The following is a 55,219-nucleotide window of genomic DNA, read 5'->3' on the forward strand; positions in this document are numbered from 1 at the left end:
ATGCCGCGGTAGACGGCCGGGGTGTGCCGCGCGGCCCAGGTCGCCGGCGCGGTCGGCTCCCACGGGGCCAGCCACGCCTCGTTCTCCAGCCGCAGCCGCGACCACTCCGCGGCGTCGGAGCGGCGCAGCGGGTGCAGCGACACCTCGCCGTGCGCCAGCTGCGCCGGCCAGCCCGGGTGCAGTGCCGGGTCGGTCCAGAAGGAGGTCAGCTCAGCCGCCGAGCAGCATGGGCATCACGGTGACCAGCCCGCCGGGGGCGACCTCCGTGACGTCCTCGTCCACCACGACCAGGCAGTTGGAGCGCGCGGTGCGGGCCAGGGCCGCGTCGTGCCCGCTCTCCCCGCCGCCGACCGGCTCGACGACGTAGCCGCCGTCGGGGTGCCGCATGACCTGGCCGTGCAGGTACTGCCGGTAGCCCAGCGGGGACAGCAGCTGCTGGGCCGAGACCGCCTGCACGGTGCGGCGGAACAGCTGCCGCTTGCCCAGCATCAGCCGGATCGCCGGCCGGACGAACACCTCGAAGGCCACCAGCGCCGCCGCGGGCTCGCCGGGGATGCAGATGACGGGGACGCCGTCGCGGCCCAGGCGGCCGAAGGCCTGCACCGGGCCGGGGTGCATGGCGACCTGGGCGAAGGTGACCTCGCCGAGCTGGGCCAGCGCCTCCTGCACCAGGTCGAAGCCGCCGCCGGCGAAGGTGCCCGAGATGAGCACGACGTCGCTGCGCAGCAGCTGGCTCTCCAGCAGCTCGACCAGCTTGCGCCGGTCGCGGGGCAGGATGCCGCCGCGGTAGGCCTCGGCACCCGCGTCGCGGGCCGCGGCGGCCAGCGCGTAGCTGTTGACGTCGACGACCTGGCCCGGGCCGGGCTGGGTGCCCACGTCGACCAGCTCGTTGCCGGCGCACAGGACGGTCACCCGCGGGCGGGGGTGCACCAGCACGCGGTCGCGGCCGACGGCGGCCAGCAGGCTGATCTGGGCCGGGCCGATCGGGGTGTTCGGGGAGACCGCGGTGTCGCCGACGGCGACGTCCTCGCCGGTGCGCCGGACGTAGGTGCCCGGGGCGAGCTCGGCGTGCACGCCGACGTGCGCGGCCCCGCCGTCGGTCCAGACGGTGGGGACGACGACGTCGGCGCCGGTGGGCAGCATCGCGCCCGCGGCGACCTTGTGCGCCAGGCCGGGGCCGATGGCCGACGGCTCGGCGGGGCCGGCCAGGCTCTCCCCCACCACGGCCAGGCCGACGGGCTCCTCGGGGGTCGCGCCGACGGTGTCCACCGAGCGGGCGGCGTACCCGTCGAGGGCGGCCTGCTCGAAGGCGGGCAGGTCGCGGCTGCTCACCACGTGCTCGGCGCAGAGCAGGCCCTGGGCGTCGAGGACGGCGAGCTCGATGGGGTCGGGGGTGGGCGCGGCGGCCAGGATGAGGTCGAGGTGCTGCTCGACGGTGCGCACCACGGGCTCGGCGGGCTCGGCGGCGGCCCAGCTGTCGGTGCGGGGCTCGGCGGCGTCCAGGCCAGGGAGCTGGTCGCGGTCGACCTGCACGGTGGCGTGCGTGCCGGCGATGGCCTGGGTCGGCTGCGGTCCGGCGGCGGCCTTCGCGCCGGTCGGCTTCCCGGCCTTCGTGCCGGTCGCGAGGTCGAGCTGGGTGGTCTCCCGGGCACCCCGGAACCAGCCCCGCGTCCTGTCCTCGGTCAGCCCCGCCACCGTCACCACCGCCGTCCCGGTCCTCGGGTGCCCTGGATCGGGCACCCGACCCGGAATGGTGCCCGCTCGGGGACGCAGGTCAGGCCTGCGACGCGCCCTCGGGGGGAAGGTCACCGACGAAACTGCGCAACCAGGGCCGCAGGGCGGGGCCCAGGTCGTCGCGCTCGACGGCCAGCCGGACGACGGCCTTGAGGTAGTCGAGCTTGTCGCCGGTGTCGTAGCGGCGGCCGGAGAAGACCACGCCGTGCACCGGGACGCCCTGCTCGAGCAGCGCCAGGATGGCGTCGGTCAGCTGGATCTCCCCACCGCGGCCGGGCGGGGTGCTGCGGATCGCGTCGAAGATCTCGGGGGCGAGCACGTAGCGGCCGATGATGGCCAGGCTGGACGGCGCCTCCTCCTTCTTCGGCTTCTCGACCATGCCGGTGATCGCCACGACCTGGTCGGCGTCGCCGGCCCCGGTCTGCGGGGCGTCGTCGACGGCCACGCAGCCGTACTTGTCGATGTTGTCCGCGCCCACGTCGAGCAGCGCGACCACGCAGCCGCCGTGCTCGGCCTGCACGGCCAGCATCTGCTCGAGCAGCAGGTCGCGGGCGTCGATGAGGTCGTCGCCCAGGAGCACGGCGAAGGGCTCGTCGCCGACGAAGGAGGCGGCCTGCAGCACCGCGTGGCCCAGGCCCTTGGCCTCGCCCTGCCGCACGAAGTGCACCTGGGCGACGTCGGTGGACTCCGCGACGGCGTCGATGCGGGCCTGGTCGCCCTTCTTCTCCAGCGCCGCCTCGAGCTCGGGCGTGCGGTCGAAGAAGTCCTCGATGGCGGCCTTGCCGCGGCCGGTGACCATGAGCACCTCGGCGAGCCCCGCGCGGGCGGACTCCTCGACGATGTACTGCAGCGCCGGCCGGTCGACCACCGGCAGCAGCTCCTTGGGCACCGCCTTGGTGGCGGGCAGGAACCGGGTGCCCATCCCGGCCACGGGGATGACGGCCTTGCGGGCGGGACGACGGTTCGTCGGGCTCGACATGGCACGGACCCTAGCTAGCCTCCCCCCGTGGCCGACTCCCCCCTGGTGGTGAGCGCCAAGGTGACCCTGCGCACCTCTCTGCAGGCCGCCCGCGCCGCGCGCTCCCCCGCCGACCGCGCGACGGCCGCCCGGGCGGTGGCCGCGCACCTGCGGCCGCACCTGCGCGGCGTGGTCGCCGGGTACGTGCCGACCGCGGAGGAACCCGGGCACGGCGCGCTGGTCGACGCCCTCGGCCCGGGCGCCCTGCTGCCGGTGGTGCCGCCGACGGGCCGGGTGCTGGCCTGGGCCCGGGCCGCCGAGCTCGCCGAGGGCCGGTTCGGGCTGCTGGAGCCGACCGGGCCGCGCCTGCCCCCGGAGGCACTCGCCGACGCCGGCACCGTGGTGGTCCCGGCGCTGGCGGTGGGGCTGGACGGCGCGCGGCTGGGCCGGGGCGCCGGCTTCTACGACCGGGCTCTCCGGTTCGCCGCACCCGACGCCGTCCTGGTGGGCGTGGTGTTCGACGAGGAGCTGCTGCCCGCGGTGCCCGTGGACGACCACGACGTGCGCCTGCACGCGGTGGTCACGCCGTCGGGCGGCTGGCGCGACCTGGCCTGACTCAGCCGCCGCCGAGGAGGGGGACGTCGGAGACCAGGTGGATGTGCGCGGCCATGGCGGCGGCCGCGGCGTCGGGGTCGCCGGCGCGGATGGCGTCGGCGATGGCCCGGTGCCCCTCCAGCGAGCGGTGCGGCCGGCCCTCCTGGGACAGCGACTCGATGCGGGAGTCGCGGATCCGGTCGGCGATCTCGGCCATGAACCGGGCCAGCAGCGGCGAGTGCCCGGCGGCGGTCACCGCGGCGTGGAACTGCTCGTCACCGGCCACCCCCCGCCCGCCGGCGCCCACGTCGGCGGCCATGCCCGCGAGCGCGGCGTCGATGGCGGCCAGGTCCCCGTCGGTGCGCCGGCGGGCGGCCAGCCCGGCCAGCCGGACCTCCAGCGCCTCCCGCGCCTCGATGACCGCGCCGAGGTCCTCGCGGCGGGCGTCGAGGGCGGCCAGCACGGAGTCCGGCCGGGGCGCGGTGAGCAGCACGGTCCCGTCCCCGTGCCGGACGGCGACCACCCCGGTCACCTCCAGCGCCACGAGCGCCTGCGCGAGGGTGGCCCGGCTGACCCCGAGGGAGGCGGCCAGCTCGCGCTCGGCGGGCAGCCGGTCACCGGGGCCGAGCCCGGAGGACGCCGCCCAGGTGAGCACCTGGTGCACCACCTGCTCGTAGAGCCGGTTGCGGCGCAGCGGACCCGGACCCACCGGCACCTCCTTGACAGGTACGTCGTGACGGGTGCCACACTAGCGCCGGCTCAGTGGCCAGTCCACTGAGCCACCGGTACCGAGGTGCCGCCGCAGGACGGTGCGCGCACGATCCGAGCACAGCCGGTGCACAGCCGGCCCCCGACGACGTGGGAGAGACCGTGTCACCCGAGATCATCTCGATCCTGGCGCTGGTGGCGATCTTCGCGATCGCCACCTTCCTGCCCATCAACATGGGCGCGCTGGCCTTCGTGGCCGCCTTCCTCGTCGGCACCCTCGCCGTCGGGATGACCACCGACGACATCCTCGCCGGCTTCCCGGGCGAGCTGGTGCTGACCCTGATCGGGGTCACCTACCTGTTCGCCATCGCGCAGAACAACGGCACCGTCGACCTGCTGGTGCGCGGCGCGGTCAAGCTCGTCGCCGGCCGGGTGGCCCTGATCCCCTGGATCATGTTCGCCGTCACCGGTGTGCTCACCGCCATCGGCGCGCTGGGCCCGGCGGCGGTCGCGATCATCGCGCCGATCGCCCTGGGCTTCGCCGCGCGGTACCGGATCAGCCCGCTGCTGATGGGCATGATGGTCATCCACGGCGCGCAGGCCGGCGGCTTCTCCCCCATCAGCGTCTACGGCGTCACGGTCAACAGCATCGTGGCCGCCAACGACCTGCCCGGCAGCCCGCTCGCGGTCTTCCTGGGCAGCCTGTTCTTCAACCTGGCCATCGGCGTCGTGCTGTTCCTGGTCCTCGGCGGGCGGCGGCTGGCCGGCCGCCGGGTCGGCGACGAGCCCGAGGTCGACCCGGCCGGCGGCGACACCGACGCCGAGGTCAGCGGCCACGGCACCGGCGCCGGCGCCGCCGTGGACGTCAAGGAGCGGACCCGGGGGGTCACCGCCGAGCAGGTGCTGACGCTGGTCGGGCTCGCCGTCCTCGTCGTCCTGGCCCTGGTCTTCGACCTGGACATCGGCTTCGTCTCGATCACCATCGCCACCGTGCTGGCGCTGTTCTCCGCCGCCCGGCACAAGGGCGCGGTCATGCAGATCAGCTGGTCCACCGTGCTGCTCATCGCCGGCGTGCTCAGCTACGTCTTCGTGCTGCAGGAGGCCGGCACCATCGACTACGTCGGCGAGGGCGTGACCGCGATCGGCATCCCGCTGGTGGTCGCGCTGCTGCTGGCCTACATCGGCGGCGTCGTCTCGGCCTTCGCCAGCTCCACCGCGATCATCGGCGTCGCCATCTCCCTGGCCGTGCCGTTCCTGCTCGCCGGCGAGATCGGGGCGGTGGGCGTCGTCGTCGCCCTGTCGGTCGCCTCGACCATCGTCGACGTCAGCCCGTTCTCCACCAACGGCGCCCTGGTGCTCGCCAACGCCCAGGACGTCGACCGCGACCGCTTCTACAAGCAGATCCTCGCCTACTCGGGCATCGTCGTCGCCGTCGGTCCGCTCCTGGCCTGGCTGGTCTTCGTCGTCCCCGGGTGGCTCTGATGACCGGAGGAACCGTGACCGCAGGACCCCTCGACGGCGTGCTCGTCGTCGACCTCACCCGGGCGCTGGCCGGCCCGCACGCCGGGATGATGCTCGGCGACCTCGGCGCCCGGGTGATCAAGGTGGAGAACCCCGGCGGCGGGGACGACACCCGCGGCTGGGGCCCGCCGTTCGTGCAGCCCGAGGAGGGCGACCGGGAGTCCACGTACTTCCTGTCGACGAACAAGAACAAGGAGTCGATCACCCTCGACCTGAAGGACGCCGGGGACAAGGCGACGCTGACCGAGCTGCTGCGCCGGGCCGACGTCCTGCTGGAGAACTTCCGCCCCGGCACCCTGGCCCGCCTCGGCTTCGGCACCGACGTGCTCGCCGAGCTCAACCCGCGGCTGGTCACCCTGGCCATCAGCGGGTTCGGCCACGACGGGCCCGAGGGCGGGCGCGCCGGCTACGACCAGATCGCGCAGGGCGAGGCCGGGCTGATGTCGCTCACCGGTTCCGGGCCCGACGACCCGCAGCGGGTCGGCGTCCCCATCGGCGACCTGCTGGCCGGCATGTACGGCGCCTACGGGGTGCTCGCCGCGCTGCTGGAGCGCGAGCGGACCGGCCGCGGGCAGGTCGTGCGGACGTCGCTGCTGGCCGCCGTGGTCGGCGTGCACGCCTTCCAGGGCACGGCGTGGACCGTCGGCGGGAAGGTGGGCCACGCGCAGGGCAACCACCACCCCTCGATCGCCCCCTACGGCCTGTTCCGCTGCGCCGACGGCGGCTCGGTGCAGCTGTCCTGCGGGTCGGAGTCGCTGTGGCGGCGGCTGTGCGCGGAGTTCGGCCTGGACCCCGAGGCCGACGGCCTGGCCACCAACGGCGAGCGGGTCGGCAACCGGGAGCGGGTCATCGGGCTCCTGGAGACCGCGTTCGCCCGGATCGACGCCGAGACCCTGCTGGCCCGGCTGTCGGCCGCCGGCGTGCCCGCGGGGAAGGTGCGCACCATCGACGAGGTCTACGCCTGGGACCAGACGCTGTCCCAGGGCCTGCTGGTCGACGTCGAGCACCGGACGCTCGGCACGGTGCAGCTGCCCGGCCCGCCGCTGCGGTTCTTCGCGCCGTCCGCCGACGGCGAGACCGAGACGACCCGCCGCGAGCACACCGCTCCCCCGGTGCTGGGCGCCGACGGCGACGCGATCCGCGCGTGGCTGCGCTCGTGACCACCCGGATGGACGCCCGCACCCTGCGGGACCTGGTCCTCGACGCCGACTCGTGGGTCTCCTGGGACACCCCGGTCGGCACGCGGGACGTCTCGGCCGAGTACGCCGCGGAGCTGGTCGCCGCGCAGGAGAGGTCGCGGCAGGACGAGGCCATCGTCACCGGCGAGGGCCGGCTGCGCGGGCGCCGGGTGGCCGTCGTCGCGGGCGAGTTCGGGTTCCTGGCCGGCTCGATCGGCGTCGCCACCGCCGAGCGGCTGGTCCGGGCCATCGAGCGGGCCACCGACGAGGGCCTGCCGCTGCTGGCCGCGCCCGTCTCCGGCGGCACCCGGATGCAGGAGGGCACGGTCGCCTTCCTGCAGATGGTCGGCATCACCCAGGCCATCGCCCGGCACAAGGACGCCGGCCTGGCCTACCTGGTCTACCTGCGGCACCCCACCTTCGGCGGGGTGCTGGCCTCGTGGGGGTCGCTGGGCCACGTCACCATCGCCGAGCCCGGCGCCTCGATCGGCTTCCTGGGCCCGCGGGTCTACGAGGCCCTGTACGGGGAGAAGTTCCCCGAGGGCGTGCAGACGGCCGAGCACCTGCACGAGCGCGGTGTCATCGACGCCGTCGTGCCGCACGAGCAGGTCGCCGACGTCGCCGACCGGGCGCTGCGGGTGCTCGCGGCCCGGTCCACCTGGCACCGCGACGCCCAGGTCGCCGGGCCGGTCGAGGGCGACGGCACCGACGCCGACGACCCCGAGGACGGCCGGACGGCGTGGGACGTGGTCACCGCGTCCCGGCGCACCGACCGGCCCGGCGTGCGGCGGCTGCTGCGGGCCGCGGCCACCGACGTCGTCGCGCTGAACGGCACCGGCGCCGGTGAGGCCGACCCGGGTCTGCTGCTCGCGCTGGCCCGCTTCGGCGGCGCGCCCTGCGTGGTGCTCGGCCAGGACCGGCGCGGTCAGTCCCTCACCGCCCCGCTCGGCCCGGCCGCGCTGCGGGAAGCCCGGCGCGGCATGCGGCTGGCCGCGGAGCTGCGGCTGCCGCTGGTCACCCTCATCGACACCCCGGGGGCGGCGCTGTCCAAGGAGGCCGAGGAGGGCGGGCTGGCCGGGGAGATCGCCCGCTGCCTGGCCGACCTGGTCACGCTCAGGGCGCCGACCATCGCGGTGCTGCTGGGCCAGGGCACCGGCGGCGGCGCGCTCGCGCTGGTGCCGGCCGACCGGGTGCTGGCCGCGGCCAACGGCTGGCTGGGCCCGCTGCCCCCGGAGGGCGCGTCGGCGATCGTGCACCGCGACGTCGACCACGCCGACGTGATGGCCGCCCAGCAGGGCGTGCGGGCCACCGACCTGTGGCGCGCGGGCATCGTCGACCGCGTCGTGCCCGAGCGCCCGGACGCCGCCGACGAGCCGCAGGAGTTCTGCCAGCGCCTGGGCCGGGTGCTGGCCGAGGAACTGGCCGGGCTGCTCGGGCGGGACGACGTGGAGCGGATGCGCAGCCGGGCCGCCCGCTGGCGCCACCTGGGCCGCCGCGCCCGCTGACCCCCCGCCCGGCGGGGATCAGCCTGGCTGGTCCACGTCCGTCCTGGCTCGCCGGTGCCGGCGAGCCAGGACGGACACCGGTGAGCCAGGATGCGGGCCATGGGCGAGCGACCGGGGGTGCGGCGCATCCGCGCGGACCCCGGCGCCGACCCGCCCCCGGCCGACGTCTGGCCGATGACCGTGCCCGCGGTGGCGCAGCTGTGGGCCGAGGGCCTGCAGCTGGCGCCGGGGGCGACCGTGCTGGTGGGCGAGAACGCCTCGGGCAAGTCGACCGTGGTGGAGGTGCTGGCCGCCGCCCTGGGCCTCAACCCGCAGGGCGGGTCGAGCGGGTCGCGGATGGAGGTCCGCCGCACCGAGCCGGAGGCGCTCCCGCTGGTGGTCGAGCGCTCCCCGGGTGCGCCCCGCTGGTCCTACCTGCTGCGGGACGAGACCCTGCACGGCCTCTACTCCTACCTGGAGGACAACCGGGACCCCTTCGCGCCGCCGCGTGAGCCGTCGTTCCACGCCTTCAGCCACGGCGAGGCGTTCCTGTCGATCTTCGAGGACCGGTTGCGCGGGCCGGGGGTCTACCTGCTCGACGAGCCGGACGCCGCGCTCTCCTTCGGCGGCCAGCTGCGGCTGCTGGCCGGGCTGCTGCACCTGGCCGAGCAGGGCGCGCAGCTCGTCGTCGCCACGCACTCACCGCTGGTCGCCGCCCTCCCCGGGGCCCGCATCCTCGAGGTCGGCCCGTGGGGCCTGCGCCCGGCGACCTGGGAGGAGCTGGAGCTGACCGCGAACTGGCGGCAGTTCCTCGACCGGCCCGAGGGCTTCCTCCGGCACCTGCGCTGACCCGGTCAGCGCCCGAGGCGCTCGACCCGCTCAGGGTCCAGGCCCTCCAGGACGGCGGCCAGCGCGTCGTGCAGCGCGGCCGCCTGCTCGTCGGTGAGGACGTCGAACAACGCGCCCCGGACGGCGCCCACGTGCCCCGGCGCGACCGTGCGGACGACGTCCCACCCGTCCTCGAGCAGCACGCAGACGTTGCCGCGGCCGTCCTCGGCGGCCCGTTCCCGCCGCACCCAGCCGCGCTCCTCGAGCCGGGCGACGGTGTGCGAGAGCCGGCTCTGCGACTGGTTGGCCATCCGGGCCAGCTCGCTCATCCGCAGCCGCCGCTCGGGGGCCTCGGACAGCATGGCGAGGACGACGTAGGCGGCGTGGGTGAGGCCTGCGTCGCGCTGCAGCTGGGCGTCCAGGGTGCGCGGCAGCAACTCGGCGACCGACAGCCACAGCCGCCAGGTCCGCTGCTGCTGGTCGGTGAGCCACGGCGATGCCACGACCGGACGGTAAGGGGTGTCTCGTGGACGGCGCACCGGAGGTGGCGCATGATTGGCAGTCGCCGGGTCCGAGTGCCAGCCCGGTTCGCACCGACGGAGGAGTCCAGCACCGTGCCCACGTACCAGTACGCCTGCACCAACCCCGAGACCAAGCACCAGTTCGAGGTGGTCCAGTCGTTCACCGACCCGGCGGTGGAGACCTGCCCGGAGTGCGGGGCGCCGGTGCGCAAGGTCTACGGCTCGGTCGGCGTGGTCTTCAAGGGCTCGGGCTTCTACCGCACCGACAGCCGTGACTCGGGGAAGAAGTCCTCCACGAGCTCGTCCCCGGCCAAGGAGTCCTCGAGCAGCAGCGGGTCCTCCGGCGGCGACAGCTCGTCGTCCTCCTCGTCCAGCAGCACCTCCGCCACCTCGAGCACCTCGTCCAGCTCGTCGAGCAGCGCGCCGTCCAGCTGACCTAGCAGACGGCGGCCGGGTCCGCCGGCCGCCGTCCCCATCCGGGGTCCCCGTCCACAGCCGGTCGCCGGTCGGCCCCGCACGCCGCGGGCGGGGCGACGATCGGGCCGTGCACCTGCCCCCGCTGCGTCGCCCCCGCCACCCGGCGCACACCCTGCGCCGGGTCGCCGCCGGCCTGCTGGCCCTGCTCGCGCTGGCCCTCGCCCTCCGCCCGGCACCCGCAGCGCCCGGCGCCCCGGCCGTGGCGGGCGTCGTGGTGGCGGGGGCGGACCTGCCCGCCGGCCGGCCGTTGGGCGCCGACGACCTGGTGACCGCCGAGTGGCCGACCGGCCTGGTGCCCGACGGCGCCGCCCGCGACCCGGCCGAGCTCACCGGCGCCGTGCTCGCCGCCCCGGTCCGGCGGGGCGAACCGGTGACCGACGCCCGGGTGGTGGGGCCCGGCCTCTGGGCCCGGGTACCGCAGGGGCAGGTCGCCGCGCCGGTGCGGCTGGCCGACCTCGCCGTCGCCGCGCTGCTGCGCGCCGGCGACCGGGTCGACGTGCTGGCCACGACCTCGGACGGCGACACGCGGGTCGTCGCCGCCGGTGCCCTCGTGCTGGCCGCACCACCCGAGGGGCCCGACCCCGGGCTGCTCGTCCTGGCCGTGGCGGAGACCACGGCGGCCGAGTTGGCGACGGCAACCACCCAGGCGACGCTCAGCGCTACCCTCGGCCCGCCCTGACCCTGGGTGACCGTCGAGCAACCGGAGGACAGACATGATCAAGGGCTTCAAGGATTTCCTGTTCCGCGGCAACATCGTCGACCTGGCCGTCGCGGTGGTCATCGGCACCGCGTTCACCGCCCTGGTCACGCAGTTCACCGCGTCGTTCCTGACCCCGCTGATCGGCCTGGTGACCGGCGGCGGCACCACGGGCGGCACCTTCACGGTGAACGGCCAGACCTTCACCTACGGCGAGTTCATCGGCGCCGTGATCACCTTCGTGCTGACCGCGGCGGTCGTCTACTTCGCCGTCGTGCTCCCGATGAAGACGATCCTGGAGCGGCGCAAGCGCGGGGAGGAGGCCGGCCCGGTCGCCCCGACGCAGGTCGAGCTGCTGGTCGAGATCCGCGACCTGCTGCGAGCGCAGGGGGGCAAGGCCCCGGCCGAGAACCCGATCGGTCCCGGCACCACCAGCCTGCCCGGGCAGCTCTAGTCGCTGCCCCAGTGCGGCGGCCGGTCGGCGAGGTAGCGGGCGTCCTCGTCGGCCGGCTGCCGGTCACCCCACCCGGCGTCGGCGTCGGGTGACGGCTCGACCGTCGGCTCCGCACCGGCCGCCGCCCCCGTGCCCGGTGACGTCGCCCGACGCCGCGGCCGCATCGACGGCGGCGCGGTCGGTTTCCGGTAGGACGTCGGGCCGGACGGGCCGGGCGCCGGGTCGGGGTCCCTGCTCATCCTCCCGACGGTAGCCCCGGCGCTCACCCGACCGGCAAGCCCAGGCCCTCCAGCACCTCCGCGCCCGGCAGCGCGGCCAGCACCGCGCCGGGCACCGCGAGCTTGCTGCCGCGGGTGCCGGAGCCGACCACGAGCAGCTCCCCCGCGGCCACGGCCGCGTCCACCAGCACCGGCCAGGACGCCGGCAGCCCGACCGGCGTGATCCCGCCGTAGGCCATGCCGCTCTCGGCAACCGCGACGTCCTGCGGGGCGAAGGACGCCTTGCGGGCGCCCAGGTGCCGGCGCACCAGGCCGTTGACGTCGGCGCGGGTGGTGGCCAGCACCAGGCAGGCGGCCAGCGTCGTCTCCCCGCCGCGGCGGGCGGCGACCACCACGCAGTTGGCCGAGGCGGATGCCGGGACCTGGTAGGCCTCGCCGAACGCGGCGGTGTCGGCCAGGTCGTCGTCGATCCCGGCCACCCACGCCGGTCCGGACAGGCCCGGCAGCGCGGCGGCCACCGGGGCGGCGAGCAGGTCGGGGCGGTCGGCGGCGGGGACCCAGGCGAGCGTGCCCAGCTGCGGTGCGGTCATCCCCCGATCGTGCCCCAGCCGAACCGGCGCGACCCGGGCAGGATGACGGCGTGATCGGTCAGCTGCACTCCTACGTCATCGACGCCCCGGACGCCCACGCCCTGGCCTGCTTCTACGGCGAGCTGCTCGGGATGCAGGTGCAGGGCTCCCCCGGCGACGACTGGGTCGTCGTCACCGGCCAGGGCTATCGGCTGGCCTTCCAGCAGGCACCGGACCTCCAGCCGCCGGACTGGCCCGACCCGGCGCGGCCGCAGCAGACCCACCTCGACGTCCGGGTCGCCGACATCGACACCGCCGAGCCCGCCGCGCTCGCCCTGGGCGCCCGCCGGCTGCCCGGCGGCGGCGGGGACTTCCGGGTCTACGCCGACCCGGTCGGCCACCCGTTCTGCCTCGTCTGGGACGCGCCGCTGTGAGCGCCCCCGACCTCGGCGCCCCCGCGAGCGCCTTCCTCGCCGCCAGCGGGTTCACCCCGGAGGAGATGACCGGCACCCGGGTCACCGGCACCCTGGAGCTGGGCCCCGACCAGCACACGCCCTGGGGCGTGGTGCACGGCGGCGTCTACTGCACCGCCATCGAGTCCGCGGCCAGCATCGGCGGCAGCGTCGCGGTCGCCGACCGCGGCCAGTTCGCCGTCGGGGTGAACAACTCCACCGACTTCCTGCGCCCCGTGACGTCGGGCCGGCTGCAGGTGCTGGCCGAGCCGGTGCAGCAGGGCCGCACCCTGCAGCTGTGGCTGGTCACGCTCACCCGGGCCGAGGACGGCAAGGTGGTCGCCCGCGGCCAGGTCCGGCTGCAGAACGTGCCCCTGCCCGGTTGACCTGCGAAGTGTCGGACCCCGGTGCCACCATCGCCGCACCCGACACCCACCGGAGGCAGCCGTGACCCTCGACCGTGAACGCGACGACCTGCTCGGCACCCTCGCCGAGCACCGGTTCTTCCTGCGCCGCACCGCCGACGGGCTGACCGACGAGCAGGCCCGGCTGCGCACCGGCGCCAGCGAGCTGACCGTCGGCGGCACCATCAAGCACTGCGTCGCCCAGGAGCGCATCTGGACCGACTTCCTGGTGCGCGGGGCCGCCGCGCACGACCTGCCGGACGGGGCGTTCGAGGCCCAGTTCATGCTCGGGCCCGACGAGACGCTGGCCGGTGTGCTCGCCGAGCTCGACGAGGTCGCCGCGGCCACCGAGCAGCTGGTGCGTTCCCTCGACGACCTCGACACCGACATCGCGCTGCCCACCGCGCCCTGGTTCCCTCCCGGCGCCCGCTGGTCGCGGCGCAAGGTGCTGGTGCACCTCATCGCCGAGATCGCCCAGCACTCCGGGCACGCCGACGTGGTGCGGGAGGGCATCGACGGGGCCAAGACGATGGGGTGACTCAGGCGGCGGGGTCCAGCACCACCCGGAACAGCGCGCGCGGGTCCTGCATCGTGGCCGGCGGGCGCACGGCCGAGCGCGGCACGACCCGCTCGAACCGGACCGGGCGGCGGTGCGGCAGCAGCTCCCGGCCGGCGTAGGCGTACTCGCCGGTGACCTCGCCCAGCAGCAGCCCGGAGCCCCCGCCGACCGGTACGGCCACCGGGTCGCCCGGGCGCACCTCGTCCAGGAAGGTGGCCAGCTGGCGCAGGTCCTTGGCCGGCCGCTTGCCGGTCAGCTCGTGCGCCAGCGCCCGAAGCGCCGGCAGCTCGAGCCCGGTGGCGTCGACGTCCACCCCGGACTGCGTGCCCAGCCCGACCACTCCGGTGGCCAGCGCGGCACCCAGCTCGGGGTGCGCGCGCGGCCGGACCACCCAGACCGGCACGCCCTCCGGCGCCGGGGTGGGCGGCACGTCGTCGGCGGGGGGCCACACGTAGTCCAGGTCGTCGGGGTCACCGGCGAACAGGGTGCGGTAGGTGGCCGGCTCCTTGGCCAGCAGCTTGGAGCGGTGCGACAGGTGCACCGCCTCGTCGCCCAGCCAGCTCGGCAGCTGCCCGGCGGCGCCCAGCTCGGCCTGGCTGCCCACCCCCGGCGCGAACTCCTCGATCTGCGCCGCGGTGGAGTCGGCGAACCCGCGGGCCACCCACTCCGCGGCCATGTCCAGGCCGTACCGCACCAGCGCCGGGGTGCGGCCACGCCACATCACCACCGCCGGGTGCGTCGTCCAGCCGTAGTCGGGCAGCTCGAGCGCGCGCAGGATCTGCAGCGTCTCGACCCGCTGCTTGCCCAGGCGCGGGGCGTCCAGCAGGCGGGCGCTGCCGGCGAAGTCGGCGACGGGGAGGAAGGTCTGCACCGGGTCCAGTCTGGGTCAGGCGAGGTCGTCCAGCGCGGTGAGCGCGGACTCCCAGCGGTCCCGGCGCTCGTCGGCGGACTGCTCCCACCACGCCGTGCCGCGCTCGCCCAGGCCGGTCTTGGCCAGCTGCACCCGGGCGCGGGCCGCCGCCACGGCGTCGTCGTCGCCCTTCGCCGCGCGGACCCCGCTGCGGCCGACGCCGAGGTGGTGCAGCAGCCGCGCCCGCACGTCGTCGGGCAGCTGCGGGTCCTGCGCCCGCCAGCGGCGGCCGTCGACCACGATCCACCGCCCGTCGTCGGTGCGCTCCACCTCCCGGCGGGTCACCGCACCAGCCGGTCGACCAGCGGCGGCAGCACGGCACCGAGCGGGGCGTCCACCCGGACGTCGGCCTTCTCGTCGCCGCGGGTCGGCCCGCAGTTGACGATGGCCACCGGGATGCCCTCCTTCTCCGCGCGCAGCACGAACCGGTAGCCGCTCATCACGGTCAACGAGGACCCGAGCACGACCAGCGAGCGGGCCGAGCAGACGGTGGCGTAGGCCGCCGCGACCCGCTCCGGCGGCACGGTCTCCCCGAAGAAGACGACGTCGGGCTTGAGCGGGCCGCCGCCGCAGGCCAGGCAGTCGACCATCACGAAGCCGTCCAGCGCCTCCTCGGGCAGCTCGACGTCGCCGTCGGGGTTGACCTCGTCGTCCACCGGCTCGGGCCGGAAGCCGGGGTTCACCTCGCGCAGCCGCAGGTCCAGCTCCGACCGCGGCGCGACGTCCCCGCACTGCAGGCACACGGTGCGGTCCAGCCCGCCGTGCAGCTCCAGCACGTCGGTGGCCCCGCCGGCCTGGTGCAGCCCGTCGACGTTCTGGGTGATGATCCCGCCGACCAGCCCGGCGTCCTGCAGGGCGGCGACGGCGCGGTGCCCGGCGTTGGGCCGGGCGCCGGCGATCTGCCGCCAGCCGACGAAGCTGCGTGCCCAGTACCGGTGCCGCCCGCGGGGGTCGCGGGTGAAGGTCTGCCAGGTCATCGGGGTGTGCCGGCGCAGCGACCCGGTCGCCCCGCGGTAGTCGGGGATGCCGGAGTCGGTGGACAGCCCGGCGCCGGACAGGACGACGGCGTTGCCGTTGCCGACCAGCCGGGCGAGGTCCTCCAGCTCGGGGACGACGGTGAGCGGTGCGGTCACCCCACCCATGGTCCCCGTTTCAGCGCAGCTCTGCGTCCAGCCGCTCGAGCATGCCCGTGTAGGTGCGCGCCAGGCCCTTCGGGGCGAAGGTGCGCTCGAAGAACCCGCCGATGCCCGAGGCGCCGTCCCAGGTGGTCCGCACCCGCACGGTGGAGGCGCCGGCGTCGGCCGGGTGCACCGTCCAGGTGGTCACCATCGAGGAGTTCTGGTCGCGCTCGACCAGGCCGTCGGGCCCGTCGGCGACCGCGACCAGCTGGTCGCGGACCCGCTTCTGGGTGGCGGCGAACCGCCAGTGCACCCGGGTGCCCCCGCCCTGGCCGCCGGCCTCGACGCGGTAGTCGCTGAACTGCGGGCCGGCGATCCGCTGCCGGGTGCCGGCGTAGTCGGCGAGGGCTGCCCGCACCCGGTCGGCGGGGGCTGCGACGACGTGCTCTGCGGTGGCGACGACCTGGCTCATGGCCCCAGTCTGCCTCCTCCGGGACAACCGGTCGCACACCCGTCCGACGACGGATTCCCCGCGGTCGAACCGGCCGCACGACGGAAACCGGCCCGTTGCCAGGTCCTTGACAGGTCGGCGTGACCGGCGCGAAACCTCGCCGCACCACGCTGCTCGGCGAACGCACCCCGGGCCCCGGGGGCCGAGCGAGCCGAGGCAGCCATGGCCATCAGCGACGCGCCACCGACCACCGCCGGCCGCGACGCCGCGGTCGAGAAGTCCAAGCTGCAGCAGCACTTCGGCCGGGCCGACGTCTTCTTCTTCCTGGTCTGCACCCTCGTCGGGATCGACGGGCTGGGCACGCTGGCCACCGAGGGCGGGCAGGGGTTCACCTGGCTGGTGGTGTGCACGCTGCTGTTCGCGGTGCCCTCGGCGATGCTGCTGGCCGAGCTCGGCGCGGCCCACACCGACGAGGGCGGGCCCTACGTCTGGGTGCGGATGGCCTTCGGCCACCTCGCGGGGGCGGTGAACAACTTCTTCTACTGGGTGACCAACCCGGTGTGGATGGGCGGGACGCTGGTCGGGACCGCGCTGGGCGGGCTGATCGTCTTCCTGCACGGCGGGGAGGAGTACTCGCGCCCGGTCACCTACGCCTTCGCCCTGGTGTTCATCTGGGCCGGCGTGCTGTTCGCCGTCCTGTCGTTCCGGGTGGGCAAGTGGGTGGCCACGGTCGGCGCGGTCGCCCGGTTCCTGCTGCTGGGGCTGTTCAGCGTGCTGGTGCTGCTCTACGGCGTGGAGAACGGCTTCCACGGGCCCAGCGTCGGCGACTACGCGCCGACCTTCGCCGGGTTCGTGGCGCTGGTGCCGCTGGTGCTGTTCAGCCTGGTCGGGTTCGAGCTGCCCAGCTCGGCCGGCGAGGAGATGACCGACGCCGCCCGCGACGTCCCGGCCGGGATCGCCAAGTCGGTGGTCGCCACCGGGCTGCTCTACGCCGTCCCGGTGCTCGGGATCCTGCTCGTGCTGCCGAGCGACCAGGCCAGCGGCCTGGCCGGCTTCCCCGAGGCGGTGCGCCAGTCCCTCACCGTGCTGGGCGGTGAGGTGACGACGGCGGCCGACGGCACCGTGACGGCGACCCTCACCCCGTTCTCCACCGCGGTGGGCTGGGTGCTGGGCGCCCTGGTCGCGCTGGTCGCCTTCACCAGCGGCCTCACCTGGATCATGGGGTCGGACCGCACGCTGGCGGTGTCCTGCTACGACGGCGCCGGGCCGCGCTGGCTGGGCCGGTTCTCCGCCCGGTTCGGGACCCCGACCAGGGTCAACCTGCTGTCGGGCGTCATCAGCACCGCGGTGTTCGTGGCGGTCACCGAGATCACCGACGGCGACATCGCCAAGTTCTTCGGCGTCGCCCTGTCGCTGGCCATCTCGACGACGCTCATCTCCTACCTGGGCATCTTCCCGGCCGCCTGGCGGCTGCGCCGGAAGCTCCCCGACCACCCGCTCCCCTACCGCGCCCCGGCGCTGGGCCTGCTGACCGTGGTGTCGACCGCGTGGATCGCGTTCTGCACCGTGCAGCTGCTGTTCCCGGGCCTGGGCATCGACTGGTTCGGCGACGACTACCGGGCCGACGGGTGGGCCGCGTCGGAGCGGTGGGTCTACCTGCTCACCGAGCTGGTGCCGCTGGCCCTCTTCGTCGCGGTCGCCGTCGGGTTCTGGGCCGCGGGCCGCCGCCAGGTCGACCGGGCCGACCGACCTGGCGGCCGCTGACCTACTGCAGGTCCTGCACCGTCATCGCCGCCGGGTCGAAGTCGCGGTGCTCGACCAGCACCATCCAGTTGCCGGAGTTGTCCCGCATCAGCGCCTCGACGCCGTAGGGCCGCTCGGCGGGGGGCTGGATGAACGTGACGCCCTTGGCGGTCAGCTCCTCGTAGGTGGCCCGGCAGTCGTCGACGGCCAGCCCGATGCCCGGCAGCCCGCCCTCGGCCTGGGCGCGCTGCATCGCCGCGACCAGGTCGTCGGACAGCGGCTTGCCCGGCGTGGTCAGGTGCACCGACAGCTCGGGCTGGCGCGGGTGCCGCACGGTGCACCAGCGGAAGTCCTCGGCCAGCTGGATGTCCTCCTGCTCCTCGAAGCCCAGGACGTCGGTGTAGAACGCCTTGGCCTCGGAGATGTCGGTCACCCACACGCTGACCAGCGAGATGTTCGAGATCGTCATGCCGACGACGCTAGGGCCCGGTGTCCCCCGCCTGCTTCTCCCCGCTTGCGGTCATCCCGCGCATGAACACCCAGCAGCCGGGGATCCGCGGCGCGCCGTTCGCCGCCCACCGCCGCTGGTAGGCACTCGGGGTCTCCCCCACCAGCTCCCGGAACCGGCTGGAGAACGACCCGAGGGAGGAGAAGCCGACCAGGTGGCAGACCTCGGTGACCGTCAGGTTCGTCGTCCGCAGCAGGTCCTGGGCGCGTTCGACCCGGCGCCGGGACAGGTGGGCGGCCGGCGAGACGCCGTAGGTGGCGGTGAACAGCCGCTGGAAGTGCCACGGGCTCAGCGCCGCGACCGCCGCGAGCTGGGCCAGGGTGAGCGGTTGGTCGTAGTGCCGGTCGGCGTGGTCACGCGCCCGGCGCAGGTGGGCCAGCACGTCGTCGTGCGCCCGGGTCATCCCGCGGTGACGGCCCGGGCGTGCCGGGCGATCTGCAGCTCCTCGTCGGTGGGGACGACGAGCACCGGCACGGCTGCGTCGTCGGGGCTGACCAGCCGTGCGCCGCGCCCGCGCGCCTCGTTGCGGGCGGGGGCGAGGACGAGGCCGAGGTGGCCCAGGCCCTCGACCACCCGGGCCCGCACCTCGGGGCTGTTCTCGCCCACGCCGGCGGTGAACACCAGCGCGTCCAGCCCACCCAGGTGCGCCAGGTAGGCGCCGACGTAGCCGCGGATGCGGTGGGCGTACACGTCGAGGGCGAGCGCGGCCTGCGCGTCCCCGCGCGCGGCGGCGGCCAGCACGTCGCGCAGGTCGCCGGTGCCGGTGAGCCCGGCCAGGCCGCTGCGCCGGTTGAGCAGGGTGTCGACCTCGTCGACGGTCATCCCGGTGCGCAGCAGGTGCAGCAGCGCGCCGGGGTCCAGGTCGCCGCCGCGGGTGCCCATGACCAGGCCCTCCAGCGGCGTGAGGCCCATCGAGGTGGCCACCGACCGGCCGCCGGACACCGCGCAGGCCGAGGCGCCGTTGCCCAGGTGCAGCACCACGAAGCGGCCGGCGTGGCCGAGGAACCGGGCGGTCTCCTGCGAGACGTACTCGTGCGAGGTGCCGTGGAAGCCGTAGCGCCGGATGCCCCGCCGCGCGGCCAGGTCGGCGTCGACGGCGTACGTGCGGGCCTCGGGCGGCATGGTCGCGTGGAAGGCGGTGTCGAAGACCGCGACCTGCGGCACCCCGGGGAAGGTGGCCCGGGCGGCGCGGATGCCCTGCAGGCCCGGCGGGTTGTGCAGCGGGGCCAGCGCGGCGAGCTCCTCGACCGCGGCCTCGACCTCGTCGTCGACCACCACCGGCGCACTGAACCGGGCGCCGCCGTGCACCACCCGGTGGCCCACGACGTCGGGCGCCAGCTGCGGGCCGTGCTCGGTGCAGGTGGCCATCATCAGGGCCAGCGCCGCCCGGTGGTTGGGCACGTCGGCGGCCACGGTGACCTCGCCGCCGGGGCCGCGGTGCGTGATCGAGCCCGCCCCGCCGATCCGCTCGACCAAGCCCGACGCCAGCACCTGCTCCGCGCCGTCCAGCAGCTGGTACTTCAGCGAGGAGGACCCGCTGTTGACCACCAGGACCGTGGTCACCGGCCGGCCGCCTGCACCGCGGTGATGGCGATGGTGTTGACGATGTCGCGCACGGTGGCTCCCCGGGACAGGTCGTTGACCGGCTTGTTCAGCCCCTGCAGCACCGGGCCGATGGCCACCGCGCCGGCCGAGCGCTGCACCGCCTTGTAGGTGTTGTTGCCGGTGTTCAGGTCGGGGAAGACGAACACCGTGGCCCGCCCGGCCACCGCCGACCCGGGCATCTTCGCCGCGCCCACCTCGGGGTCGGCGGCGGCGTCGTACTGCATCGGGCCGTCGACGACGAGCTCCGGCGCGCGCTCGCGCACCAGCCGGGTCGCCTCGCGCACCTTGTCCACGTCGGCGCCCGAGCCCGACGTCCCGGTGGAGTAGGACAGCATGGCCACCCGCGGCTCGATGCCGAACTCCGCGGCGGTGGCCGCCGAGGAGATCGCGATGTCGGCCAGCTGCGCCGCGTCGGGCAGCGGGTTGACCGCGCAGTCGCCGTAGACCAGCACCCGGTCGGCCAGCGCCATGAGGAACACGCTGGAGACCACCGAGACCCCCGGCCGGGTGCGGATGACCTCGAAGGCCGGCCGGATGGTGTGCGCGGTGGTGTGCGCGGCGCCGGAGACCATGCCGCCGACCAGACCCAGGTGGACCATCAGCGTGCCGAAGTAGGACACGTCGGGGACCACGTCGTAGGCCGCCTCCGCGGTCATCCCGCGGTGGGCCCGCAGGGCGGCGTACTCCTGCGCGAAACGGGTGCGCAGCTGCTCGTCGAAGGGGTCCACGACCTCGGCCGCGGCGATGTCCAGGCCCAGCTCGGAGGCCCGGCCCCGGACCTTGGCCTCGTCGCCGAGGATGGTCAGCCGGGCGATCCGCCGGGCGAGCACGGTCGACGCCGCGCGCAGCACCCGGTCGTCGTCCCCCTCGGGCAGCACGACGTGCTGGTCGGCCGCCCGCGCCCGCTCGGTGAGCAGGTGCTCGAACATCAGCGGGGTGACCACGGTCGAGGGGCCGACGTCCAGCCCGTCGAGCAGCTGGCGGGTGTCGACCGCCTCGTCGAACAGCGCGATCGACCGCTCGGCCTTGCGCGGTGAGTCCGAGGCGATGAGGCCGCGGGTGTGGATCACCCGGGCGGTGGTGTCGAAGGTGCCCAGCGGCGTGCGCACGATCGGCAGCGAGCTGCCCAGGCCCGCGATGAGCTGCAGCACGGGGTCGGGCAGGTCGATGCCGCCGTTGAGCAGGATGCCCGTCGGCGAGGGGTAGGTGCCGGCCGCGTGCGCGGTCATCACCGCCAGGACGACGTCCGGCCGGTCACCGGGGACGACGACCACCGAGCCCTCCAGCAGCCGGGGCAGCACGTTGACCATCGACATCGCCGCCACGACGACACCCATCGCCTCGCGGTCCATCAGCGACGGGTCGCCGGCCACCAGCTCGCCCTCGACGGCCGCGGCGACCGTCGCGAAGGTGGGCGCGATGAGCACCGGCTCCTCCGGGATGGCCCACACCGGCCGGTCGGTGACCGCCTGCACGGCGGCGACGCCCTCGGTCAGCCGGTCGGGGTCGGCGCGGTTGAGCACCACGGCGACGACGGCGGCGTGCTCGGCGGCCAGCTCCCGCAGGGCGGGCTCGGCGACCGCGGCCAGCGTCCCCGGGCTGCGCGCCGGGGCCTGGCCCAGCTGCTCGGCGCCGGCCGGGTCACGCCCGCCCAGCACCAGGACGACAGGGGTGCCCAGGTTGGCCGCGATGCGGGCGTTGAAGGACAGCTCGGTGGGCGAGGAGACGTCGGTGAAGTCCGAGCCGACGACGACCACGGCGTCGCAGCGGGCCTCGACGGCCTTGTAGCGCTCGACGATGCGGGCCAGCGCGGCGTCGCCGTCGGCGTGCACGTCGTCGTAGGTGACGCCGACGGCCTCGGCGAACCCGACCTCGGCGGTGGCGCGGGCGAGCAGGGTGTCCAGCACCGGGTCGGTGGCGCCGCGGGCGATCGGGCGGAAGACGCCCACCCGGCCGACCTCGCGGGTCAGCGTGTGCAGCAGGCCCAGGGCGACGATCGACTTGCCGGAGTGGCCCTCGACGGAGGCGACGTACACGCTGCGGGCCACGGGGATCCTGTTTGGCTGGGCTCGTGGCAGGCGGCGCCGTCGAGCTGCGGGTCGCTGTCGTCGGCGAACGTAACCGGTGCACCGGCCTCCGGCAGCGCGACGTCCGCCGCCGGGTGGTCACGCTCGGTGAGGGCGCACCAGGACGGCCGTCCCGCCGTGCGCCGGGACGGCCCGCACCGGCGCCCGGCGGGCCACGGTGGCGCGGGCTCCGCTCCGGGTCGCCCGACGAACGGGGGTCCGACGGTGGTGGACGACGCACGGCGCCCTGCCGTGGTGGGCTTCGAGCAGCTGGTCGGGGAGTTCCCCGTCCTCGCACCGCCACCGGTGCCCGACCCGCGACCGCCCCGCCCGCCGGTGCGCCGCAAGCGCGCTCGGGGCTCCCGTGCCGCGGGGGCGGCAGGCATCGCCGGCGCCGTCCTGCTGCTCGCGGGCGCGACCGGCGCGGGCCCGGCCGCGACGCCGGGCTCCGCCGCCGAGGCGGTGGTCCCGGCCCCTGCACCGGACGCCGGCGAGGTGGGCACCGCGCAGCCCGCGCCCGCCGCCGCGCCGCCGCTGTCCCCGGCCGCGGACGTCGTGGCCACGGGGGTCCTCGCCCCGGAGGCCGCCACCGGGGAGGTCCGCGCCACCCGGGCCGCCGCGGTGGCTCCGTCCGGTGCACCGCGCACCGTCGTCCCCGGGGTCGTGACCGCCCTGGCTGACCCCGTGGTCGGGGTGGGCGCGGCCGGCCCGTCCTCGAGCGGCACCGGCACGGTCGGGTCCGGCACGGTCGGGTCCGGCCCGGTCGGCTCCGGCGGCGGGGCGCAGGCCCCTGGCGGCCCGGGCGCCGGCAGCGGCGCCGGGCAGGGCACCCCGGGCAGGCCTGGTGGCGGTCCCGCTGCCGGGCCAGCGGAGCCCGGGCCGGGGAACGGCGGCCCGTCCACCGGCGGCGCGTCGACCGGCGGCCCGTCCACCGGTCGCCCGGCGGGCGGTGGACCGGCGAACGGCGGCCCGGCCGGCGGCGGACCGGCGAACGGCGGCCCGGGCGAGCGGGCGGACGGCGGTGGCCCGGCAGGCGGCGGCCCGGCCACCGGCGGACCGGCGAACGGCGGGAACGGCGGGCCGGGCGGCCGGGCACCCGGCGGGCCAGGGTCCGACGGGGCCGGCCACGGCGGCCCGGGCGGACCCGGTCCCGGTGCTGGCGCCGGCCCGGGCGGCAACGGCCACGGTCCGGGCGGGCCGCACCGCTGACCGGGGCCGGTCAGCCGCCCTCGGGGCGCACGAGACCGGTCTCGTAGGCCAGCACCGCGGCCTGGGTGCGGTCGCGCAGGCCCGTCTTGCCCAGGATCCGGCCGACGTGGGTCTTCACGGTGAGCTCCGAGAGCACCAGCTCGGCGGCCACCTCCGCGTTGGACCAGCCGCGGGCCACCAGGGCCAGCACCTCGCGCTCCCGGTCGGTGAGCGGGTCCAGCCGGGCGTCCCGCGCGGTCGGGTCGGGCAGCCGGCCGGCGAAGGTCTCCAGCAGCCGGCGGGTGACCCGCGGGGAGACCACGGCGTCGCCGGCCGCGACCGTGCGGATGGCGGCGAGCAGGTCGGCCGGCTGCGTGTTCTTCAGCAGGAAGCCGCTGGCCCCGGCGCGCAGCGCGGCGAAGGCGTGCTCGTCGAGGTCGAACGTGGTCAGCACCAGCACCCGGCTGGGCAGACCCGCGGCGACGATCTGCGCGGTGGCCGCGACGCCGTCCAGCACGGGCATCCGCACATCCATCACCACCACGTCGGGCCGCAGCTCCCGCGCCAGCGCGACCGCCGCGGCGCCGTCCCCGGCCTGGCCGACCACCTCCAGGTCGGGCTGGCTGTCCAGCACCATGCCGAAGCCGACCCGCACCAGCGGCTCGTCGTCCACCAGCAGCACCGTGGTCATGCGGGCACCTTGCTCGTGCCGGGCACCGGGGCCAGCGGCAGCACCCCGCGCACGCGCCAGCCGCCGTCCGCCGGACCGGTCTCCACCGTGCCGCCCCACGCGCCGAACCGCTCCCGCATGCCGACCAGGCCGTGCCCGGGCGGGCGGTCGGGGTCGCGCGGGCGGGTGCCGCGGCCGTCGTCGGTGACCTCCACCTGCAGCCGGTCGGCGGTCCACTCCAGCGCGACCCGGGCGCCGCGGGCGCCGTCGGCGTGGGTGAGCGTGTTGGTCAGCGCCTCCTGCACCAGGCGGTGCACGGCCAGCTGCGCGGTGGCCGGCAGCGGGGACGGCGTGCCCCCGACGGTGAGCACCACGGGCAGGCCCGCCGCGCGGACCTGCTCCACCAGGGCGTCGAGCTGGGCCAGCCCCGGCGCGGGCGCCGGCGCGCCGTCCTCGTCGTCGCCGCGCAGCACCCCGAGCAGCCGGTGCATCTCGGTGATCGCCTCCCGGCCGGTGGCCGCGACCTGGGCCACCGCGGCGCGGGCCCGCTCCGGCGCGGTGTCGATGGCGTAGCCGGCACCGTCGGCCAGCGCGGTCATCACCGAGATGTTGTGCGCCACGACGTCGTGCACCTCGCGGGCGATCCGGGTGCGCTCCTCGGCGATGGCGGCGCGGGCCCCGGCGTCCCGCTCCCGCTCGGCGCGCAGCGCGCGGTCCTCCAACGCCTGCACCAGCGAGCGGCGGGTGCGCCGGTTGCGGCCGACGACCACCGCCACCACGGTCGCCGCGCTGAGCGGGACGACGGCCTCCCCGCCGGGCCGGCCGAGCAGGCCCAGCACCGCCAGGGTCAGCGGCACCAGGGCGACCACGGCGGTCGCGACGACCACCTCGCGCACCGGCCGGCGGTCGGCGACCCAGGCGAGCAGCCAGAACGCGACCGCCCCGGCGGGCAGCAACCGCTGGGGCTCCAGGTCGTGCCCGGCCCACCACGCCCCCAGCAGGGCGACGGCGACGACGAGGGCCGGGAACGGGGCGCGGTGGCGGGCCAGCGCGGTGCTCCAGAGCAGGGCCGAGACCACGACCGCGCCGGCGGTGAGCCCGCCGAGCCGCACGACCGGCCCCAGCGAGAGCACCGCCAGCACGGCCACCGGCGCGACCAGGCGCACCCGGGCCGACGTCGTCATGCCGGTCATCGTCCCCGCTCAGGCGTCGCGGGTGCGCAGCCGCCACACCGCGGCGGCCAGCCCGACCGCGACGTAGGCCAGCAGGACGGCGAACCCGGTCCAGGGCGCGAACTGGTCGGCGGTGGTGGTCAGCCGCAGCAGGCTGCCGCCCGCCGAGCTGGGCAGCCAGCGCACCACGTCCGGGCCCCAGTCGCCGGGCAGCAGCCCGCCGAGGACGGGCAGCAGGAAGACCAGCCCGAACAGCGTGGCGACCGCGCCGGCCGTGGAGCGCAGCAGCCAGCCCAGCGCGGAGCCGAGCAGGGTGATCGCGGTGAGGTAGAGCGCCGTCCCGAGCACCACCCGCAGCACACCGTCCTCGCCGAGGCCGGGCATGCCGTCGACGACCGCCGAGCCGACGGCGTAGGCGGCCAGCGAGCCGACGGCGGCGACCACCAGCACCAGGGCGCCGAGGACGGCGGCCTTGGCCGCGACCACGGGCCACCGCCGCGGGGTGGCGGCGAACGTGCTGCGGATCGTCCCGGAGGTGTACTCGCCGGTGACCAGGAGCACCCCGAGCACGCCCATCGCCAGCTGCGCGAGGTTGTAGCCGGCCAGCGCCAGGGTCAGCGGCTGGGCGAAGTCGACGCCGGGCGGCCCGCCGCCGGTCCCGCTGGGGCCGCCGGTGTCGGCGGTGCTGGTGAACAGCAGGCCGAGCAGCACCATGCCGGCCAGCGACCCACCCAGGACGTACCAGGTGGAGCGCAGCGAGCGGGCTTTCACCCACTCCCCGCGCAGGAGTCCGGTCGTCGTGGCGGTGTGCTCCAGGGTGGTGGTCATGCCGGCTGCTCCTCGGTGCGGTACTCGCGCTCGTCGGCGGTGAGCGCCATGAACGCCTCCTCGAGGGAGGCCTGGACGGGGGTGAGCTCGTGCAGCGCGATGCCGGCCTCCGCGGCCCGGTCGCCGACGACCTCCGGCGGCACGCCGCGGACCAGCAGCACGCCGCGCTCGGCGGACTCGACGACGACGTCGGGCCCGGCGAGCAGCCCGGCGAGCTCGGTGGCCCGCGGGCTGCGCACCCGGACGCCGTCGCCGCCGGCCCGGTGCAGGAACTCGGCGGTGGGCACGTCGGCGACCAGCCGGCCGCGGCCCATGACCACGAGGTGGTCGGCGGTCACCGCCATCTCGGCCATGAGGTGGGAGGAGAAGAAGACGGTGCGGCCCTCGGCGGCCAGCCGGCGGGCGAGGGTGCGGATCCACAGCACGCCGTCGGGGTCCAGGCCGTTGACCGGCTCGTCGAGCACGACGGTGGCCGGGTCCCCGAGCAGCGCGGTGGCCACGCCGAGGCGCTGGCCCATGCCGAGGGAGAACCCGCCGACCCGCTTCCCGGCGACCGCGGTGAGCCCGGCGAGCTCCAGGACGGTGTCGACCCTCCGCCGCGGGAGGCCTGCGGTGGCGGCGAGGGCCTGCAGGTGCGCGCGGGCGGTGCGGCCGGGGTGCAGCGCCCGGGCCTCCAGGAGCGCACCCACCTGCCGGAGCGGGTCCCGGTGCTCGGCGTAGGGCTTGCCGTTCACCAGCGCGGTGCCGGCGGTGGGCCGGTCCAGGCCCAGCACCATCCGCATGGTCGTGGACTTCCCGGCGCCGTTGGGGCCCAGGAACCCGGTGACGATGCCCGGCCGGACGGTCACCGTGACGTCGTCGACGGCGAGGCGCTCGCCGTAGCGCTTGGTCAACCCGTGCAGCTCGATCATGGCGTCCAGCCTGCTGGGCGCCGGGCCCGCCGTCGTCGCCCCCGCGGCGTCACCTCGGCCCGGTCCGCGTACTCCTGCAGGCGTAGCTCCTCCCCCGGGTGGAGGCCCGGGTGGGACCCCGGACCGATGTGCGGGGACGCCGCCGTCGCCAGGATCGACGGCATGGACAACGGGACGGACGGGGCGGAGATCGCCCGGGTGCTGCGGCAGCTGCGGCTGGCGGTGTTCCGCGGCGACGTCGTGGTCGACGCCGCCCGGCTGGACGCCTGGCCGCCGGGGGCACGGCTGGCGCTGGACCAGTGCGCCCGCCGGGCGGCGGCGCGCGGGCACCGGTTCGTGGTGCAGCGGGCCGCCTGAGGTGCCCCCGGCAGGATTCGAACCTGCGGCCTGCGGTTTAGGAAACCGTCGCTCTATCCCCTGAGCTACGGGGGCCCGGGTGCGGGTCGAGGTTAGCGGGCGCGTCGCTGCCGTCCGGGAACCCCCGGAGGAGCAGGATCGTGGTGCAGGACGGAAGCGGAAACGAGACGAAGCGGTTACCTTGTCTGTCCGGAGTCGAGCGCTGGCTCCACGTCCCGGCAGCGGAGCCGGGCAGGAGGTGGGACGAGCACGATGAGCAGCACGCAGCAGGTGCACGTGGAGGACGCCCCGTCCCGCGGGCGTTTCGAGATCAGCGTCGACGGCCAGGTCGTCGGCATGGCCAGCTACCACGTCGACGACGGCGTGATGACGCTCCCGCACACCGAGGTGTCCCCCGCCGTCGCCGGCCGGGGCCTGGGCACGGTCCTGGTGGCCGCGGTCCTGGCCAGCGCCCGCGAGCGCGGCCTGTCGGTGCTGCCCTACTGCTCCTTCGTCCGGCACTACCTGCAGCAGCACCCGGCCGACCAGGACCTGGTGCGCCCCGACGACCGCCCGCACTTCGGCCTGCCGCTCACCGCGCGCTGACCTCGCACAATCCGTAGGTTCGGGCGGTGCCGACCGCCATCCACTGGTTCCGCCGTGACCTGCGCCTGGGCGACAACCCCGCGCTGCTCGCCGCCCGCGAGGCCGGTGACGTGCTCCCGCTGTTCGTGCTCGACCCGGCGATCTGGGAGAAGTCCGGCGACCCGCGCAAGCACTTCCTGGCCGGCTGCCTGGCGGAGCTGCACGAGGCCACCGACGGCCGCCTCGTCGTCCGGCACGGCAAGCCGCAGGACGTCGTCCCCGCGCTGGCCCGCGAGGTCGGCGCGGAGACGGTGCACGTCGCCGGGGACACCGGGCCCTACGGCCGGCAGCGCGACGCCGCGGTGGAGAAGGCCCTCGGCGACGACGCCGAGCTGGTCCGCACCGGCTCCCCGTACGCCGTCGCGCCGGGCACCATCACCAAGGACGACGGCACCCCCTTCAAGGTGTTCACCCCCTTCTCCCGCCGGTGGCGGGACCACGGCTGGCACGACCCGGCGGCCCGCCCCCGGAAGGTGAGCTGGGCCCGCGCGGACGGCGAGGACCTGCCGGAGGCGCCCGACCTCGGCGACACCGAGGTGCTCGAGCCCGGTGAGGCCGCGGCGCACCGGCGCTGGAAGGCGTTCCTGGACGACCGGATCGAGGGCTACGACGACGAGCGCAACCGGCCCGACCTGGACACCACGAGCCGGATGTCGGCGCACCTGCACTTCGGCACCGTGCACCCGCGGACCCTGCTCAAGGACATCGCCGACTCGGGGAAGAGCGGCACGGGCGTGGAGACCTACACGACCGAGCTGTGCTGGCGGGACTTCTACGCCGACGTGCTCTGGCACCGGCCCGAGACCGCCCGCGAGTACTACAACCCCGAGCTGCAGGGGATGACCTACTGCACGGGGAAGCAGGCCGACGAGGACTTCGACGCCTGGGCGGCCGGTCGCACCGGCTTCCCGGTCGTGGACGCCGCGATGCGCCAGCTGCTCGCCGAGGGCTGGATGCACAACCGGATGCGGATGATCACCGCCAGCTTCCTGGTCAAGGACCTGCACCAGGAGTGGACCCGGGGCGCCCGCTACTTCATGCAGCACCTGGTCGACGGCGACCTGGCCAGCAACAACCACGGCTGGCAGTGGGTCGCCGGCACCGGCACCGACGCCGCGCCCTACTTCCGGGTGTTCAACCCGGTCAGCCAGGGCCAGAAGTTCGACCCGGACGGCGACTACGTGCGCCGCTACGTCCCGGAGCTGCGCGGCATCGAGGGCAAGAAGGTGCACGAGCCGTGGGAGGTCGCCGACGACCTGCCCGAGGGCTACCCCGAGCGCATCGTCGACCACAAGCACGAGCGGGAGGTCGCCCTCGACCGCTACGCCAAGGCACGCGGGCGCTGACCTGCGGTCAGGCCGGCAGCAGGTCCCGCTCGGCCGCGCGGGCGGCGATGTCGGCGTCGGTGCAGAACCCGCGGCCGCTGCGCTTGAAGCACAGCAGACCCAGCAGCCGGCCCTCGTCGTCGACGACCGCGGTGCGCCGCCGGCCCTCGGCCCGCAGCCGCGCGGCCACGGCCTGCACCGGCTCGGACGGCGGCACCGTGCGGCCCTCGAGCCGGCCCAGCCCGCCCACCGGTGCCCGGTCGGGCCCGCCGAGGTCCTCGCGCTCGACGACGGCGACCAGCCGGACGCCGTCGACCACCAGCAGCGCGTGCACGTGGTCGTCGGCGAAGAACGCCCGCGCCTGCCCGGTGGTGGTGCCGACGCCGCACGTCTTCGGGGCGCGCACCATCGCCTCGCCCGCGGTGCGGGCGGAGGAGCCCCCCGCGCACGGATCGCCCACGCTGCCCCTCCCTCCGGTCGTCACCGCCCAGCCTGCCCCAGTGCGCGCGGACGCGCTCAGCCGCGGCTGCGGATCCACTCCGGCAGGGTGCCCGAGTCCAGCATGCGCTCCCGCAGCGGGGTGACCAGCTCGACCAGCCGCAGCAGCCCCTCCTCGCCCAGGTGGGCCCAGCCGTCGATCGCGAGCAGGTCGGTGACCGTCTCCACGTCGTCGCGCAGGTCACGCCCGGCCCGGGTCAGCCCGTCGTCGTCGACCAGGCCGCGCAGCCGCAGCCGCTCCACCCCGGCCTCCCACTCGGCGTCGGTCCAGCCGCGGGTGGAGCGCACGAAGTCCACCGACCCCGACGCCAGCCCGCCGGTGACCAGGGCCTCCACCGGATCCAGGCCCGAGCTCTGCAGCGCGGTGACGTGGCCGTCACCGCGGTGCTCGCGCAGCAGCAGGCCGGCGTGCCAGAGCTGCAGCAGCGGGTCCTCGGGCCACTCCTGCGCCGACCACGCGGCGTGGATGGGCCGACCCGCCTGGCTCAGGCCGGCGCAGGCCTCGCGGGCCAGGTCCACGGCCTCGGCGACGTCCGGCTCGCCCAGCACGTCGTGCAGCCGGGTCGCGACCGCCTCGCGGCGGGCCGCGGCCCACTCCTCCGGTGCTGCTGCGTCCCACACCGCGGGGACGGCGGCGTGCACCAGCTGCGGGGCGAAGACGTAGAACGTGGCGACGACGAGCTCGGGCCGGCACGGGCCGAACGCCGAGGCCCGGGCGGCGAAGTAGCCGGCGCGGGTGGCGGGCACGCCGAACCGCTCGTAGGCCGCGTTCACCTCGGGGGCGAAGAACCCGGTGACGTGCAGCGTCTCGAGGGTCCCCCAGGCGCGGCGGGCCAGGGCAGGGGTCACGGTCATGCGGCGATCCTGCACCCGGGGCAGGATCAGCGGGTGATCGCCGGTGCCTGAGGGCCACACCCTGTTCCGCCTGGCCCGTGAGCAGCACGGGAGGTTCGCCGGCCGCGAGGTGCACGTGACCAGCCCGCAGGGCCGGTTCGCCGCCGAGGCGCAGCTGGTCGACGGCCGGGTGCTCGACGAGGTGACCTCCTACGGCAAGCACCTGTTCGCCGTCTTCGGCCCCGACGTGGTGCACGTGCACCTCGGGCTCTACGGCAAGTACACGACCGGCACCGGCCTCCCGCCCGAGCCCCGCGGCGCGCTGCGGATGCGCTGGGAGGGCCCCGGGGAGGACGGCGAGGGCGTCTGGACCGACCTGCGCGGACCCACCGCCTGCGAGCTCATCACCGACGGCGAGGTGCAGCTGATCCTCGACCGGCTGGGCCCCGACCCGCTGCGGAGGTCGGACCCGGGCCGGGCGTGGGCGCGGATCAGCCGGTCCCGGCAGGCCATCGGTGCGCTGCTGATGGACCAGTCGGTGCTCGCCGGGGTCGGCAACGTCTACCGCGCCGAGGTGCTGTTCCGGCACCGCATCTCGCCGTTCCGGCCCGGCAAGGGACTCACCGAGGCGGAGTGGGACGCGGTCTGGGCCGACCTGGTCGTGCTGCTGCGCGCGGGCGTGCGGGCCGGCCGGATCGTCACCACCCGGCCCGAGGACCGCAGCCGCAAGCGGGGTGCGGCCAGCCGGGTCGACGCGCACTACGTCTACCGGCGGGCCGGGCAGCCGTGCCGGCTGTGCGGCACCCCGGTGCGCACCGAGGAGATGGTGGGCAGGAACCTGTTCTGGTGCCCGACCTGCCAAGCCGTCTGACGGACCGTCTGACGATCCGCACCGACGACCTCGCCGACCCGCGGGTGCAGGAGCTGGTGGCCCTGCACGTGGGGTCGATGCGGGCGGACTCCCCGCCCGGCACCTCCTACGCCCTGGACCTGACCGGTCTCACCGGCCCGGGCATGACGGTCTGGACGGCGTGGGACGGCGACTCCCTGGCCGGGATGGTGGCGCTGTCGGCGGCCGGGGAGCTGAAGTCGATGCGCACCCACCCGGACCACCTGCGCCGCGGGGTGGCGGGAGCACTGCTGGACCACGCCCTGGCCGCGGCACGGGAGCGGGGGCTGGACCGGGTGGTGCTGGAGACCGGCACCGCCCCGCCCTTCGCCCCCGCCGTCGCGCTCTACCGGCAGGCGGGGTTCACCGACCGCGGCCCGTTCGGGGACTACGCGGCCGGGCCGGACAACCGGTTCCTGGAGCTGCGGCTCAGCTGATCGTGCCCTTGGCGTCGTCCCCGGCCGGGACGGCCTGCAGCACGTGCACCTTGAGCGGCTCGGCCAGGTCGTCCTTCACGCCCTCGCTGAGCTGGTTGAACGTCGTCCCGGCGCCGTGCGCCTCCAGGGCGGCGCCGTCGGACCAGCGCTCGACCATGACCAGCACCCCGCCGCCCTCGTGCAGCGCGTACAGCTCGCAGCCGGCCTCCTCGTGGACGGCGGGGACCGCCTGCACGAACGCTTCACGGACGGCGTCGAAGCGGTCGGGCTTGGGCGTGATGGTGGCGACGACGGTGACGGTCATGGTGGTGCCCTTCCCCGCACCGGAGGGGCTCACCCCTGCCGGAGCACCTGGACGTGCGCGCTCACGACGTCCCCCAGGTCGATGCCCTCCGCCCGCCGCAGGGCGACCTTGAGCGGGACCACGTAGCCGCCGTCGCGCGCCCACAGCGCCGTGGTGCTCGTCGTGCCGCCGACGCGCACGCGGACCGGCACCATGCCCCAGCCGTACGTCACCTGTCGGGCCACCTCGCGCACCTGGTCGGCGTGGTCACCGGTCACCTCGAGGAAGTGGTGCGGGGCGGGGCCGCGCCACTCCACCACCGGCCCGGTCAGGTCCAACTCGACGACGACGTCGCTGATCACGGCCCCAGCGTGCCCTGGTGCCCGGCGTGCCGGTAGGGCATCGTGCGCGCATGGACCGACCGTTGCGGGTGGCCGTCGTCGGGGCCGGTCCGGCCGGCATCTACGCGGCGGAGGCACTGGCCGACCAGGACGACGTCCCGGTGGCGGTGGACCTGCTGGACCGGCTGCCCGTGCCGTTCGGGCTGGTGCGGCACGGCATCGCGCCGGACCACCTCAAGATGCGGGCACTGGCCGACACCCTGCGGCACACCCTCGACCACCCCTCGGTGCGGTTCGTCGGGGACGTCGAGGTGGGCCGCGACCTGTCGGTGGCCGACCTGCGGGCGCACGCCGACGCGGTGGTGTTCACCCACGGCGCCTCGGGTGCCCGCCGGCTGGGCATCGAGGGCGAGGACCTGCCCGGGAGCCTCGCGGCCACCGACGTCGTCGCCTGGTACACCGGCCACCCGGACGCCGACCGGGCGCGGGTGGAGCAGGCGGTGGCCCGGGCCCGCGACGTCGTCGTGGTCGGCGTCGGCAACGTGGCCCTGGACGTGGCGCGGGTGCTGGCCCGCTGCCCGGCGGAGCTGGAGACCACCGACATGCCCCAGCACGTCCTGGACGCCCTCGCCGCCGCGCCGGTCGAGCGGATCACGCTGCTGGGCAGGCGGGGTCCGGCGCAGGCGTCCTTCACCACGCAGGAGCTGCGGGAGCTCGGCCACCTGTCCGCCGCGGTCGCGCTGACCGACCCCGAGGGGCTGGACGAGGAGTCCGAGGTCCGGGCGGTCGCCCGCAACCTGGCGACGCTGCGGGAGTTCGCGCAGCACGTCCCCGAGCCGGGCAAGGCCACCGTGCGGCTGCGCTTCTTCGCCCGGCCGGTGCGGCTGACCGGCGGTGACCGGGTCACCGGCGTGGTCGTGGAGCGGGTCGCGGTCGACCCGGCGGACCGGCTGACGGGCACCCGGGAGACCGAGGAGCTCGCCGCCGACCTCGTCGTCGCCGCCGTCGGGTACGCCGGTCAGGACCTGCCGGACCTGCCGGTGTCGGGCGGGGTGGTGCCCAACGAGGGCGGCCGGGTGCTGCGGGACGGCGCGGTGAGCCCGGGCGAGTACGTGGCGGGGTGGATCAAGCGCGGGCCCACCGGCGTCGTCGGCACCAACAAGCACGACGCCCGGGAGACCGTGGCCGCGCTGCTGGCCGACGCCCCCGCCCTGCCGCGGGTCGGGGGACCCGACCTGGTGGAGACGCTGCGGGCGCGCGGGTGCCGGCCGGTGCTGCTGGAGAACTGGCGGGCCATCGACGAGGCCGAGCACGCGCTGGGTGCCTCCCGGGGCCGGGCGCGGACCACCATCCACGAGCGGGAGGCCCTCCGCTCCGCCGCCCGGGTGCAGCGTTGATCAGGGAGGTTGATCGAAGTCCGTCCTCACTCACCAGATCTGGTGCAGAAGGACGGAGTTCCGTGCAGGAGGACGAGCCGATGCCGGTGACCGCGGTGGCGCTCATCGCGGCGGCCGCACTGCACGCCCTCACCTGCCTGCTGCTGACCACCTCGCTGCCGCAGTACGTGCCCGTCGTCTTCGACGCGTCGCTCGAGCCGGCCGTGGCCGGCACGCGGATGCTCGCCACCACCCTGGCCCTGGGCTACGGGGTGGTGGTGGCAGCAGCCACGGCCGTCGTCGCTGCGCGGACCCGGGTCGCCGTGCGCGCCGACCGGCTGCGGCACCTCGGCGCGGTCACCGTCCTGTTCCTGACGTTCGAGGTCGCGGCGGTGTACGGGCCGCTCGGCGGCGCCGAGGCGGCCTCCTGGACCGGTGCGGACGCCGCCTCCTACCCCTCGGCCAGCATCGCGGTCGAGGGGTTCCAGGCGTCCGGCGGGCAGCTGCCCACCGCGGCGCTGGTGGTCGCCGCGGTGTACCTGGCCTACCTGGTCACCTGGGCCGTCGTCGTCCGCCGCACCCGCCGCTGATCTCTCCCTGCACCGAAGTCCGTCCTCCTGCACCCGATCTGGCGCGGGAGGACGGACTTCGATCACCTCCGCTGATCAACGCTGCGCCAGGCGGCCTCAGCCGGAGTTGCGCAGCGCGGTCGCCACACCGTTGATCGTCAGCTGGATGCAGCGGCGGACCAGCTCGTCGTCGTCCCCCTCGCGGCGGCGGCGCAGCATCTCGACCTGCAGGTGGTGCAGCGGCTCCAGGTAGGGGAACCGGTTGCGGATCGAGCGGGCCAGCGACGGGTTGTCGGCCAGCAGGTGGTCGTCGCCGGTGATGGCCAGCAGGACGGCGACGGTGCGCTCGTGCTCGGCGGTGATGACGTCGAACACCCGGTGCCGCAGGTCCTCGTCGGGCACCAGCTCGGCGTAGCGCGCGGCCAGCTCCAGGTCGGTCTTGGCCAGCACCATGCCCATGTTCGACAGCACGGTGCGGAAGAACGGCCAGCGCGCGTGCAGGTCCTGCAGGTGGGCCAGCCGCTCCGGGTCCTCACCGATCCAGGACTGCAGCGCCGTCCCCGTGCCGAACCAGCCCGGCAGCATGATCCGGGCCTGCGACCAGCTGAACACCCACGGGATGGCCCGCAGGTCGGTGATCTTGTCACCGGCCTTGCGCGACGGCGGGCGCGAGCCGATGTTCAGCTCGGCCAGCTCCCGGATCGGGGTGGCCGCGCGGAACCACTCCACGAACCCCGGGGTGTCGTGCACCAGCGCGCGGTAGGCCGCCTCCGCCCGGCCGGCCAGGTCGTCGAACAGCGCGTAGACCTCCTCGGCGTCGTCGCCCAGGCCCTCCAGCGACAGCAGCGAGCTCTCCAGCACCGCCGCGACCAACGCCTCGAGGTTGCGCCGGGCCAGGTCGGGCTCGGCGTACTTGGCGGCGATGACCTCGCCCTGCTCGGTGATCCGCAGCTGCCCGGCGACCGACCCGGGCGGCTGCGCCCGGATCGCCTCGTACGAGGGGCCACCGCCCCGGCCGACGGTGCCGCCCCGGCCGTGGAACAGCCGCAGCTCCACGCCGGCCGTGCGGGCGACCTCGACCAGCGCCAGCTCCGCCCGGTACAGCGCCCAGTTCGCGGCGAGGTAACCGCCGTCCTTGTTGCTGTCGGAGTAGCCGAGCATGACCTCCTGCGTGCCGCCCCGCCCGTCCACCATCGAGCGGTAGACCGGCTCGGCGAGCATCGCGGCGAGGGTCTCCCCGCCGCCCTGCAGGTCGCCGATGGTCTCGAACAGCGGGGCGATCATGATCGGCGAGGCCGGCAGGCCGTCGTCGCCGATCGTGACCAGGCCGACCTCCTTGAGCAGGACGGCGACCTCCAGCACGTCCGACACCGACTCGCACATGCTGATCACGTAGTTCGGGATCGCCCGCGGGCCCAGCCGGCGCACCTGCTCGGCCGCGGCGGCCAGCAGGTCCAGCTCGCCGCGGGCCAGCTCGGACAGCTGCGCGTCGGGGCCCACGAGCGGACGGCGCAGCCGCAGCTCGCCGGTCAGCAGCTCGCGCCGGGCGGTCTCGTCGAGCGCGGCGTAGTCCTCGCACACCCCGGCCCACGCGAACAGCTCGGCGAGGACCTCCTCGTGCACCGAGGAGTTCTGCCGCATGTCCAGCCCCGACAGGTGGAACCCGAACACCTCGACGGCGTCGCGCAGCCGGCGCAGCCGGTCGTCGGCCAGCGCCCCGGCGCCGTGCGTGCGCAGCGACGCCGCGACCACGTCGAGGTCGGCGATCAGCTCGGCGGGCTCGGCGTAGGGCTCCAGCTCGACGTCCGGCAGCGGACCGGGGACGTGCCCCAGGACGCCGAGCGCGGTGGCGGCCAGCCGCCGGTAGATGCCGCGCAGCGCCCGGCGGTAGGGCTCGTCGGCCCGGAACGGGGAGTCGTCGCGGGCGGCGTCGGCCAGCGCCTCGAGCTCGTCGGTCGGGCGGACCAGCCGCTCGGACATCGACAGCTCCTCGGCCAGCACCACCAGCTCGCCGAGGTGGTGGCTCAGCGCGGTCTCCGCGGCGCGGGTGGTGGCCCGGCGGACCGCGGCGGCGGTGACGAACGGGTTGCCGTCGCGGTCGCCGCCGATCCAGGACCCGGTGCGCAGCATCGGGGTGGGCAGCAGGTCGGCGTCGGGCCAGCGCTGGTGCAGCGCGGCGCGCAGGTCGGCGTTGATCTGCGGGACGACGGCGAACAGCGACAGGTCGTAGTAGCGCAGCGCCTCGTCGATCTCGTCCTCGAGGCGCAGCCGCGACAGCCGCAGCAGCGCGGTCTGCCAGAGGGTGAGCACCTCGCGCCACAGGTGCGCCGACCACTGCGCCTCGTCGGGGGCGGACTCGCGGGTGCGGATCAGCTCGGCGACCTCGCGCTGCACCCGCGACACCGTGCGCCGGCGGACCTCGGTGGGGTGCGCGGTGACCACGGGGACGACGAGGGCGCCGTCGAGCTCGCGCTGCACGACGGCCGGGTCGAGGTCGGCGGCGTCGAGCAGCTCGAAGCTGGCGGCGAGGGTGCCCTTCTGCGGCGGCGAGCCCTCGCGGCGGTGGAACCGGCGGCGACGCTCGTGGTGCACGTCCTCGGCCAGGTTGGCCAGCAGGGAGAAGTGGCTGAAGGCGCGGATGACGTGGTTGGCCGTGCGGACGTCCAGGCCGGCGAGCATCTGGGCCAGGCCGCTGCGGTCGACCTCCGAGCGGCGGATGCGGAAGGCCTCGACCCGGGCCTCCTCGACGAGGTCGAACACCTCCTCGCCGGCCTGCTCGCGCACCACCTCGCCCAGCACCCGGCCCAGGAGCCGGATGTCCTCGCGCAGCGGGGCCTCGTCGGCCCGGTCCTCGGGATCGGCGGGGCGGAGGTCGGCGACGTCGACGGTTGCTTCGGACACGGGCGCATTGTCCAGGGCACGTGTGACGGTCCGGTGTCGCGGGGAGGACCCGGTGATGCTGACCCTCACCGCCACCCCCGCCCAGGGCGTCGAGCCGGCCGTGCACGGGGAGGGGCCGACGTGGGACGCGGCCCGCCGCGAGCTGGTCTGGGTGGACATCGACCGCGGCCAGGTGCGCCGCGCGACGGTGTCCCCGGCCGGGGTGGTGGCCGAGGTCGGAGTGCACCGGGGCGGCGCGACGGTGGGGTTCGTCGTCCCGGCGTCCGACGGCGGGTGGGTGCTCGGTGCGGACGGCGGGTTCACCCACCTGTCCCCCGACGGCGGGGCCACCGTGCTGCTGGACCTGCCCGACGAGGGCCCGGCCGCCGGCACCCGGATGAACGACGGCGCGGTCGACCCCGTCGGCCGGGTGTTCGGCGGCACCATGGGCTTCGACGAGCGGCCCGGCGCGGGCTCGCTGTACCGCGTCGACCTCGACGGGTCGGTGCACACCGTGCTCACCGGCCTGACCATCAGCAACGGCATCGAGTGGACCGCCGACAGCCGCACGGTGTACCTGGCCGACTCCGGTGCCGCGCAGATCCGGGCCTACGACTACGACGTCGCCGCCGGCTCCTTCGGCGACACCCGGGTCTTCCTGGACCTCTCCGACGACGACGGCCCGCCCGACGGCCTCACGATGGACGACGAGGACCACGTCTGGGTGGCGCTGTGGGGTGCGGGCCAGGTGCGCCGCTACTCCCCCGCCGGCGAGCTGGTGGCGGTCGTGCGGGTGACCGCGGTCAACACCTCCAGCTGCGCGTTCGCCGGGCCGTCGCTGGACCACCTGGTCATCAGCACGTCCACCCAGGGCCTCACCGACGTCCCACCGGACGCCGGCCGGCTCTTCGTCGTCCGGCCCGGGGTGACCGGCCGGCCCGCCGGGGTCTACCGCGGCCCGCTCACCGGGCTGCGGCTGGCCTGAGACCGCGCGTACGGAATGGTTCCGGATACGGCGGGGGCGGGTAGCGGCTGCGGGTGACCGCCCTCCACGACCACGCCGTCCAGCCCCCCGCGACCACCTCCCCCGCGCCCGTCTCCCGGGCCGGCGTGGTCGAGACGCTGCGGCTGACCGGGGCCGCGCTGGCGCCGATGCTGGCCCGCGGCATCATCCTGCGGCGCCCGCCGCTGGTCCGGCTGGCCGACCGGCTGCAGCTCGACGACCGCGCGGTGCGGGCCCTGCAGGCCAGCCGCCGCCGGCACGGGGACGGGCCCCTGCTGCTGCGCGTCCCCGGCCGCAGCCTGGCGCTGGTGCTGTCGGCCCGCGACGCCGGCCGGGTGCTCGCCGAGGGACCCACCCCGTTCTCCCCCGCCACCCGCGAGAAGCGCGCCGCACTGCAGCACTTCCAGCCGCGGGGCGTGCTGATCAGCCCGCCGGAGGACCGCCCGGCCCGCCGCGCCTGGAACGAGACGGCGCTGCAGCTCGACGTCCCCCTGCACGCCCAGGCCGCCTCGGTCGCGCAGATCGCGGCGCAGGAGCTGTCCGGGCTGCGCACCGCGGGCCGCTGGGACTGGGAGGCGTTCGCCCCGGCGTGGTGGCGGGTGGTCCGCCGGCTCACCCTCGGCGACGCCGCCCGGGACGACGAGGCGCTCACCGACCTGCTGGGCCGGCTGCGCTCGCGGGCCAACTGGGCATTCCTGCGGCGCACCGACGGCCCGGCCCGCGCCGAGCTGCTGCGCCGGCTGGATATCTACGTGCAGGCCGCCGAGCCCGGCAGCCTGGCCGCCACCGTGGCCGCGCTGCCCGCCGACCCCGACGTGCACGTCGCCGACCAGATCGCGCACTGGCTGTTCGCCTGGGACGCCGCCGGCATCGCCACCTTCCGGGCGCTGGCGCTGCTGGCCGGCCACCCCGCCCACGCGGCCGCCGTGGCCTCGGAGGTCGACCGGGCGGACCCGGTGGCACCGGACCTGCCGCTGCTGCGCGCCACGGTGCTGGAGTCGGTGCGGCTGTGGCCCACCACCCTGGCGGTGCTGCGGGAGTCGACGCAGGACACCACCTGGGCGGGCAGCACGGTCCCGGCCGGGACGACGTTCGTCATCACCTCATCGCTGGCCCACCGCGACGACGAACTGCTGCCCGACGCCGACCGGTTCGCGCCGCAGCTGTGGGCCGACGACGACGCCCCCGGTGGCACCAGCGCGTCGCTGTGGTCGATGGTGCCCTTCAGCGCCGGCCCGGCCCGCTGCCCGGGACGCGACCTGGTGCTCTACACGACCGGGGTGGCGCTGTCGGTGCTGACGGCGGGCCACCGGCTCGAGCAGGCGGCCGGCCGGCGGGTGGCCGAGGGGACGGCGCTGCCGCGCTCCCTCGACCACACCGCCCTGGCCTACCGGGTCAGTTGATCGGCGACCCGCCGGTGACCCCGATGACCTCGCCGGCGGTGAAGCTGGCGTCCTCGCTCGCCAGGTACACGTAGGCCCCGGCCAGCTCCGCCGGCTGGGCGGCCCGGCCGAGCAGCGCCTGCTCCCCGAAGCCCTCGACCTGGTCGGCGGGCATGGTCGCCGGGATCAGCGGCGTCCAGACCGGTCCCGGGGCGACGCAGTTGACCCGCACCCCGACCTGGGCGAACTCGTCGGCCATCGACTTCGTCAGGTTGACCAGCGCCGCCTTGGTGGCGGCGTAGGCAGCCAGGTTCGGCGAGGGCGTGAACGCCTGCACCGAGCTGGTCACGATGACCGACGACCCCGGGGCCAGCTCGGGCTTGGCGGCCTGCAGCAGCCACAGGAACGCGTAGACGTTGGTGCGGAACGTGCGGTCGACCAGCTCGGTGGAGAAGCCGAGGACGTCGTCGACCACGTTCTGGAACGCGGCGTTGTGCACCAGCAGGTCCAGCCCGCCCAGCCCGTCGACGGTCTGCGCGACCAGGCCCTTGGCGACCGACTCGTCGGCGACGTCACCCGGGAGCAGCAGCGCGGTGCGGCCGGCCTCCCGCACGAGCCGGGCGGTCTCCTCGGCGTCGGCGTCCTCGGAGAGGTAGGAGATCGCGACGTCGGCGCCCTCCCGGGCGTAGGCGATCGCGACGGCCCGGCCGATGCCCGAGTCGCCACCGGTGATGAGCGCCCGGCGCCCCTCCAGCCGACCGGAACCGCGGTAGGACTCCTCGCCGTGGTCCGGGCGCGGGGTGAGCTCGCCGGTGCCGCCGGGGTGCTCGACCTGCAACCCGGGGATGGCCGAGGAGGCCGGGTGCTTCGTGCGCGGGTCGATCACGCGAACGCCTCGCGCCAGGCCGGCATGAGCTCCTGCTTGGTCCACTCCAGGTAGGGCTGCTGCTGGTCGCCGCCGATCTGCACCAGCGCCAGGTGGGTGTAGCCGGCGTCGGCGTACTCCTTCGCCGCCTCGATCACCGCGTCGACGTCGTCCCCGCACGGCAGGGAGCTCTCGACGTCCTCCTCGCGGACGAACTGGCTGGCGGCCTCGAAGCCCGCCGTGCCGGGCAGGTCGGCGTTGACCTTCCAGCCCAGGCCGAACCAGCGGAACAGCTCGTGCGCACGGGTCACCGCGGCGGCCTTGTCCCGGTCGAAGCTGATCGGCATCTGGCCCACGCGGTTCTTGCCCGCCCCGCCGGCGGCGTCGAACATCTCGCCGAGCTCGGGCTTGGGCTCGGTACCGATCATGACGTCGGCGTACTCGCCGGCGAGCTCGCAGGACTGCTTGCCCGACACCGCGATGCCGATCGGCACGCCACCCTCGGGCAGGTCCCAGATCTTGGCGCCGTCGGCGTCGAAGTAGTCGCCGTGGAAGGTGGTGTAGCCGTCGCCGGCCAGCAGCTCCTTGATCAGCTGCACGGCCTCGGCGAACATCTCGTGCCGCACCGCGACCGGGGGCCAGCCCTCGCCGATGACGTGCTCGTTGAGGTTCTCCCCGGCGCCCAGACCGAGGGTGAACCGGCCGTCGGCCAGGATCTGCAGGGTGGCGGCCTGCTGGGCGACCACGGCCGGGCGGTAGCGGAGGATCGGGCAGGTCACGTAGGTCATCAGGTCGATGCGGCTGGTCGCCTGCGCGGCCGCGCCGAGGGTGACCCATGCGTTGGGCGCGTGGCCCATCGAGTCCAGCCACGGGAAGAAGTGGTCGCTGCTGACCGCGAAGTCGAAGCCGACCTCCTCGGCCCCGACCACGTGCGAGACCAGCTCCTTCGGGCCGGCCTGCTCCGTCATCATCGTGTAGCCCAGCTGCATGCTCATGCCGCGCGCGCTACCCCCGGGGAGGGGACCCCCAACCGCCCCCAGGTCAGGCGGGGAGGAGGAGGGGAGGTCAGGCGCGCTCGGCCCGCAGCGCCTCACGGAGCTTGGTCTTGCCGCCGGTGCGCAGCAGGGCCCCGGCGTAGACCCGGCCACCGATCCGCACGACCAGCGCGATGGCGACGGCCATGATCGCCACGGCGAGCAGCACCTGCCAGAGCGGGACGTCGCCGGCGGCCATCCGCACCGGCATGACCAGCGGGGTCAGCCCGGGGACGAACGACGTCACCGTGGCCAGGCCCGAGCCCGGGTCCGAGCCCGCCTGGATGGAGATGAAGAAGCCGACGACCAGCAGCAGGGTGGTCGGGGTCAGCACGCTGCCGAGGTCCTCCTGCCGGCTGACCAGCGACGCGGCGGCGGCGAACACCGAGGCGTAGAAGGCGTAGCCGACCAGGAACCAGCCGATCACGACGAGCACGGTGCCGATCAGCTGGCCGGGGACGCTGACCACGCCGAGGGCCAGCGCGCCGGTGACGCCGACGGCGGCGATGAGCACCATCTGCGCCAGCCCGAGCACGCCGAGGCCGAGGATCTTGCCGGCCAGCAGCTGCCAGGGCTTCATCGTCGACAGCAGCAGCTCGACCACCCGCGAGGACTTCTCCTCCACCACGCCCTGCGCGACGAACTGGCCGAACAGGATGAGCAGGCCGTAGAGCACCACCACGCCGACCAGCGCCACGACCACGGCGGGCCCGTCGTCGTCCCCCGACGGGTCCAGCTCGGTGACCGCGACGTTCGGCGCGGGCTGCAGGTCCACGCCCTGCGCGGCCAGCTGCGCGCCCACCGACAGCGCACCCACCGCCGAGCGCACGACGTCGTCGACGCTGCCCGAGGACTCCACCAGCAGCTGCGGGGAGTCGCCGGTCGGGTCGAGGACGGCGCCGTCCACGTCGCCGTCCTCGACCGCCTGCCGGGCGGCCGCCTCGTCGGGCAGCTCGGTGACGGTGACCGCCGTGCCCGAGGCCTCGCCGGCCTGCTGCAGCGCGGTCTGCACCGACGGGTTGCCGCCGACGACGCCGACCGTGGTCGTCGACCCCTGCCCGCCGGCGACCAGCTGGAAGATCATCACGCCGACGACGAGCAGCACGATGACCAGCGAGCTGATGATGAAGCCCTTGTCCCGGACCCGGGTGGTGATCTCCCGGCGCGCGACGAGCCGGACCTGACCCGCCGCGCTCACGCCGCCACCGCCCCGCGGAACAGCTCCACCAGGCTGGGTTCGCGCCGGGCGAAGTGGGTCACCCGGCCGGTCCGCAGCGCGGCGGCGAGCACGGCCTGGTCGTCGGCGGCCACGTCGAGCTCGAGCACGGTGTCGCCGCGCTGCTCGCTGACCACCCGCACCCCGGGGACGGCGGCCGCCCAGCCCGGGTCGGCGTCGGGGACGACGACCCGCAGCTGCCGGCCGCCCTCCTGGGCCCGCAGCTCGCCGACGGTGCCGCTGGCGACGATGCGGCCGCGGGCGAGGATGCCGACCGCGTCGCACAGCCGCTCGACCAGGTCGAGCTGGTGGCTGGAGAACACCACGGGGACGCCGGCCCGGCAACGCTCGACCAGGGCGTCGGCGAGGGAGTCGACGCCGACCGGGTCCAGGCCGGAGAACGGCTCGTCGAGGATGAGCACCTCGGGTCCGCTGACCAGCGCGGCGGCCAGCTGCACCCGCTGCTGGTTGCCCAGCGACAGCTTCTCCACCCGCTCGCCGCGCTTGTCCGCCAGGCCCAGCCGCTCGGTCCACTCCGCCACCGCGCGGTCGGCGTCGGCGGACGAGGCGCCGTGCAGCCGGGCGAAGTAGGTCAGCTGGTCGGCGACCTTCATCTTCGGGTAGAGGCCGCGCTCCTCGGGCATGTAGCCGATCCGCTGCCGTCCGGCGTCGTCCAGCGGCGCGCCGCGCCAGCGCACCTCGCCGGCGTCGGCGCGGGCCAGGCCCATCGCGATCCGCATCGTGGTGGTCTTGCCGGCGCCGTTGGAGCCGCAGAACCCGAACATCTGCCCGGGCGCGACGGCGAAGGACACCCCCTGCAGGACCTGGTTGTCGCCGTAGGTCTTGACCAGTCCGTCGAACTCGAGCACGCGCCCTCCAGGCGGTCGTGAGCGTCGTTCAGGACCGTAGCCGTCTCACTCCGGATCGGGGTGCCGGGCCCCGGCGGCCACCTCGGCACCGGGCTCCAGCCGGGCCCGCCGGCCGACCAGGGCCACGTCGCCGTCGCCGCCGACGCTCGCGCCCGGGCCGACGTCCACGCCGTCGTCGAGCACCGCCCGGTGCACCCGGGCGCCGGCCCGCACCCGCACGCCGGGCAGCAGCACCGAGTCGGTCACGGTCGCGCCGTCCTCGACCACCACGCCCGGCGAGAGCACCGAGCCGTGCACCGTGCCGCCCACCCGGGTGCCCCCGGAGACCAGCGAGCCCTCGACGGAGGCGCCGGGCAGCAGCCGGGCCGCGGAGTGCCGGCCACCGCGGGTGTGCACCGGCCAGGCCGGGTCCTCCAGGTCGATCGGCGGGTCGGCGGCCAGCACGTCCATGTGCGCCTGCCAGTAGGCCGGCACGGTGCCGACGTCGCGCCAGTAGCCCGGCAACCGGTGCGCGCGGGCCAGCCCGTCGGCGGTCTGCGCCGGCAGCAGACCGTCGCCGAGGTCGGCCAGGCCGTCCTCCCCGGCGTCGGCGGCCAGCGCCTCGAGCCGGTCCAGCGTGGGCCGCGGGCTGAAGACGAAGACCTCGTTCGTGGCCGTCGTCGTCGCCGGCTCGTCGGGCTTGTAGGCGTAGTCGGTGACCCGCTCCCCGTCGGTCACCACGATGCCGTAGCGGGAGGCGTCGTCCGCGGCGACCTCGGTGGTGACCATGGTGACCTCGGCGCCGGACCCCAGGTGCTCCTCGGCGACGGCGCGGTAGTCCAGCTGGTAGACCGCGTCGGCGCTGACCACCACGAGGGCGTCCGGGTCGTGCTCGCGGACGAGGTCGGCCTGCCGCCACAGCACGTCGGCGGTGCCGGTGGCCCACCCGCCGCGGTCGGTGCCGCGGAAGGGCGGCAGGGTCATCAGCCCGCCGGTGGTGCGGTCCAGGTCCCAGGGCCGGCCGTTGGCCAGGTGCTCCGAGAGCGACGCGGGGTGGAACTGCACCGCGACCCACACGTCGGCGATGCCGGAGTGCTCGCAGTTCGACAGCGGGAAGTCCACCAGCCGGTACACCCCGCCGAAGGGGACGGCCGGTTTGGCCCGCTGCTCGGTGAGCAGCTCCAGCCGCCCACCGGCACCGCCGGCGAGCACGAGGACGAGGATCCGGGAGAGCGCCATGCCCCCCACTGCCCGGTCGGGGCGCCCCGCACGCCCGAACCGGCTCTAGATCGTCCGCGCCGACCGCGAGGCCCGGAACAGCCAGAACGACGGGACGGCGACCGCGACCACCGCCATGGCGACGACGATGACCACCCCGCCGGTCCACATCGCCACCGACACCCCGAACGCGCTGGCCAGGGCGCCCGCGCGCAGGTCACCGAGCCGGGGCCCGCCGGCCACCACCACGATGAACACGCCCTGCATGCGCCCGCGCATGTCGTCGGGGGCCGCCAGCTGCAGCATCGAGCTGCGCAGCACGGCGCTGACCATGTCGCCGGCGCCGGCCACGGCCAGGCACAGCACGGCGAACCACAGCGAGCCGGCCAGGCCGAAGCCGATGATGGCCACGCCCCACACCGCGATCGCCGCCAGCACCACCGCGCCCTGCCGGTCGACCCGGCTCACCCAGCCCGACGTCAGCCCCATGACCAGCGAGCCGATCGAGATGCCGGCGTAGAGCCAGCCCAGGCTGTTCGCGTCGCCGCTGAAGGCGGTCGCCGCCAGCTGCGGGAACACCGCCTGCGGCCAGGCGAACAGCATCGCGATGATGTCGACGACGAACGTCATGAGCAGCACCGGCTGGGTGCGCAGGAAGACGAAGCCGTCCAGCACCCCGCGCACCGCGGCGCCGACCCGCACCCGGTCGGCCGCCCCGGCCGCCGGCAGCGGCGGCAGGCCGCGCACGAGCCAGACGGCGGCGGCGAAGCCGACCGCGTCGACGACGTAGGTCAGGAACAGCTCGCCCTGCCCGATCAGCACGCCGGCCAGCAGCGGCCCGGCGATGACCCCGACCTGGCGCACGGTCATGGCCAGTGCGTTGGCCGCGGGCACGAGCTCGGTGCCCACCACCGCCGGGATGGCGGCGCTGCGGGTGGGCTGGTTGACCGCGGAGAACGCCGACACGAAGGCGGTCAGCACCCACAGCACGGCCAGGTTGTCCATGCCCAGACCGGCCTGGACGGCGAGCAGCGCACTGGTGACCGCGGCGCCGATCGAGGTGATGAGCATCAGCCTGCGCCGGTCCATCGCGTCGGCGATGGCCCCGCCGAGCAGGCCGAACACGACCAGCGGCACCAGCGCGACCACGGAGGTGACACCGACCAGGAACGACGAACCGGTGATGGCGTAGACCTGGAACGGGACGGCGACCAGCGTCATCTGCTGGCCCAGCATCGTCACCGTCACCCCGGCGAACAGCCGCCGGTAGGCCGGGATCGCCAACGGCCGGGTGTCCAGCGCCCAGCCGCGGCGGCGGCGCGGCGGTGCCTCCGCGGGAGCGGGCCCGTCGACGGGGGAGCTCACGGGGCCAGGCGCCGGACGACCCAGCTGCCCCCCTCGGCGTCGTCGCGCTCGAAGCGGAGCCGGTCGTGCAGCCGGTCGTGGCCGCCCTGCCAGAACTCCACCCGCTGCGGCTGGACCCGGTAGGCGCCCCAGGACGGCGGGCGGGCCAGCCCGCCCTCCGGGGTCTGCTCGTCCAGCTCGCGGAACGCGCGCACCAGGTCCTCGCGGCCCTCGACGACGGAGGACTGCACGGTGGCCGCGGCGGCCAGCTGCGCGCCGCGCGGGCGGGGGTCCCACAGCGCGTCGGACTCGGCGTCGTCCAGGCGGGCCGCGGTCCCCACGACCCGGACCTGGCGCTGCAGGGCGTGCCAGGGGAAGACCAGCGCCACCCGGTCGTCCAGCGCGAGCTGCGCGCCCTTGGCCGAGGCGCCGTTGGTGACGAACACGAACCCCTGCTCGGACAGGCCCTTGAGCAGCACCACGCGGGCGTCGGGGGCGCCGTCGGGGTCGGCGGTGGCCAGCACCATGGCGTTGGGCTCGGGCAGGTCGGCGGCCACGGCGTCGTCGAACCAGCGACGGAACTGGGCCAGCCAGGTGTCGGCGAGGGTGTCCTCGGAGAAGCTGCCCTCGTCGTAGTCGCGGCGCATCGTCGTCAGGTCAGGCACCGACCCATGCTCCCACCACGCAACCAAGCCGCGACCTGGTGTGATGCCCGTCGCACCTCCCGCTGGCCGGGACGGTCCGGTTGGGGCGCGCCCGGGGCGTTGACCTATGTTCTGCCACAGCCGTGCGCCGACACCTCGGGCACGGGTCCCGCGCGCAGAGGAGCATGCAGGATGGCCGACGACTTCGTTCCCGGACTCGAGGGCGTCGTCGCCTTCGAGACGACCATCGCCGAGCCGGACAAGGACGGCGGCTCGCTGCGCTACCGCGGTGTCGACATCGAGGACCTCGTCGGCAAGGTCACCTTCGGCCACGTCTGGGCGCTGCTGGTCGACGGCAAGTTCGGCCCCAGCGGCCTGCCCCCGGCCGAGCCGTTCCCGATCCCGGTGCACACCGGCGACGTCCGGGTCGACGTGCAGGCCGCGCTGGCGATGCTGACCCCGATCTGGGGCTACCGCCCGCTGCTGGACATCTCTGCCGAGGAGGCCCGCGAGGAGCTGGCCCGGGCCGCGGTCATGGCGCTGTCCTACGTGGCGCAGTCCGCCCGCGGCATCGGCGTCCCCGCCGTCCCGCAGAAGCGCATCGACGAGGCCAAGACCATCGTCGAGCGGTTCATGGTCCGCTGGCGCGGGGAGCCCGACCCCAAGCACGTGGCCGCCGTCGACGCCTACTGGGTGTCCGCCGCCGAGCACGGCATGAACGCCTCCACCTTCACCGCCCGCGTCATCGCCTCCACCGGTGCCGACGTCGCGGCCTCCCTGTCCGGTGCCATCGGCGCGATGAGCGGCCCGCTGCACGGCGGCGCGCCCTCCCGCGTGCTGCACATGCTCGACGGCGTGGAGTCCTCCGGCGACGCCCGGAAGTACGTCAAGGACCTGCTCGACCGCAAGGAGCGCCTGATGGGCTTCGGGCACCGGGTCTACCGGGCCGAGGACCCCCGCGCCCGCGTGCTGCGCCGCACCGCCGAGGAGCTGGGTGCGCCCCGCTTCGAGGCCGCCAAGGCCCTCGAGGACGCCGCGCTGGCCGAGCTGCGCGAGCGCCGTCCCGACCGCCCGATCGAGACCAACGTCGAGTTCTGGGCCGCGATCGTGCTCGACTTCGCCGAGGTGCCCAGCCACATGTTCACCTCGATGTTCACCTGCGCCCGCACCGCGGGCTGGTGCGCGCACATCCTGGAGCAGAAGGAGACCGGCCGGCTGGTCCGCCCGTCGGCCCGCTACGTCGGTCCCGACACCCGCAAGCCCTCGGAGGTCGAGGGCTGGGACAGCATCAAGGACAAGTCGATCCTCTCCCCCGTCTGACGAGGACCCCATGAGCATCCAGATCCCCGCCGAGCTGCTGCCCGCCGACGGCCGCTTCGGGTGCGGACCCTCCAAGGTCCGCCCCGAGGCGGTGGCCGCCCTCGCCCGCGACGGCGCCGCGCTCATGGGCACCTCGCACCGGCAGGCCCCGGTCAAGAACCTGGTCGGCCGGGTCCGCGAGGGCCTGACCAGCCTGTTCGACCTGCCCGAGGGCTACCAGGTGGTGCTCGGCAACGGCGGCACCACCGCCTTCTGGGACGCCGCCACCATCGGCCTGGTCCGCGACCGGGCCGCCTTCGGCACCTACGGCGAGTTCTCCGCGAAGTTCGCCTCCGGGGTCGCCGAGGCGCCGTTCCTGGCCGACCCGGTGATCAGCAAGGCCGACCCGGGCTCGCTGGCGCTGCCGGAGGCCGTGGCCGGCGTCGACGCCTACGGCTGGGCGCACAACGAGACCTCGACCGGCGTGATGGCGCCCGTCGTCCGTCCCGAGGGTGCCGACGACGACGCGCTGGTCCTGGTCGACGCCACCTCCGGCGCCGGCGGGCTGCCCGTCGACGTGCTGCAGACCGACGTCTACTACTTCGCGCCGCAGAAGTGCTTCGCCGCCGACGGCGGCATCTGGATCGCGCTGATGAGCCCGAAGGCGCTCGAACGGGTCGCCGAGATCAAGGCGTCGGGCCGCTGGGTGCCCGGCTTCCTGGACCTGTCGATCGCCGTCGACAACTCCTCGAAGGACCAGACGTACAACACCCCCGCGGTGGCGACGCTGTTCCTGCTGGCCGACCAGCTCGACTGGCTCAACGGCCTGGGCGGGCTGTCCGGCGCCGTGGCCCGCACGCAGGAGTCCTCGTCCCGGCTCTACGGCTGGGCGGAGGCCTCCGAGCACGCCACGCCGTTCGTCACCGACCCGGCGCACCGGTCCTTCGTCGTCGGCACCGTCGACTTCGACGAGTCCGTGGACGCCTCGGCGGTCGCGAAGGCGCTGCGGGCCAACGGCGTCGTGGACACCGAGCCCTACCGCAAGCTGGGCCGCAACCAGCTGCGGGTGGGCATGTTCCCCGCCGTCGACCCCGACGACGTCTCCGCGCTGACCGCCTGCATCGACCACGTCGTCGAGCGCCTCTGAGCGCCCGGACGGTGATCAGGTCACCTGATCACCGTCCGGCGCGGCCTCAGCCCGGCGGCAGGAGCCAGGTGTCCTTGGACCCGCCGCCGCGGCTGGAGTTGACCAGCAGCGAGCCCTCCTCCAGGGCCACCCGGGTCAGCGGCGCGCGCACCGCGCGGGTGGTCGACCCGGCGACGGCGAACACCCGCAGGTCCGCCCGCCGGGGCACGACCACGCCGTCCACCAGCGTGGGCAGGGTGGAGAAGTCGACCGGCTCCTGGGCGACGAAGCGGTGCGGGGCGGCGTCGACCTCGGCCCCCAGCCGGGCCAGCTCCTCGGCCGAGCAGGTCGGCCCGAACACCACGCCCTGCCCGCCGTAGCCGTCGACCGGCTTGACCACCAGCTCCCCCAGCCGGCCGCGGACGGCGGCGAGGTCGTCGGCGTCGGCGAGCACCCAGGTCGGCACGGTGGCCAGCACCGGCTCCTCCCCCAGGTAGAAGCGGATCATCGCCGGCACGTGGCAGTAGGTGGCCTTGTCGTCGGCGACCCCGTTGCCCGGCACGTTGGCCAGCGCCAGCCGCCCGGCCCGCACCGCGCCGCCGAGCAGCACGTCCAGCGGCGTGCCCACCGGGTTCAGGTGCGCGGCCAGGTCGTCGTCGTCGAAGCGCCGGTACAGCACGTCGACCGGCACCCGCTCGCCCTCGACGTCCACCGCGACGCCCCCCTCGGGCGTGGCCCACAGCCGGTCGGGGGTGGCGATCGGGATGCCCATCGCCTCGGCCAGCAGGCGGTGCTCGAACCAGGCCGTGTTGACCCGGCCGTCGGTGAGCAGGGCCAGCTGCGGCGGGCCGTCGCAGGCCGGGGGTGCGGCGTCGGCGAGCGCGGCGCGCAGCACGTCGACCGCCTCGGCCGGCTCGGCCAGGCCCACCCGGTCGGCGTAGAGACCGGGCAGCGCGGCGCGGGTGCTGTCGCGGTTGACGATGGCGTAGCCCAGGCCCGAGGGCACCCGCAGGTTGTCCTCCAGGACCACCCAGCCGTCGGCGGTGCGCAGCAGGTCCAGCCCGGCCACGGTGGCCCGCTGCTGGCCGGCCCAGGCCAGCGACACCGCCGCCGGGCGGTAGCCGGGGCTGCGGGTGACCAGCCAGCCGGGGAGCACCCCGGCGCGCACCGCCTCGGGTGCGGCGTCCCGGCCGTCGCCGCGCCGGCGGCCGGCGGGCCGGTAGGCGTCGGCGAGGAAGGCGTTCAGCGCCCTGGTGCGCTGCTCGACGCCGCGGGACAGGTGGTCCCAGTCCTCAGCGGCCAGCAGCCGGGGCAGCGGGTCGACCGGGAACGGGTGCTCGACCAGCTCACCGTCGACGAAGGAGCCGAAGACCACGCCGCGGGCACGCCGCTCACGGCCCATCTCGCCCACCGCGGCGGCCAGGCCCACCCCGCCGAGCGCCTCCAGCGCCGGCACGACCGCGCGGTAGCCCGGCCGGACGCCGCCGTCGGGTGCCACCGCCTCGTCGGCGGGGTGCGGTCGGTAGTGCGCGAACAGGTCGGTCGTGCCGGTCATCGCCACCTCACAGCCAGCGGTCGAACCACTCCGCGATCGCCCCGGTCAGCGTCACCAGGTTCTCCCGGCCCACGACGGTGTGGCCCTCCCCCGCGAGCAGGAGCAGCTCGGCGGGCTTGTCCAGGGCCGTCAGCGCCCGGTGGGCCTGGACCGACTCCTCGACGGGGACGTTGGTGTCCCGGTCACCGTGCGCCAGCAGGACCGGTGAGCGCAAGGAGTCCAGGGCGGTCATCGGGCTGATCGTGGCCAGCATCTCCCGGTCGGTGACCGGGTCGCCGTACTCGGTGACCGACGCCGCGGCCATCCACGGCTCGGTGCGCTCGAAGAAGGTGCGCAGGTCGCTCATCCCGGCCAGCGACGCTCCGGCGGCGAACAGGTCGGGCCAGCGGGTCAGCGCGACCAGGGTCAGGTAGCCCCCGTAGGACCAGCCGTGCGCCCCGACCCGGCCCGGCGCGGCGATGCCCGCCGCGACCAGGTGCTCGACGGTGGCCGGGACGTCGGCGAAGGAGCCCTCGCGGTCGGCGACGTCGTCCATGCCCATGAACGCCGCGCCCCGCCCGCCCGAGCCCCGGACGTTCGGCGCGAACACGGTGACCCCGGTGGCGGCCAGCGCCTGCGCGACCGGCGACCAGGCCGGCCGCTCCTGGCCCTCGGGCCCGCCGTGGAAGCTGACGACGGTCCGGTTCGGGCCGCGCACGCCCGGGGGCACGTACAGCCAGCCGTCCAGCTCCAGGCCGTCGGCGCCGCGGTAGTGGTGCCGCACCGGGCGGACCAGCAGCTCGCGGTCGGGCCGGCGCGGCGAACTGGGCAGCCGGGTGACCCCGCCGTCGACGAGGTCCACGACGTGCAGCGCCCTTGGGTCGGCCGGGCCGGTCAGCTCGGCCACCAGCGACCGCCCGTCGGCGGCCAGCGACCACCCGGGCATGACCGGCAGGGGCAGGTCTACCCGCCGCACCGGGGTGCCGTCGTCCACCCGGCGGACGTCGACCTCGGTGACGCCGTCGACGGTCCAGACGCAGAGCACGGTGCCGTCGCCGCGCACCGCGTAGCCGTCCAGGTCGGCGTCCCGCCGGCGGACGACGACCCGGGCCTCGCCGGGCACGCCGTCGGCGTCGAGCGGGACGACGACGAGCGCGGTGCGGTCCTCGCCGGGGACGCCGGGCTGCGCGGCCCGCAGGTAGACCGACCGGCCGTCGGGGGCGAACCGGCCGTCCTCGCTCTGCCGCCCGCCGGGCGCCCCGGCCGGGATGACCCGCCGCTGGTCGCCGGAGGCGACGTCGACCAGCACGACGTGCCGCCAGCCGCGCGGGCCGCGGCGCACCAGCAGCCGGCCCTCGTCGGCCGACATCGAGGTCAGCGCCAGGAACCCGCCGCTGGCCACCGTGGAGCGCTCCCCGGTGACGACGTCGACCAGCACCACGTCGGCGCCCGGCCCCTCGGCGACGGTGCAGGCGTAGTGGCCGGGGCGGGCGGTCCAGCCGCCGGCGAACACGGTGGCGCCGGGGTGGCCGAGCACCAGCCGCCGGTCGGTGCCGTCGGGGCGCACGGCCCACAGCTGCGCGCGGATGGAGCCACCGGGGCTGACCAGGTAGGCCAGCCACTCCCCGTCCGGGGACCAGGCGACCGACACGACCTCCTGGCCGGGGCCGGACAGGACCGCCGGCGTCGTCCGCTGGTCCAGCGTCGCGACCTCCAGCTGCGGGGTGCCGCTGCGGTCGCTGACGTAGGCCACCCGTTCGCCGTCGGCGGCCAACGCCGGGCACCAGGCGCCGGCGGCGGAGGCGATGCGGGTGAGCGCCTCGCGGAGATCGGCGGGCAGACCGGTGGTCTGCTGGGGGTCGAGCCGGGTCATGCCACCTCCAAGGGTCGTCTCCGGGGTGCAGCGGGGAGCCCCCGCCCGGTGTTCCCGGGCGTCATCGGCAGTGCGGGGTCAGCGGATGCCCTGCCGCTGCAGCCACAGCTCCAGCAGCCCCACCTGCCACAGCTGGTTGCTGCCCAGCGTGGTGCGGTGGGTGTTGGGGTCGGCCAGCAGCCGGTCGACGTAGTCGGTGCGGAACAGGCCGCGCTCCTTCGCCTCGGGGGCGTGCAGCGCCGCCCGCACGCTGGCCAGGTACTCGCCCTCGAGGTGGATGATCGCCGGCACCGGGAAGTAGCCCTTGGGCCGGTCGATGACGTGCGCCGGGATGACCGCGCGGGCGGCCTCCTTGAGCACGCCCTTGCCGCCCTGCGCGAGCTTGAGCTCCGGGGGGACGGCGGCGGCGAGCTCCACGAACTCGTGGTCCAGGAACGGCACGCGGGCCTCCAGCCCCCACGCCATCGTCATGCTGTCCACCCGCTTCACCGGGTCGTCGACCAGCATGATCGTCGAGTCCAGCCGCAGCGCCCGGTCCAGCGTGGTGTCGGCACCCGGGCGGGCGAAGTGCTCGGCGACGAACGCCCGGCTGGCGTCCTCGGTGAGCAGCCAGCGGTCGGCGAGGATGCCGGCCAGCTCGGCGTGCGGCCGGTCGACGAAGACCGAGGAGTAGGCGTCCACCGCCCGCTCCACCGGCACGCCGTCCAGCGGCGGGTACCAGTCGTAGCCGGCCAGCACCTCGTCGGCGCCCTGCCCGCTCTGCACCACCTTGACGTGCTGGCTGACCTGCTGGGCGAGCAGGTAGAAGGCCACGCAGTCGTGGCTGACCATCGGCTCGGCCATCGCGCCGATCGCGCCGTCCAGGCCCGCGTGCACGTCGGCGGTGGGCACCAGCAGCCGGTGGTGGTCGGTGCCGAAGTGCTCGGCGACGACGTCGGAGTAGGCGAACTCGTCGCCCTCGCGCCCGCCGACGGCCTCGAAGCCGATGGAGAAGGTGGCCAGGTCGCGCTGCCCCTCCTCGGCGAGCAGGCCCACGATCAGCGACGAGTCCAGGCCGCCGGACAGCAGGACGCCGACCGGGACGTCGGCGACCATCCGCCGGCGCACCGCCGTCCGCAGGCTGTCCAGCACCGCGTCCTGCCACTCGACCGGGGACAGACCCGCCAGGTCGGGACGGCGTTCGTGCACCGGCGACCAGTAGACGTGGTCGGACTCGCGGCCGTCGGGCTCGTAGGTGCGCACCGTGGCCGGCGGCAGCTTGCCGACCCCGGCCAGGATCGTGCGCGGCGCCGGGACGACGGAGTGGAAGCTCATGTAGTGGTGCAGCGCCACCGGGTCGATCGAGGTGTCCACACCGCCGGCCCGCACCAGCGCCGGCAGGCTGGAGGCGATCCGCACCCGGCCCGGGCCGCGGCTGAGGTAGACCGGCTTGATGCCCAGCCGGTCCCGCGCCACGACCACCCGGCCGGTGTCCCGCTCGACGACGACGAAGGCGAACATGCCGTAGAACCGCTCGACGCAGGCCGCGCCCCAGCGGTGGTAGGCCTTGAGCACGACCTCTGTGTCGCTGGTGGAGCCGAACCGGTAGCCCGCGGCGCGCAGCTCCTCGCGCAGCTCGCGGTAGTTGTAGACGATCCCGTTGAACACGCAGGTCAGCCCGAGCTCGAGGTCGACCATCGGCTGCGCGCCGGCGTCGCTGAGGTCGATGATCTTGAGCCTGCGGTGGCCGAGCGCGACCGGCCCGGACTGCCACGCACCCGACCCGTCGGGCCCGCGCCGGGCCAGCTGCTCGCACATGGCGGCCACGGCGCCCACGTCGGCGACCCCGCCGTCGAACCTGATCTCGGCCGCGATGCCGCACACGAGCGCCTCCTCCCGCCCGACCGGTGCCGGGCTGGACTCCGGGTGCCCACCCTGCCCGCTCCGTGTTGCGTCGGCATGTCCCAGGGGTCGGGCGTGTCCGGGCCCGGTCGGCACCGCGTGCCGGGTTAGCCTCGGCGCTGGTCCCGTGTCCCTGCCCGTCCCCCGGAGGTCGACCCCATGCGCACGCTGCGCCTCGTGGCGATCTCCGACGACGGGAAGAACCTGGTGCTGGCCGCCGACGTCCCCGACTCCATCGACAACGGCGAGCGCTTCCACCTGCCGATCGACGACCGGCTGCGGGCCGCCGCCCGCGGGGACGCGCAGCGGATGGGCCAGATCGAGCTCGACGCGGCCAACGCGCTGCCCCCGCGGGTCATCCAGGCCCGCATCCGCGCCGGCGAGACGCCCGAGCAGGTCGCGCACGCCTCGGGGACGTCGGTCGAGCGGATCATGCGGTTCGCCCACCCGGTGCTGCAGGAGCGCGCCCGGGTGGCCGAGCAGGCGCAGGGTGCGCGGGTGCGGCTGTCCGAGGGCACCCCCGGCGTCGCGCTGCAGCAGTTCATGTCCGACCGGCTGCGGCTGCTGGGCGCCGACCTCGACGGCGTGCGCTGGGACGCCTCCCGCGCCGAGGACGGCACCTGGGCGGTGCGCGCGGCGTGGAAGGCCGGGCACAAGTCCGGCACCACCCGGTGGAGCTTCGACACCACCACCCGCACGGTCACCCCGCTGGACGCCACCACGATGGACTTCGCCGAGGGCACCCGGCTGGTGCGGGTGGTCCCCGACGTGCCGGCCGGCCTGCCCGCGGCTCCCCCGCGCCGTGCCGTCGCCGCCGTCCCCGCCGAGGAGGACCGGACGCCGGAGCCGAGCCCCGCCCCCGAGGACGACGAGGTGCGCAACGTCGTCCCCGTCGACGGCAGCCCGGTCGACGTCCTGCTCTCCGGCGACGGCGGCCCCGAGCACGACACGGTCGTCTTCGACCGGGTGCTCGACCCGGAGGCCGAGGACCCGCGCGCGGCGATCCCGGCGTG

The 55,219-nt window shown here is 75.6% G+C and carries 59 protein-coding genes and 1 tRNA gene (2 of these 60 cut by a window edge); 25 read left to right on the forward strand and 35 right to left on the reverse strand.

Annotation, left to right across the window (positions count from 1 at the left end):
• The 3 genes from BLT39_RS01165 to BLT39_RS01175 all read right to left on the reverse strand — a co-directional run.
• Positions 1–143: the start of a GNAT family N-acetyltransferase gene (locus BLT39_RS01165; RefSeq protein WP_242658068.1), read on the reverse strand. The gene continues 424 nt to the left of window position 1, outside the view; only the first 143 of its 567 coding nucleotides appear in the window; its start codon is at positions 141–143; its stop codon lies off the left edge, out of view.
• Positions 144–210: 67 nt separating this feature from the next.
• A complete protein-coding gene (gene glp, locus BLT39_RS01170) occupies positions 211–1,695 on the reverse strand; it encodes a molybdotransferase-like divisome protein Glp (RefSeq protein WP_091059129.1) in 1,485 nt (494 codons plus the stop codon).
• Positions 1,696–1,774: 79 nt separating this feature from the next.
• On the reverse strand, positions 1,775–2,713 hold the full coding sequence (locus tag BLT39_RS01175) for a UTP--glucose-1-phosphate uridylyltransferase (protein ID WP_091057325.1): 939 nt from the start codon (positions 2,711–2,713) through the stop codon (positions 1,775–1,777).
• A gap of 27 nt (positions 2,714–2,740) precedes the next feature.
• Here BLT39_RS01175 and BLT39_RS01180 point away from each other — a divergent pair, with 27 nt between their 5' ends.
• Complete coding sequence (locus BLT39_RS01180; RefSeq protein WP_091057329.1) at positions 2,741–3,307, forward strand: 5-formyltetrahydrofolate cyclo-ligase; 567 nt, start codon at positions 2,741–2,743, stop codon at positions 3,305–3,307.
• Position 3,308: 1 nt separating this feature from the next.
• Here the strand turns inward: BLT39_RS01180 and BLT39_RS01185 are convergent, their stop codons facing one another.
• A complete protein-coding gene (locus tag BLT39_RS01185) occupies positions 3,309–3,995 on the reverse strand; it encodes a FadR/GntR family transcriptional regulator (protein WP_207507499.1) in 687 nt (228 codons plus the stop codon).
• A gap of 161 nt (positions 3,996–4,156) precedes the next feature.
• Here BLT39_RS01185 and BLT39_RS01190 point away from each other — a divergent pair, with 161 nt between their 5' ends.
• The 4 genes from BLT39_RS01190 (at position 4,157) to BLT39_RS01205 (ending at position 9,026) form a co-directional block, all read left to right on the forward strand.
• Positions 4,157–5,476 (forward strand): SLC13 family permease, encoded by a 1,320-nt coding sequence (locus BLT39_RS01190; RefSeq protein ID WP_091057336.1) that lies wholly within the window; start codon positions 4,157–4,159, stop codon positions 5,474–5,476.
• Positions 5,477–5,490: 14 nt separating this feature from the next.
• Entirely contained in the window at positions 5,491–6,675 is a 1,185-nt protein-coding gene (locus BLT39_RS01195) for a CaiB/BaiF CoA transferase family protein (RefSeq protein WP_242658069.1), read from the forward strand.
• Positions 6,660–8,198 (forward strand): acetyl-CoA carboxylase carboxyltransferase subunit alpha/beta, encoded by a 1,539-nt coding sequence (locus tag BLT39_RS01200; protein WP_242658070.1) that lies wholly within the window; start codon positions 6,660–6,662, stop codon positions 8,196–8,198. Before BLT39_RS01195 ends, BLT39_RS01200 begins: the two co-directional genes overlap by 16 nt.
• A 99-nt stretch (positions 8,199–8,297) precedes the next feature.
• On the forward strand, positions 8,298–9,026 hold the full coding sequence (locus BLT39_RS01205) for an AAA family ATPase (RefSeq protein WP_091057342.1): 729 nt from the start codon (positions 8,298–8,300) through the stop codon (positions 9,024–9,026).
• Between the two features lie 5 nt (positions 9,027–9,031).
• Here the strand turns inward: BLT39_RS01205 and BLT39_RS01210 are convergent, their stop codons facing one another.
• Complete coding sequence (locus tag BLT39_RS01210) at positions 9,032–9,508, reverse strand: MarR family winged helix-turn-helix transcriptional regulator (RefSeq protein ID WP_091057346.1); 477 nt, start codon at positions 9,506–9,508, stop codon at positions 9,032–9,034.
• A gap of 111 nt (positions 9,509–9,619) precedes the next feature.
• Between BLT39_RS01210 and BLT39_RS01215 the strand changes: the two genes are divergently transcribed.
• The 3 genes from BLT39_RS01215 (at position 9,620) to mscL (ending at position 11,154) form a co-directional block, all read left to right on the forward strand.
• Positions 9,620–9,961 (forward strand): FmdB family zinc ribbon protein, encoded by a 342-nt coding sequence (locus BLT39_RS01215; protein ID WP_091059136.1) that lies wholly within the window; start codon positions 9,620–9,622, stop codon positions 9,959–9,961.
• A gap of 109 nt (positions 9,962–10,070) precedes the next feature.
• Positions 10,071–10,682, forward strand: coding sequence for a Flp pilus assembly protein CpaB (cpaB, locus tag BLT39_RS01220; RefSeq protein ID WP_242658071.1), 612 nt, complete (start codon positions 10,071–10,073; stop codon positions 10,680–10,682).
• A gap of 34 nt (positions 10,683–10,716) precedes the next feature.
• Positions 10,717–11,154, forward strand: coding sequence for a large conductance mechanosensitive channel protein MscL (mscL, locus tag BLT39_RS01225; RefSeq protein WP_091057349.1), 438 nt, complete (start codon positions 10,717–10,719; stop codon positions 11,152–11,154).
• Here the strand turns inward: mscL and BLT39_RS21960 are convergent.
• A complete protein-coding gene (locus tag BLT39_RS21960) occupies positions 11,151–11,393 on the reverse strand; it encodes a hypothetical protein (RefSeq protein ID WP_131801374.1) in 243 nt (80 codons plus the stop codon). The two genes, mscL and BLT39_RS21960, sit on opposite strands and share 4 nt — an antisense overlap.
• Before the next feature lie 23 nt (positions 11,394–11,416).
• The gene (locus tag BLT39_RS01230; RefSeq protein ID WP_091057353.1) at positions 11,417–11,962 is read right to left on the reverse strand and encodes a YbaK/EbsC family protein; all 546 of its coding nucleotides are present in this window, start codon (positions 11,960–11,962) and stop codon (positions 11,417–11,419) included.
• Positions 11,963–12,012: 50 nt separating this feature from the next.
• Here BLT39_RS01230 and BLT39_RS01235 point away from each other — a divergent pair, with 50 nt between their 5' ends.
• The 3 genes from BLT39_RS01235 to BLT39_RS01245 all read left to right on the forward strand — a co-directional run bounded on the left by BLT39_RS01235 (position 12,013) and on the right by BLT39_RS01245 (position 13,335).
• Positions 12,013–12,375: a VOC family protein gene (locus tag BLT39_RS01235; protein ID WP_091057356.1), complete on the forward strand. Its 363-nt coding sequence runs from the start codon at positions 12,013–12,015 to the stop codon at positions 12,373–12,375.
• The gene (locus BLT39_RS01240; protein ID WP_242658072.1) at positions 12,372–12,779 is read left to right on the forward strand and encodes a PaaI family thioesterase; all 408 of its coding nucleotides are present in this window, start codon (positions 12,372–12,374) and stop codon (positions 12,777–12,779) included. Before BLT39_RS01235 ends, BLT39_RS01240 begins: the two co-directional genes overlap by 4 nt.
• Positions 12,780–12,840: 61 nt before the next feature.
• Positions 12,841–13,335 carry a DinB family protein gene (locus BLT39_RS01245; protein WP_091057358.1) on the forward strand — a complete coding sequence of 165 codons (495 nt, stop codon included), beginning with the start codon at positions 12,841–12,843 and terminating at the stop codon, positions 13,333–13,335.
• Position 13,336: 1 nt separating this feature from the next.
• Here BLT39_RS01245 and BLT39_RS01250 read toward each other — a convergent pair whose 3' ends face one another.
• Genes BLT39_RS01250 through BLT39_RS01265 form a run of 4 tightly spaced genes read right to left on the reverse strand, consistent with a single transcriptional unit; the run spans position 13,337 to position 15,856 of the window.
• On the reverse strand, positions 13,337–14,227 hold the full coding sequence (locus BLT39_RS01250; protein ID WP_091057362.1) for an MSMEG_6728 family protein: 891 nt from the start codon (positions 14,225–14,227) through the stop codon (positions 13,337–13,339).
• 15 nt (positions 14,228–14,242) lie between these two features.
• Positions 14,243–14,551: a biopolymer transporter Tol gene (locus BLT39_RS01255; RefSeq protein ID WP_207507503.1), complete on the reverse strand. Its 309-nt coding sequence runs from the start codon at positions 14,549–14,551 to the stop codon at positions 14,243–14,245.
• The gene (locus BLT39_RS01260; protein ID WP_091057365.1) at positions 14,548–15,408 is read right to left on the reverse strand and encodes an NAD-dependent protein deacetylase; all 861 of its coding nucleotides are present in this window, start codon (positions 15,406–15,408) and stop codon (positions 14,548–14,550) included. The genes BLT39_RS01255 and BLT39_RS01260 overlap by 4 nt, the downstream gene beginning before the upstream one ends.
• A 10-nt stretch (positions 15,409–15,418) precedes the next feature.
• Positions 15,419–15,856 (reverse strand): SRPBCC family protein, encoded by a 438-nt coding sequence (locus BLT39_RS01265; RefSeq protein WP_091057369.1) that lies wholly within the window; start codon positions 15,854–15,856, stop codon positions 15,419–15,421.
• Between the two features lie 201 nt (positions 15,857–16,057).
• Between BLT39_RS01265 and BLT39_RS01270 the strand changes: the two genes are divergently transcribed.
• Positions 16,058–17,599, forward strand: coding sequence for an APC family permease (locus tag BLT39_RS01270; protein WP_091057372.1), 1,542 nt, complete (start codon positions 16,058–16,060; stop codon positions 17,597–17,599).
• Between the two features lies 1 nt (position 17,600).
• Here BLT39_RS01270 and BLT39_RS01275 read toward each other — a convergent pair whose 3' ends face one another.
• From BLT39_RS01275 to pta, 4 genes are read right to left on the reverse strand one after another with little or no spacing between them, the layout of a single operon-like run.
• Positions 17,601–18,047: a VOC family protein gene (locus BLT39_RS01275; RefSeq protein WP_091057376.1), complete on the reverse strand. Its 447-nt coding sequence runs from the start codon at positions 18,045–18,047 to the stop codon at positions 17,601–17,603.
• 10 nt (positions 18,048–18,057) lie between these two features.
• Positions 18,058–18,489, reverse strand: a complete 432-nt coding sequence (locus BLT39_RS01280; RefSeq protein WP_091057379.1) for a helix-turn-helix transcriptional regulator — start codon at positions 18,487–18,489, stop codon at positions 18,058–18,060.
• A complete protein-coding gene (locus BLT39_RS01285) occupies positions 18,486–19,649 on the reverse strand; it encodes an acetate/propionate family kinase (RefSeq protein WP_091057383.1) in 1,164 nt (387 codons plus the stop codon). Before BLT39_RS01285 ends, BLT39_RS01280 begins: the two co-directional genes overlap by 4 nt.
• Positions 19,646–21,739: a phosphate acetyltransferase gene (gene pta, locus BLT39_RS01290; RefSeq protein WP_091057386.1), complete on the reverse strand. Its 2,094-nt coding sequence runs from the start codon at positions 21,737–21,739 to the stop codon at positions 19,646–19,648. Before pta ends, BLT39_RS01285 begins: the two co-directional genes overlap by 4 nt.
• 246 nt (positions 21,740–21,985) lie before the next feature.
• Between pta and BLT39_RS01295 the strand changes: the two genes are divergently transcribed.
• A complete protein-coding gene (locus BLT39_RS01295; RefSeq protein WP_131801375.1) occupies positions 21,986–22,966 on the forward strand; it encodes a hypothetical protein in 981 nt (326 codons plus the stop codon).
• A 10-nt stretch (positions 22,967–22,976) separates the two neighbouring features.
• Here BLT39_RS01295 and BLT39_RS01300 read toward each other — a convergent pair whose 3' ends face one another.
• From BLT39_RS01300 to BLT39_RS01315, 4 genes are read right to left on the reverse strand one after another with little or no spacing between them, the layout of a single operon-like run.
• Positions 22,977–23,636, reverse strand: a complete 660-nt coding sequence (locus BLT39_RS01300) for a response regulator (RefSeq protein ID WP_091057392.1) — start codon at positions 23,634–23,636, stop codon at positions 22,977–22,979.
• Entirely contained in the window at positions 23,633–24,799 is a 1,167-nt protein-coding gene (locus BLT39_RS01305; protein ID WP_131801376.1) for a sensor histidine kinase, read from the reverse strand. Before BLT39_RS01305 ends, BLT39_RS01300 begins: the two co-directional genes overlap by 4 nt.
• A gap of 18 nt (positions 24,800–24,817) precedes the next feature.
• Positions 24,818–25,615: an ABC transporter permease subunit gene (locus BLT39_RS01310; protein ID WP_091057399.1), complete on the reverse strand. Its 798-nt coding sequence runs from the start codon at positions 25,613–25,615 to the stop codon at positions 24,818–24,820.
• Positions 25,612–26,526: an ATP-binding cassette domain-containing protein gene (locus BLT39_RS01315; protein ID WP_091057403.1), complete on the reverse strand. Its 915-nt coding sequence runs from the start codon at positions 26,524–26,526 to the stop codon at positions 25,612–25,614. Before BLT39_RS01315 ends, BLT39_RS01310 begins: the two co-directional genes overlap by 4 nt.
• Before the next feature lie 162 nt (positions 26,527–26,688).
• Here BLT39_RS01315 and BLT39_RS01320 point away from each other — a divergent pair, with 162 nt between their 5' ends.
• A complete protein-coding gene (locus BLT39_RS01320; protein ID WP_131801377.1) occupies positions 26,689–26,883 on the forward strand; it encodes a hypothetical protein in 195 nt (64 codons plus the stop codon).
• Between the two features lie 2 nt (positions 26,884–26,885).
• Here the strand turns inward: BLT39_RS01320 and BLT39_RS01325 are convergent.
• Positions 26,886–26,958, reverse strand: a tRNA-Arg gene (locus BLT39_RS01325).
• A gap of 177 nt (positions 26,959–27,135) precedes the next feature.
• Here BLT39_RS01325 and BLT39_RS01330 point away from each other — a divergent pair.
• Complete coding sequence (locus BLT39_RS01330) at positions 27,136–27,468, forward strand: GNAT family N-acetyltransferase (RefSeq protein WP_091057410.1); 333 nt, start codon at positions 27,136–27,138, stop codon at positions 27,466–27,468.
• 26 nt (positions 27,469–27,494) lie between these two features.
• The gene (locus tag BLT39_RS01335) at positions 27,495–28,853 is read left to right on the forward strand and encodes a cryptochrome/photolyase family protein (RefSeq protein WP_091057415.1); all 1,359 of its coding nucleotides are present in this window, start codon (positions 27,495–27,497) and stop codon (positions 28,851–28,853) included.
• 7 nt (positions 28,854–28,860) lie between these two features.
• Here BLT39_RS01335 and BLT39_RS01340 read toward each other — a convergent pair whose 3' ends face one another.
• Both BLT39_RS01340 and BLT39_RS01345 read right to left on the reverse strand, forming a co-directional pair.
• Complete coding sequence (locus tag BLT39_RS01340; protein WP_091057419.1) at positions 28,861–29,292, reverse strand: CBS domain-containing protein; 432 nt, start codon at positions 29,290–29,292, stop codon at positions 28,861–28,863.
• Positions 29,293–29,348: 56 nt separating this feature from the next.
• Positions 29,349–30,185 carry an SCO6745 family protein gene (locus tag BLT39_RS01345; protein ID WP_091057422.1) on the reverse strand — a complete coding sequence of 279 codons (837 nt, stop codon included), beginning with the start codon at positions 30,183–30,185 and terminating at the stop codon, positions 29,349–29,351.
• 43 nt (positions 30,186–30,228) lie between these two features.
• Here BLT39_RS01345 and BLT39_RS01350 point away from each other — a divergent pair, with 43 nt between their 5' ends.
• Both BLT39_RS01350 and BLT39_RS01355 read left to right on the forward strand, forming a co-directional pair.
• On the forward strand, positions 30,229–31,035 hold the full coding sequence (locus tag BLT39_RS01350; protein ID WP_091057426.1) for an Fpg/Nei family DNA glycosylase: 807 nt from the start codon (positions 30,229–30,231) through the stop codon (positions 31,033–31,035).
• Entirely contained in the window at positions 31,011–31,490 is a 480-nt protein-coding gene (locus tag BLT39_RS01355; protein ID WP_207507505.1) for a GNAT family N-acetyltransferase, read from the forward strand. Before BLT39_RS01350 ends, BLT39_RS01355 begins: the two co-directional genes overlap by 25 nt.
• Here the strand turns inward: BLT39_RS01355 and BLT39_RS01360 are convergent.
• Both BLT39_RS01360 and BLT39_RS01365 read right to left on the reverse strand, forming a co-directional pair.
• Positions 31,483–31,794 carry a putative quinol monooxygenase gene (locus tag BLT39_RS01360; protein WP_091059153.1) on the reverse strand — a complete coding sequence of 104 codons (312 nt, stop codon included), beginning with the start codon at positions 31,792–31,794 and terminating at the stop codon, positions 31,483–31,485. The two genes, BLT39_RS01355 and BLT39_RS01360, sit on opposite strands and share 8 nt — an antisense overlap.
• 29 nt (positions 31,795–31,823) lie before the next feature.
• Positions 31,824–32,135: a DUF1905 domain-containing protein gene (locus BLT39_RS01365; RefSeq protein WP_207507507.1), complete on the reverse strand. Its 312-nt coding sequence runs from the start codon at positions 32,133–32,135 to the stop codon at positions 31,824–31,826.
• A gap of 50 nt (positions 32,136–32,185) precedes the next feature.
• On the opposite strand from BLT39_RS01365, the gene BLT39_RS01370 reads away from it, so the two are divergent.
• A complete protein-coding gene (locus BLT39_RS01370; RefSeq protein ID WP_091057430.1) occupies positions 32,186–33,511 on the forward strand; it encodes an FAD-dependent oxidoreductase in 1,326 nt (441 codons plus the stop codon).
• A 62-nt stretch (positions 33,512–33,573) separates the two neighbouring features.
• Positions 33,574–34,080 carry a hypothetical protein gene (locus BLT39_RS01375; protein WP_091057433.1) on the forward strand — a complete coding sequence of 169 codons (507 nt, stop codon included), beginning with the start codon at positions 33,574–33,576 and terminating at the stop codon, positions 34,078–34,080.
• 96 nt (positions 34,081–34,176) lie between these two features.
• Here BLT39_RS01375 and ppc read toward each other — a convergent pair whose 3' ends face one another.
• Entirely contained in the window at positions 34,177–36,960 is a 2,784-nt protein-coding gene (gene ppc, locus BLT39_RS01380) for a phosphoenolpyruvate carboxylase (RefSeq protein WP_091057435.1), read from the reverse strand.
• Between the two features lie 55 nt (positions 36,961–37,015).
• Between ppc and BLT39_RS01385 the strand changes: the two genes are divergently transcribed.
• Positions 37,016–37,924, forward strand: coding sequence for an SMP-30/gluconolactonase/LRE family protein (locus tag BLT39_RS01385; RefSeq protein ID WP_091059159.1), 909 nt, complete (start codon positions 37,016–37,018; stop codon positions 37,922–37,924).
• A gap of 53 nt (positions 37,925–37,977) precedes the next feature.
• Entirely contained in the window at positions 37,978–39,345 is a 1,368-nt protein-coding gene (locus BLT39_RS01390; RefSeq protein ID WP_091057438.1) for a cytochrome P450, read from the forward strand.
• Here BLT39_RS01390 and BLT39_RS22655 read toward each other — a convergent pair.
• The 7 genes from BLT39_RS22655 to pdxH all read right to left on the reverse strand — a co-directional run bounded on the left by BLT39_RS22655 (position 39,338) and on the right by pdxH (position 46,514).
• Positions 39,338–40,210, reverse strand: a complete 873-nt coding sequence (locus tag BLT39_RS22655; RefSeq protein WP_091057440.1) for an SDR family oxidoreductase — start codon at positions 40,208–40,210, stop codon at positions 39,338–39,340. The two genes, BLT39_RS01390 and BLT39_RS22655, sit on opposite strands and share 8 nt — an antisense overlap.
• Positions 40,207–41,184, reverse strand: coding sequence for a TIGR03557 family F420-dependent LLM class oxidoreductase (locus BLT39_RS22660; RefSeq protein ID WP_207507508.1), 978 nt, complete (start codon positions 41,182–41,184; stop codon positions 40,207–40,209). Before BLT39_RS22660 ends, BLT39_RS22655 begins: the two co-directional genes overlap by 4 nt.
• A gap of 70 nt (positions 41,185–41,254) precedes the next feature.
• Entirely contained in the window at positions 41,255–42,421 is a 1,167-nt protein-coding gene (locus BLT39_RS01405) for an ABC transporter permease (protein WP_091057443.1), read from the reverse strand.
• The gene (locus BLT39_RS01410; RefSeq protein WP_091057445.1) at positions 42,418–43,308 is read right to left on the reverse strand and encodes an ABC transporter ATP-binding protein; all 891 of its coding nucleotides are present in this window, start codon (positions 43,306–43,308) and stop codon (positions 42,418–42,420) included. Before BLT39_RS01410 ends, BLT39_RS01405 begins: the two co-directional genes overlap by 4 nt.
• A gap of 45 nt (positions 43,309–43,353) precedes the next feature.
• Complete coding sequence (locus BLT39_RS01415) at positions 43,354–44,526, reverse strand: glucose-1-phosphate adenylyltransferase family protein (protein ID WP_091059164.1); 1,173 nt, start codon at positions 44,524–44,526, stop codon at positions 43,354–43,356.
• Between the two features lie 45 nt (positions 44,527–44,571).
• The gene (locus BLT39_RS01420) at positions 44,572–45,870 is read right to left on the reverse strand and encodes an MFS transporter (RefSeq protein ID WP_091057449.1); all 1,299 of its coding nucleotides are present in this window, start codon (positions 45,868–45,870) and stop codon (positions 44,572–44,574) included.
• Positions 45,867–46,514 (reverse strand): pyridoxamine 5'-phosphate oxidase, encoded by a 648-nt coding sequence (gene pdxH / locus BLT39_RS01425; protein ID WP_091057454.1) that lies wholly within the window; start codon positions 46,512–46,514, stop codon positions 45,867–45,869. Before pdxH ends, BLT39_RS01420 begins: the two co-directional genes overlap by 4 nt.
• A gap of 171 nt (positions 46,515–46,685) precedes the next feature.
• On the opposite strand from pdxH, the gene BLT39_RS01430 reads away from it, so the two are divergent.
• Positions 46,686–47,813 (forward strand): citrate synthase 2, encoded by a 1,128-nt coding sequence (locus BLT39_RS01430; RefSeq protein WP_091057458.1) that lies wholly within the window; start codon positions 46,686–46,688, stop codon positions 47,811–47,813.
• A gap of 10 nt (positions 47,814–47,823) precedes the next feature.
• Positions 47,824–48,939, forward strand: a complete 1,116-nt coding sequence (gene serC / locus BLT39_RS01435; RefSeq protein WP_091057462.1) for a phosphoserine transaminase — start codon at positions 47,824–47,826, stop codon at positions 48,937–48,939.
• A 46-nt stretch (positions 48,940–48,985) separates the two neighbouring features.
• On the opposite strand, the gene BLT39_RS01440 is transcribed toward serC, so the two are convergent.
• The 3 genes from BLT39_RS01440 to BLT39_RS01450 form a co-directional block, all read right to left on the reverse strand.
• On the reverse strand, positions 48,986–50,473 hold the full coding sequence (locus BLT39_RS01440) for a circularly permuted type 2 ATP-grasp protein (RefSeq protein WP_091059168.1): 1,488 nt from the start codon (positions 50,471–50,473) through the stop codon (positions 48,986–48,988).
• Positions 50,474–50,480: 7 nt separating this feature from the next.
• Entirely contained in the window at positions 50,481–52,325 is a 1,845-nt protein-coding gene (locus BLT39_RS01445) for a S9 family peptidase (RefSeq protein ID WP_091057465.1), read from the reverse strand.
• Between the two features lie 78 nt (positions 52,326–52,403).
• On the reverse strand, positions 52,404–54,188 hold the full coding sequence (locus BLT39_RS01450) for an N-acetylglutaminylglutamine amidotransferase (RefSeq protein WP_091057468.1): 1,785 nt from the start codon (positions 54,186–54,188) through the stop codon (positions 52,404–52,406).
• A gap of 177 nt (positions 54,189–54,365) precedes the next feature.
• On the opposite strand from BLT39_RS01450, the gene sepH reads away from it, so the two are divergent.
• Positions 54,366–55,219 carry the 5' portion of a septation protein SepH gene (gene sepH / locus BLT39_RS01455; RefSeq protein WP_091057472.1) on the forward strand. It continues 37 nt past the right edge of the window, so 854 of the gene's 891 nt are visible here — the first part of the coding sequence; its start codon is at positions 54,366–54,368; its stop codon lies off the right edge, out of view.

Origin of the sequence: Klenkia brasiliensis, from assembly GCF_900100695.1 — a bacterium.
GTDB lineage: Bacteria > Actinomycetota > Actinomycetes > Mycobacteriales > Geodermatophilaceae > Klenkia > Klenkia brasiliensis.

Bases quoted from the DNA above. Each gene is read 5' to 3' on its own strand.
- BLT39_RS01175 (WP_091057325.1), bottom strand. From the start codon at position 2,713: ATGTCGAGCCCGACGAACCGTCGTCCCGCCCGCAAGGCCGTCATCCCC.
- BLT39_RS01205 (WP_091057342.1), top strand. From the start codon at position 8,298: ATGGGCGAGCGACCGGGGGTGCGGCGCATCCGCGCGGACCCCGGCGCC.
- mscL (WP_091057349.1), top strand. From the start codon at position 10,717: ATGATCAAGGGCTTCAAGGATTTCCTGTTCCGCGGCAACATCGTCGAC.
- BLT39_RS21960 (WP_131801374.1), bottom strand. From the start codon at position 11,393: ATGAGCAGGGACCCCGACCCGGCGCCCGGCCCGTCCGGCCCGACGTCC.
- BLT39_RS01230 (WP_091057353.1), bottom strand. From the start codon at position 11,962: ATGACCGCACCGCAGCTGGGCACGCTCGCCTGGGTCCCCGCCGCCGAC.
- BLT39_RS01260 (WP_091057365.1), bottom strand. From the start codon at position 15,408: ATGGGTGGGGTGACCGCACCGCTCACCGTCGTCCCCGAGCTGGAGGAC.
- BLT39_RS01265 (WP_091057369.1), bottom strand. From the start codon at position 15,856: ATGAGCCAGGTCGTCGCCACCGCAGAGCACGTCGTCGCAGCCCCCGCC.
- BLT39_RS01270 (WP_091057372.1), top strand. From the start codon at position 16,058: ATGGCCATCAGCGACGCGCCACCGACCACCGCCGGCCGCGACGCCGCG.
- BLT39_RS01275 (WP_091057376.1), bottom strand. From the start codon at position 18,047: ATGACGATCTCGAACATCTCGCTGGTCAGCGTGTGGGTGACCGACATC.
- BLT39_RS01280 (WP_091057379.1), bottom strand. From the start codon at position 18,489: ATGACCCGGGCGCACGACGACGTGCTGGCCCACCTGCGCCGGGCGCGT.
- BLT39_RS01300 (WP_091057392.1), bottom strand. From the start codon at position 23,636: ATGACCACGGTGCTGCTGGTGGACGACGAGCCGCTGGTGCGGGTCGGC.
- BLT39_RS01305 (WP_131801376.1), bottom strand. From the start codon at position 24,799: ATGACGACGTCGGCCCGGGTGCGCCTGGTCGCGCCGGTGGCCGTGCTG.
- BLT39_RS01310 (WP_091057399.1), bottom strand. From the start codon at position 25,615: ATGACCACCACCCTGGAGCACACCGCCACGACGACCGGACTCCTGCGC.
- BLT39_RS01315 (WP_091057403.1), bottom strand. From the start codon at position 26,526: ATGATCGAGCTGCACGGGTTGACCAAGCGCTACGGCGAGCGCCTCGCC.
- BLT39_RS01320 (WP_131801377.1), top strand. From the start codon at position 26,689: ATGGACAACGGGACGGACGGGGCGGAGATCGCCCGGGTGCTGCGGCAG.
- BLT39_RS01330 (WP_091057410.1), top strand. From the start codon at position 27,136: ATGAGCAGCACGCAGCAGGTGCACGTGGAGGACGCCCCGTCCCGCGGG.
- BLT39_RS01345 (WP_091057422.1), bottom strand. From the start codon at position 30,185: ATGACCGTGACCCCTGCCCTGGCCCGCCGCGCCTGGGGGACCCTCGAG.
- BLT39_RS01360 (WP_091059153.1), bottom strand. From the start codon at position 31,794: ATGACCGTCACCGTCGTCGCCACCATCACGCCCAAGCCCGACCGCTTC.
- BLT39_RS01370 (WP_091057430.1), top strand. From the start codon at position 32,186: ATGGACCGACCGTTGCGGGTGGCCGTCGTCGGGGCCGGTCCGGCCGGC.
- BLT39_RS01385 (WP_091059159.1), top strand. From the start codon at position 37,016: ATGCTGACCCTCACCGCCACCCCCGCCCAGGGCGTCGAGCCGGCCGTG.
- BLT39_RS22660 (WP_207507508.1), bottom strand. From the start codon at position 41,184: ATGAGCATGCAGCTGGGCTACACGATGATGACGGAGCAGGCCGGCCCG.
- BLT39_RS01415 (WP_091059164.1), bottom strand. From the start codon at position 44,526: ATGGCGCTCTCCCGGATCCTCGTCCTCGTGCTCGCCGGCGGTGCCGGT.
- BLT39_RS01430 (WP_091057458.1), top strand. From the start codon at position 46,686: ATGGCCGACGACTTCGTTCCCGGACTCGAGGGCGTCGTCGCCTTCGAG.
- serC (WP_091057462.1), top strand. From the start codon at position 47,824: ATGAGCATCCAGATCCCCGCCGAGCTGCTGCCCGCCGACGGCCGCTTC.
- BLT39_RS01440 (WP_091059168.1), bottom strand. From the start codon at position 50,473: ATGACCGGCACGACCGACCTGTTCGCGCACTACCGACCGCACCCCGCC.
- BLT39_RS01445 (WP_091057465.1), bottom strand. From the start codon at position 52,325: ATGACCCGGCTCGACCCCCAGCAGACCACCGGTCTGCCCGCCGATCTC.